The sequence below is a fragment of the Pseudomonas sp. TUM22785 genome (genome assembly GCF_028198105.1).
Taxonomy (GTDB): domain Bacteria; phylum Pseudomonadota; class Gammaproteobacteria; order Pseudomonadales; family Pseudomonadaceae; genus Metapseudomonas; species Metapseudomonas solani.
On sequence record NZ_CP116239.1, the window covers coordinates 3,492,175 to 3,548,635 of the forward strand.

Genomic DNA, 56,461 nt, shown 5'->3' on the forward strand with positions numbered 1-56,461 from the left:
TCGACGGCGTTGAGCAGCGCCGTGACCTGGGGGTTCTGCATGAGCTTCTGCAGCTCCTGGAGCAGCTGCGGCGGCAGGTCGGCATCGGCCTGGGTCAGGGTGCTGGGCGGCGGCGCGAAACTCACCGGGTTGGCGTTGAGGTTGGGCGCGATCAGCGTGGAGAACTCGCCGAGCATGAAGTCGAGGAAACCCTCGGTGATCAGCTGGTCATGGAAGAACTGGTTGATGTCGCCGGCGTAGGTGTCGAGGAAGTTCTGCAGCTGGTCTTCCTGCGCCAGGTTCGCCAGCAGGTCGACGATGTGGTTCAGCTTGCGGCGCCAGTCCATCAGGCTGGTGGCGAAGGCGCGGTTGCTCAGGGCCATGAGGCGGCCGGTCTGCCAGGCGACCGAGTAGGAGAGGTCGAACAGGCCGGTCTGGGGATCGAAGATCACCGCATCGGATGCCGACCTGAAGGGCTGCATGGTGGCGCCCCGGGTGAACTGGTCGGGTTTGCACGGTGCCAGGGGGCTGCGGTACCAGGACAGGGTCTTGTTGCCGTACAACGCGTTGTATTGCAGGGGCACGTAACCGTTGCCCAGGGCCTTGCTGGCGACCTTGCCGGGCGAGGCGTCCTGGGCGATGGCAGCGGGGGAGAGCGGCAGGCGCAGACTCAGGCCGGTGTTCTGCTCGCTGTCGGCGGACACCAGGTTGAGCATGAAGCTGCTGAAGCTTTCGCCGTGATCGGGCAGGCAGGTGAAGGACCAGCTGTACAGCGAGATCAGCCGAACGCTGTCGATACCCGCCGGGAAGGTCGCGCCTTCGGCTAGGTAGGGCTTGAAGCCTTCCAGCGAGACCAGGTGGACGAGTTGCCGGGTCGGCTGCTCCGGGTTGATCGGGAAGCGGTTGCCGACGATCAGCGAGAACCAGCCCGAGTGGGTCATCTCGAGGATTTCCTTGTGCTCCATGTTCACCTGGCGCACGTGGGCCAGGCTGCACAGTTCGCTGGTGGCCGGAGCGGCACTGTCCAGGTGCGGCACGAGGGCGAGGAAGCTGGCACTGGAGATGTCGATGCTGTGCACGATGTCGTCATCGCTCTGGCCGTGGTCCAGGTGGGCGATGCTCGGGCCCAGCAGCCCGCCACTGCTGATATTGCGCACCTGGGACAGGGGCAATGCCGCCGCCAGGGTCTGGGTGGGAGGCGCCACACTGTTCTGCGGCACGCTGATTTGCGCAGTGTCGAGCACCAACAGGGCCATCCAGGGGGCGCCACTGGTATCGCCCGGCTCCAGGGTGTGTTCCCAAGGCAGGGCGCGCTTGTTGAGGACGATCTGCGGCAGGTCGTTCTCGAACTTGCCACTGCTGCCGTTGGCGGGAAACACCGACTGCACGTCCTTGTCCGTCAGGCTAAAGCGTGGCGCCTGCACGGAGAAGTTCTGGGTGCGCTGCACCTTCTGCGTTTCGTTGTCGTACAGCAGCTCTTGGGAGAAGGCGATGCTGTAGTCGCCGGCCATCAGGGGCGGCACGATCTTGTCGAAGAACTCGATGGTGCCGGGTTCGAGATCGGCACTGCGGCGAATCGGGATGGCGCTCTTCATCTCGTCTCATTCCACCTGGGCAAGGGGCAGCGGGCCGATCAGCGGATCGGTGGCGAAGTTCGATTGCGCGTCGAAACCGGTCATGGATTCGTCCAGCACGGCGAAGCCGCACAGGGCATCGAGCGCCGCGACTATCTGGGTGCGCGCGCTCGCGGTCTTGTCGATGGCCGGGTTGATCACCGCGCTGCGTGCATTCGCGGTGATCGCCGCACTGTTGGGCACCTCTGGCGCGGCGGCGGAGATCGGCAGCCAGGGCAGGGTGGTGCTGCCGGTGGGGAAGAGGGTGAAGTAGGTGAAGGCCTTGGCGATGTCGATCTGCCCGGTGTGCGCCGGCTGGTAGGTGGCCAGTGCGGAGAGGCCCTGAACACCGACCAGGCAGCCGTCGATGAGCTTGCCGTTGGGGTCGACATCCGACGGCTTGGCCACCGGCGCGCCCCACAGGGCCTGCGGCAGGGCCCGGTTGAAGGGCTGTGGCGTGTTCCAGGTGATGGGGTTGCCGTCTTCCGAGGTGATGCTCAGGCTGGCCTTCGAGGAACCGATGCCGGTGACCTTCATCGGCCGGATCGCCAGCGGGCCGGCCTGGGATTGCAGGGTGCTGCCGGCCACGCTGAGCTGGGTCATGGGCACGGCCGAGGTGGCGTCGAAGACGAACTCGTCGGCGCGCACCAGCCAGCGGACGCTGCCATCGCTGTCCTGCACCTGGTTGAGCAGGCCATTGCTGATCGTCAGGTGGCACAGCTCGGCCTGGGCCTCGTTGTTGCTGGCCTGGGCTGCGAGCGAGAGCGCCGCGCTCTGCCGGGGCTGGGCCAGCATCGCCTTGAAGTCGTTCCAGGCCAGCTTCTGGTCCCCCGCGCCTTCGCTGGCGCCGAAGGGCACGCTGAAGGAGATGATCCACAGGTGGATATGCACGATGCCGCCGGTGGGCGGGCCGTACAGGGCCAGATTGGCGCCCAGTTCGAAGTGCAGGGTGGTGCTGACGAACAGGAAGTGCACGTGGTAGGACACGCCCACGTCGACGCCGATGCCGGCCGTGAAATAGAAGGGTTTCCAGTAGATGAGGAAGTCGGCGTAGGCGGTGAACCAGGCCCGCAGGTTGCCCGATTGATAGACCGCCTCGAGCCCGCCGCCGGCCATGATGCAGGAGGGGGTCAGGGCGAAGTAGGCACCGCCCTTGATCGACACTTCGCTCGACACCGCCCAGTCGAAGCCCAGGCGCGACACCACCGGGTAATAGTCTGGCGGCTTGAAGGCCGGGTGGTAGCCACCGACGGTGAAGACGAAGTCGCCGGCATGGGCGTTGCTGCCGAACCAGCTGTAGAAGGCGAAGCCGCCGGTCAGGTGGCAGTTCTTGTCCAGCACATAGGAGTTGGACGACAGCGCCGCTTCTGCCTTGAACAGCCCGGCATCGGGCTGGAACACCACTTCCAGATCCAGCTCGACGTAGCCGTAGGTGACGCCCGCCGGGGGAAAGGAACCGTAGGACTTGCCCAGGACCAGGATCTCGAACTCCTTGCCGACCTCCACCACCGCCACCACGTTGGAGTGGATCAGCTCGAAGGAGGTGAACTGGATACCGGCGGCGAACCAGTACTCGCCGAGGGCGGGCTGGATGTAGCGGTTGACCTTCCCCAGCACCTGCGCCAGCTGCGATGCCTGGGGCAGGCCACTGCCCGGCAGCCCCAGTTGCGACGGGTCGTTGAGCCCCGCCAGCAGGGGGAAGCTGCCAACGTCGGAGACCGCCGGCGGCTGCACCGAGCGGTTGTAGCCGAAGCCCGCCGACAGCCCGGTGACGAAGAACGCCGGCGGCCCGCCGATGGCGTGGTCAAGGAAGGCGAAGCCGAACAGCGAGTTGTCGGTGTGGCCATTGCTGGCGATGGAAGTGAAGGAGCCCAGGGCCATCAGCGCGAGGTCCGCGGTGCGGATCTGCAAGGCGCCGTCGTACTGCTGCTGGCCGTTCTGTTCGCTGATCAGCAGGCCGCCCTCGATGGTCAGGGCCGAGGTGGAGAAGGCGACGTCCAGGCCCTTGAGCCCCATCCTGATGTCATCGAAGCTGTTCAGGCCGAAGATCGGCACGGTTGCCGACAGGCCGCTGAGTTCGACGCTGAAGGAGGAGGTGGCCAGGCCTGCATCCAGCAGCACCTGGACGTCGTTGCCGATGCAGTTGAAGCCGATCCGGCCGATATGGATGGGGCCTATGGATTTCTGGATGTTGATCCAGAAGATCGAGTCCGGTGGCACGGTCTGCGGCGTGGCGTCGGTGAGCGTGCCGGCCACCGCTGTGCCCTGGCCAGGGGGCGCGACCTGCGAGCCGGATGGCGGCGGGTTGGTCGAGCCCGACAAGGGCAGCTTCAACTGGCTGACGGTGTTGCCCCCCAGTACCAGCGTCAGCTCCAGCACGAACTGGTCGGTGGCGGTGCCGCCGATCGGGTGTTCGAAGGCCAGCTGGAAGTCCTTGAGCACCACGGCGGAGTCGGCGAAGTCCTGGCTCACCAGCGGCATATGCCGGGACAGCACCAGGTCCTCGACCTTGAAGCCGCCTTTGACCTTTAGTCCCTGATCGTCGTACAGCCCGAAGAACAGGGTGCCCGGGAGAATGACCGGAGAGACTTCGACCGAAGCGATCGTGGTCTCGGTTGTGGCTGCCAGCCTGGTGGAGGTGACCATCCGTGGGAGCTCCTGCATGAGTGGGCGTCGCGGCTAGGCGTCGTAGCGGATCCAGCCGCCCCAGCCCGGGACCCGGGGGAAGTTGTTCGCATCGAGCCAGGGATAGACCGGGGGCCGCCCGGCATACACGGTGGCATTGAGCTGCGTGGCCAGCGCCTGGCCGAGGCTGCAGCAGCCCAGGGGCAGGGCGCTGAAGCAGATCAGCAGCTTGACGATGGGCGTGCGGCCCTGGTTCCTGATGCCGCTGAGGTAGTTGGTGAGGTACCCCTGCCCGGCGAGGAACTGGGCGAAGTCGTCCTTGGCCATGGGCCGCGAGAAGTCCACCCGGTTGCCCAGTGCATCGAAATGGGTCAGGGCCGGGAACACGAAACGGCCGATGCCGTGCACGCCGATCACCAGGTCAGCCTGGCGGTCCGGTGCGGGGGCCGGTGCTGGAGGTGGGGCAGGGAGGGGAACGTGTTCGAGCCAGAACAGCCGCTCGCGCATGCCGTTGTAGCCGTTGTCCATCTGCTGGAACTCGCTCCACTTCACCAGGGCCAGGGACAGGCCGTTGGCGGGCGTCGCCGCCGGGTCGTTGAAGCGGGTGGCGTAGACCGCCATCGACCAGCCCGGCAAGGCGACCGGCAGGCCCGGGTTGGGCGGAGGCAGGGGCGCGGCATTGTTCATGACCGCCGGCTGCGCGGCGGCGAGGCCGTTCAGGGCGTGAAGGTTGGCCTCGGCCAGGGACAGCGGCACCGGCAGGCACGAGCCGCCACTCAGGCCGCCCATGAAGTGCAGGCCGCAGCCCATGGCACCGCCACCAAGCCCGCCGATGGCGCCGCTGGTAAGGGCCAGCGGCTGGTTGAAATCCAGCAGGCCGGTCTTGGCGTAGCTCTTCACCAGGGCCGACACCACCGCGCCGCCGCCGGCGCCCAGGGTCAGCACCGAGCCGAGCATGATCAGCCGCAGCTTCGGGATCCGCGCCGAGGGCGTAGCGCCGTTCTGTGCCCAGCCGGCGAACAGCTTGTTGCCCAGTAACGTGGAGACGAAGGCTCCGGAAAAACCACCGGCGAAGCCCGCGAGCAGGTCCCACTTCACGTCCTCGGTGTCGAGGTTCTGCAGCATGCCGAACAGCCCCTGGGAAAGACCGGCCGCCACGCCGCCGACCATGGGCGAGGCGATCAGCCCGGTGCCGAAATTGAGGACCCCGAAGGTGCCGATGAGCAGGGTCGTCACCCCCGACAGCGCCGAGGCGACGCCGACGCGCCAGGCCGGTGGCGCTGCGGCTGCGGCGGGCTCGGGTGCGGCGTCGGCGGCCAGCGCCACGAACGCGAGATCGGCAGAGGAGGGGGCCGGCGTGCCATTGATGAGGGCCACCAGGGTGGCCGGGGCGTTGGTGAACTCGGCGAGGCTCTGGGGATCGCTGAACACCGCCTGGAACTCGCTGGACTGCCCTTGGACCTCGAAGGCGATGAGGCCCAGCAAGGCGCCCAGGAAGGCGATGAAATCGCCCAGGGTGAAGGTCTTGCCGGGGAAATAGTGCGCATAGAGGGCGATGAAGAAGGCGTTCTGCACGGGTTGCTGCAGGTAGGCCTTCAAGCCCAGTTGCCCGATCAGCGAGGAGAGCTGCCCGGAGCCGAACACCCCCTGCAGGGCGTTCATGGCGTCGTCGATCTTGAACAGCTGGAAGAAATCGCCGATCACGCTGGAAAACGGCTTGCTTCCGGATATCGCCTGCAGCAGGTCGGCGGCCCCCATGCCGGTCAGCGAGACCAGTTGCTTGGCGTTCAACAGCTCGGCGAAGGACGCGAACAGCTTGCCCAGGGCATCGAAGGGGTCGGAACCCTCACCACTGTTACGCACCGCACGCACGGGCATCGCCAGGGCTTCTGCCGGTATCGGGGAAAACACGTCGAAATAGCGCGGGATATTCAATTGCTGCAAGAGCACTCGGCGCAGTTCCGGGCTACCGCCAACAGCCTCGGCACCACTCGCCGGCGAGACCAGCCCGACGGCATCCTCCACCGATGAGCCCTGGAGGCCACTTTGGTTGTGCTGGGCAATGACGCTGGCCAGGGGTTTATCGAAAATCTTTTCCAGGTTCTGCTGCTGGGCCTTTATCTCCACACCCAGGGCGTCGAGTACCGCCGTGGTCGCTTGTTTCTCCACCGCTGCGGCGATGTTGGGCAACTGGTCGCAAAGGTTGTCGAGGAAGGTGGCGATTGCGTTCTTCGCGGCGAGCACCTCGGAGAGCGGGTCGTCGCCAGTTGCAGCGGAGCGGGCCAGCTGCAATGGCCGCGCAGCGGGTGTATCCAGCTGCACGTAGCTCAGGGCCTGATCAACCGTACTGACCAGGACGCCGTCGCCGGTATGGGTGATCTTGCTGATCCGGGTCGAGGAGCGAAGCAGTGTGCGGAAGCGTCTCAAGTGCAGGCTTGGGGTGATGACAAGCTGCTGCTGATCCTCGACCTTCGCATGCACCACCCTGTGGTATTCGCCCTCGGCCACCACGAGGCACAGGTGCAACGAGCCGGACACGGGCCCCGGTGAATGGGTGCAGGAGATGACGTTAGGGTTTCCGGGCTCGAGGCTGATCCGGGTCGCTCGGGCCGTGGCGTCAGCCCTTAGCCAGAGCAGGCCATCTTCGAGGTGGAACAGAGACTCACTTGCGGCAGCATAGGCAACCATTTTGCCCTCCGATGGCAGTTGCTGTGCATCCATGCGGCCTTCGTACGACGTGAGCTGGCCATTTGCCTGCGGAAGCGTAGACGGCGACCTTTGTCCGTCAAGGACGCGGCTAAGGCCGATTCGGAATGTCGGCGGCCGGGTAACCGCGTAGATCGTTCCTGACCGTTTCGGGCAAAGGGGCGGCAGGCTTACTCGGCCGGGGCCTCGCGCCCGGGCTTGTGCATGCGCGGTTGCCGCGTCCACGTGTCGGGAAGCGCTTAATGTCGAAGCAGAGGGGCGCAGGTCGTTTGGAATTTTCGCGCAATGGCTTAAAGTCGCCGGTCGCCGAAAGAACCGTCATGGCCATCGCCATGAAGGGCTTTCATCCTTTACGAAGCGCTGTGGTGAAGATGAACAAGCCTTTCATTTCGCTGTGCCCGGAAATCACTCGGGCCCATGCACTGACGTTGATGGACTGGTTGGAAGATGAGCACGTCACCCGTTACCTGAGCGATTCCGCTGATGTCTCACGCACCATCGAGCAGGCCATCGAGCGGACTCGAGCCCCGATCCTGACCCATCTGTTCAACCGCGACGGCCGCTTCTTCATGGCCTTCGACAGGCACGACACCCCGGTGGGCTTCGTCCGTCTCATCAAGTCCGGCACGGATTGCGAGATGGTCCTGGCCATCGGCAACCGCTGCGAATGGGGCCGGAACCTTGGCGCCCGTACGATCCGCGAGGGCATGAAGCTGGCCTTCCTCGACATGCGAGCCCAGAAGCTCATCGCCAAGATCCACCCGGACAACACGCGGTCGTTGAACGCTTTTCTGCGCAGCGGCTTCCAGCTCGAGAGCGAAACGCCGGCATTGAATTCATTCGCCATGACGGCTGGGCGCTACCTGCAGCTGCTGCGCGAAGGTGCCCTTGGCGACGCGACGGGGATTCACATCACCGAAATCGACAAGGCCAGGCTCGAGAGCCTGATCGTGCTCGAGGAAGGCCCGGCCGTCGTGGAACTCGAGCATGAGATTGAGCGTGCGATTGTCGTCACGCCGCAGCAGGTGGCGCGCAATGTCGTGACGATGAACTCCAGGGCCTTGCTGCGACTGGACGACGAAGAGATCGAAGTTGCCCTGGTGTATCCCGAAGACGCGAACGCCAGCGCAGGGAAGCATTCCGTGTGTTCCGACATCGGCGCCGCCATCCTCGGTTACCAGGAAGGCGATGTAATCGATTGGCGTGTGGCTGATCGGACGCGCCAGATCGAAATCAGGAAGGTGCTGTACCAGCCGGAAGCAGCGGGCGATTTCCATCTCTAGCATTCGTCCAGCTGGCGAGGATCCCAAGGACGGGAAATCGCCGATTTGATGAAGCAGGGAGGGCTGATGAGTTCATCGGCCTAACCTCTTAATATGTGATTTAACATAATCTACATTATAGGTAATTTCTTATTTTCCCAGCAGGCGCCCAGGGCACAGATTTCAACGCTCAAAATGGCCACTTTCACCGTTTCGATCATTTCTGCTCCTCACTGCGTTTCGACAACCTCCATTGGTGATCTCACCACGTCGATCTGCTGATCCGATTTTCCAGGTGCACACTTCGCCATGTCGGCTCCTTGGTTTTCATCCGCGTCCATCGTTCGCATCTGCTGCTTCTGTAACGCCCCTGAGTCAGCCGCGCTGCAACTTTCTAGAGCCATTCCTCATCAGCGCTTCGCTATCCATAACCGGATACCTGACGCTGCGTTCCACAAACGAATTCGCGCTTCACCACAGGTCCCGGATTTCGTGGCCTGCATCTGCGCCCGCCATTTCCTGATCGCCCGGGCAGCTTTCAACGCGCCGTCTTCGGTCTTTGCCGCCGCCATCCGCTTGCTTGCAAAAATAACCCCACTGTCTACGTTGCAATTACGCAGTCGCCGTAGATAAGCGAAGCCAGCCGGGCATTAGGAAGTGAAGGCTGGCGCTGTTGAGGCATGGACCTCGACAGCGATAAGGAAATCAGCCTGAGCAAAGGGATCTTGATGAAGCGCCTGATGAGTCACGTCCTCTCGCGGAGAGGACCGCTGGAACACTTCTGCCTGTCGCTTGCCCTGTTCGCGGGGTTGGTGATCATCAGCTTCCTGCTCTTCGAAGAGCAGATGCAGCACCTGCTGGAAAGCCTCGGCCAGCATCCTGCCGACCCTGTCCGCGCATTCAATCTCGCCGTCCTGCTGGTGGCGCTGCTGGCCCTCGATGTGGTGCTGCCGGTGCCGTCGAGCATGGTGTCGCTGCTGGCAGTGGCCATGCTCGGGGCCGTCGGCGGCTACCTGGTGATCTTCATCGGCCTGTGCCTGGGTTCGCTGCTGGGTTACTGGCTGGGGGCCGGGTATTTCCGCATCGCCTCCGGGCTGCTGGATATCGAGGACTGGCGCAAGGCCGGGCGCCTGGCCAACCGGCTCAACACCCTGTCGCTGATCTGCCTGCGCGGCGTGCCCGTACTGGCGGAAACCTCGGTGCTGGCCGCCGGCATGCAGCGTTACCCGCTGGGCCGTTTCCTGGTCATCACCACCCTGGCCAACGCCGGCCTGGCCCTGGTCTACAGCGCGCTGGGCAGCTACATCGCCGAGGACCAGGCCATGCTCCTGGCGGTGCTGGCCAGCATGTTGCTGCCGGCGCTGTTCCTCGCCGGGCGCGGGCTGCTGGCATGGCGGCGCGAGCGCTCTGCCGCCACAGAGAAACCGGCCCACCTGGAAGGCGCCTTCACCGTCACCTACCGCTACCCGGTGCTGTTCACCGAGCACCTGTTCGCCGTCCATAACGACTGCCTGCAGCAACAGCTGATGGCCAGCGGCAAGCGCCCGGTGACCGTCATGGTTTTCGCCGACGAGGGCCTGCTGCGCAGCAACCCGGCCCTGGCGCAGCAGATCACCCGCTACTTCCAATCCCGCGCCGACGACTTGCGCCTGCTGGCCGGGCCGGTGGCGGTGCCAGCCGGCGAAGCCTGCAAGACGCCCGAGGTGCTGCAGCGCCTCTACGGGCAGATGCTCGAACAGGGCCTGGACCGCCACTGCTACGTGCTCGCCCTGGGTGGTGGCGCGCTGCTGGATGCCGTGGGCTATGCCTGCGCCACCTTCCACCGTGGTGTGCGGCTGATCCGCATCCCCACCACCGTGCTGGCGCAGAACGACGCCGGCATCGGGGTGAAGAACGGCATCAACGCCTTCGAGCAGAAGAACCTGCTGGGGGCCTTCCAGCCCGCCGATGCGGTGATCAACGACTTCCAGCTGCTGCTCGGCCTGTCCCGGCGCGACCAGTTGGCCGGGCTGGCGGAAGCGGTCAAGGTCGCGGCCATCAAGGACGCCGCGTTCTTCGCCTGGATGGAACACAACGCCGACGCCCTCGCCGCCTTCGCCCACGATCCCAGCCGCCACGCCATCCGCCGCTGCGCCGAGCTGCACCTGGAGCAGATCACCCGGGGCGGCGACCCCTTCGAGCGTGGCAACGGCCGCCCGCTGGACTATGGCCACTGGGCCGCACACAAGCTGGAAAAACTCAGCCGCCATCGCCTGCGCCATGGTGAAGCGGTAGCCGTGGGCATGGCCCTGGATGCGCTGTACGCCAAGGCCCTGGGCCTGCTCGCACCCAGCGAAGCGCAACGCCTGCTGGACCTGCTGACCCGGCTCGGCTTCAACCTGTCGCCCCCGGAACTGACCCTGGCCGATGACCAGGGCAACCTGCGCGTAGTGCAGGGGCTGGAGGATTTCCGCCAGCACCTGGGTGGCGAACTCTCCATCCCCATGCTGGAACGCATCGGCCACGCCGTGGACGTGCACCACATCGACATGCCCAGCATGCAGCAGGCACTGCGCCAACTGGCCCGGCTGCAGGTCGCCGAGCCCGCCTGGACCGAGGGCTGCGCACGATGAGCCAGCCAATCCCGAGCCTGCAGACCTGGATGACCCTTGGGCGCATTTCCAACCTGCCCACGGTCTGGACCAACGCCCTGGCCGCCGCCTTGCTGGCCAGCAGTGCAAGCGCCCTCGCCCCACCCTCCCCCCTGGCCTGGGCCCTGCTCCTGGCCGCTGCCTCGGCGCTCTACCTGGCCGGCATGCTGCTCAACGACCTGATGGACGCCGACTGGGACAGCCGCCACCACAACCCCCGGCCCATCGCCCTGGGGCTGGTCACCCGGCAACAGGTGGCCCTGGCCAGCGCGGCGCTCCTGCTGCTGGCCGCCGCCGCGCTGCTGGGCCTGAGCCGGCAACTGGAGCACCCCGGCTGGCTGCTGGGCAGTGCCGCGCTGCTGCTGGGGCTGATCGTCGCCTACAACCTGCTGCACAAGCGCCACGCCCACAGCGTCTGGCTCATGGGCGGCTGCCGCGCGGCGCTCTACCTCACCGCCGCCGCCAGCCTGGCTGCCCCCCCGGCGCCGCTGTGGCTCTGCGCCCTGCTGCTGGGCACCTACATCAGCGGGCTGACCTACGTGGCCCGGCAGGAACACCTCAACCAGTTGGCCAGCCTCGCCCCCGTGCTGCTCATGCTCAGCCCGCTGGCCCTGGCGGTCTATGCCCAGGGCCTGTGGTTCTGGCCGCTGCTGGCGCTCTGGCTCGGCTGGCTCGGCCTCAGCTACCGCCGCCACCTGGCGAACCCCGAGCGGCGCAACGTGCGGGCCTTCATCGGCGCCGGGCTCACCGCGTTGCCGCTGATCGACGCCATGGTCCTGGCCCTGGCCGGCCAACCCCTGGGCAGCCTGGCCTGCGTGGGCGTGTTCCTGCTGCTACCGCGCCTGCAGCAATGGGTGAAGCCGACATGACGACCACATTCCAACTCGGCACCGACCGCATCGCCGACCTGCGCCAGAGCCTGCTCGATGAACTGAGCGGCGCATCCCTGGACTGGTGGAACCAGGCGCAACAACGCCTCGCCGCCCAGCCCGACGCCCAGACGCTGATGCTGCTCAGCGGCCCCTGCCGCCGCCAGGTCGGCGACGCGCCCATGCCCGGCCTGCCCTGGACCCGGGCCGGACTGGCCCGCGCCCTGCTGCTGGCCCAAGCCCTGGAAGCCGACGCTGGCCCGGGCCGCGAAGCCTTGCTGCAACGCTATTTCGACTGGGGCGACGACCAGGAAAAGGCCGCCGCGCTGCGGGCCCTGGACTGGCTCGACGGCCAGGGCGCCTGCCTGGAGCTGGCCCTGTTCGCCGGGCGCACCAACAGCTGCGAGGTGTTCGCCGCCCTCGCCCTGCATAACCCCTACCCCGCCCGCCACTACCCCGAGCGGGCCTTCCACCTGTTGATGCTCAAGGGCGTCGGCGTGGATCTGGACCTGCGCCAGGTCGAGGGCCTGGCTCCGCGCCGTGGCCCCACGCTCAACCAGCTGGCCCTGGACATGCTGGAGGAACGCCTCGCCGCCGACCGCCCCGCGCCGCCGGGCATCGCCCATCTGCTCGCCTGGCAGCAGCTGGACGCCGAACAGCTGCAACGCCTGGCCGAGCATCAGCGCCAGGGCCGCCTGCCGCCCGGCTGGCTGCCCAGTGATTTCCCGTTACGAACCTGACAAAAAAGCAAAAGGACGTCGCCATGCCCACGTATTTCGACCCGCACATCCACATGGTCAGCCGCACCACCGACGACTACCAGAACATGGCCGCCGCCGGCATTACCGGGGTGATCGAGCCGGCCTTCTGGCAAGGCCAGGCGCGCACCAGCCTGGGCAGCTTCGTGGATTACTTCGACACCCTGCTGGGCTGGGAACGCTTCCGCGCCAGCATGTTCGGCATCCACCACTTCTGCACCATTGGCCTCAACCCCAAGGAAGCCAACAACTACGGGCTGGCCAACGAGGTGCTGGACATTCTGCCCCGCTACCTGGTGAAGGACGGCGTGGTCGGCGTCGGCGAGATCGGCTACGACGACATCACCCCGGAAGAGGACCGCTTCCTCGCCCTGCAACTGGACCTGGCCAGGCAGTTCGACCTGCCGGTCCTGGTGCACACCCCGCATCGCGACAAGATCGGCGGCACCAAGCGCACCCTGGCGGTGATCCGCGAGGTCGGCATCGCCGAAGACCGCGTGCTGATCGACCACCTCAACGAGCTGACCCTGCCCCTGGTGCTGGACAGCGACTGCTGGCGCGGGCACTCCATCTACCCCAATACCAAGATGTCCGAGCAGCGCATGGTCACCCTGCTGCAGCAGTACGGCACCGAGAAGATGGTGGTGAACAGCGCCGCCGACTGGGGCGTGAGCGACCCGCTCAAGGTGCCCAAGACGGGCGAAGCCATGCGCCAGGCAGGCTTCATCGACGCCCAGGTGCAACAGGTGCTGTTCGACAACCCGGTGGACTTCTTTGCCCAGAGCGGCCAGCTGGATAAGACAGCCGTCGCCACCCTGCTGCCCATCGACCAGCGTCGCCAGTGGCAGGAAAACTCCGCCCTGCGTGGCCAGGAGCCCGTAGTGCGATGAGCCCCGCCATGGGATGGACCCCGACCCAGCTCGGCTACTGCGGCAACGTGCACCCGGCCCATGACCTGGCTACCCTGCGCGCTTCCATCGCCGGGCCCTTCCAGGCCGTGCGCCGCCAGCGCGGGCTGCAGCGCCAGGACAGCGGCCTGTGGATCAGCGCCCAGGCGGCTGCCGAGCTGCAGCAACCTGCCGCCCGTGCCGCCTTCCTCGCGCTGTTGCGTGACAGCGGCCTGCGCCTGACCTCCCTCAACGGCTTCCCCTATGGGCGCTTCCACGGCGACGAAGTGAAGGCCGCGGTCTACCGGCCGGACTGGTCCCAGCCGCAGCGCCTGGACTACAGCCTGCAACTGGCCGGGCTGCTGGCCGCCGCGCTGCCCGAGGACTGCGACGAGGGGGTGATCTCCAGCGTGCCCCTGGGCTACGCCGCTTATTGGACGGACGAGCGCCAGGCCCGTGCCGAAGCACACTTGCTGCAGCTCACCGCAGCCCTTGCCGAGCTGAAGCACGGCACCGGCAAGACCATCCGCCTGTGCCTGGAGATGGAGCCCGATTGCGTGCTGGAACGCACCGACCAGGCCCTGGCCTTCTTCGCCCATTGGCAGGCGCTGGACCCGAACCACGCGCACCTGGCGCTGTGCTTCGACGTCTGCCACCAGGCGGTGCTGTTCGAGGATTGCCACGCGGCCCTGTCACGTCTGCACCAGGCCGGCATCACCATCGGCAAGATCCAGCTCTCCAACGCCCTGGTGTGCCGCCTGCCCGGGGATGAGCAACGCCGCGACCAGGTGCTGGACGTGCTCGCCGGTTTCGCCGAAGGCACCTACCTGCACCAGGTCAAGGCGCGCCATCGCAGCGGCCAGCTGCTGGCCTGGGCAGACCTGCCCGCTGCCCTCCTCGACCCGGCCCTGGCCGGTTGCAGCGAACTGCGTGTGCACTTCCATGTGCCGCTGTTCAGCGAGCGCTTCCAGCTGCCGGAACTGGGCGGCAGCCAGCAGGCCCTGGGGCGCGTCTTCGAATACCTGGCCCAGAACCCGGACTTGCGCCCGGTGCTGGAGGTGGAAACCTACAGCTGGATGGTGCTGCCCGAAGCCCTGCGGCCCGGCTCCGAACCCGCCCTGGCCCGCGGCATCGCCGCCGAACTGGAATGGGTGGAAGCCCAGCTGCAACGGCACGGTGCCCTCGCCGGCGAGCCGCTGCGGGAGGTGCAGCATGCTTGAGCCACGGCCCTTGCTGCTGGTCGACGTGGTCGGCCTCACGCCCTCCCTGCTGGGTGAGAACACACCGCACATCAACGCCCTGCTCGGCCGTGGCCGCATGGCCTGCATGCAGCCAGTGTTCCCGGCGGTCACCACCACGGTGCAGTCATCCATGCTCACCGGGCTGCCGCCTTCCGGGCACGGCATCGTCGGCAACGGCTGGTACTTCCGCGACCAGGCCGAGGTGCGCTTCTGGCTGCAACCCAATGCCCTGGTCCAGGGCGAGAAGGTCTGGGAGGTGCTGGCCCGCGAGCTGCCCGGCTTCCGCTGCAGCCAGCTGTTCTGGTGGTACAACATGTACGCCGACGTCAGCGCCTCCATCACCCCGCGTCCCCACTACCCCGCCGACGGGCGCAAGGAATTCGGCCTCTACTCCGCGCCCGATGGCCTGCACCAGGCGATCGAACGGCGCATCGGCACCTTCCCCTTCCAGCACTTCTGGGGCCCGGCCGCCGGCATCGGTTCCAGCCGCTGGATAGTCGACTGCGCCATGGCCGAGTTTGCGATCAACCGCCCGCACCTGCAGCTGGTCTACCTGCCGCACCTGGATTACGACCTGCAGCGCCTCGGTCCCGCGCACCCAGGCATTGCCGCCGAGGTGCGCGCCATCGACACCGAGGTCGGCCGCCTGCTGGCCTTCGCCCAGGCGCGTGGCGCCGCGGTGATGCTGGTGTCCGAGTACGGCATCGAGGCGGTCGAGCGTTCCATTTCCATCAACCGCCTGCTGCGCGCCGATGGCTGGCTGCAGGTGCGCCAATCCCTCGGCTGGGAGCTGCTGGACCCGGGCGCCAGCGCCGCCTTCGCGGTGGCCGACCACCAGGTCGCGCACATCTACTTGCGCCGCGAACAGGACCTGCCCAGGGTGCGCACGCTGCTGGAATGCGAACCGGGCATCGAACGGGTGCTGGACCGCGCCGAGCAGCGCGAATGGCAGCTGGAACACCCGCGTAGCGGCGACCTGGTGGCGATCGCCGCCCCCGGCCACTGGTTCGACTACCAGTACTGGTTCGATGACGACAAGGCGCCCGACTTCGCCCGCACCGTGGACATCCACCGCAAGCCCGGCTACGACCCGCTGGAGCTGTTCATCGACCCTGCCATCACCCTGCCGAAACTCCGGGTGGCGCGGCGCCTGCTGCGCAAGAAACTGGGGTTCCGCTACTACATGGACTTGATCCCGCTGGATACCCGCCTGGTACGCGGGAGCCACGGCCGCCTTCCCCGCAGCGACCAGGACGGCCCGCTGCTCATCACCGATTGCGACTTGCCTTTACCGGACCGGCTACCGGTCACCGCGGTAAAACAGTTGCTCCTGCAGTACTTCCTGGGGCACCGAACTCTCGACAAGGCCATAGCCAAGGAGACCCCATGCAACGAGCCCTCCCCCTTGCAGTACTGAGCGCCCTGGCCGGATTGGCCCAGGCCCAGAGCCAACCCGCCTTCGACTGCACCGCCTTCTTCGAATACGGAGGCAAGCCCGAAGAGGTGCGCAAGGCATTCGAACAATCCCCCGAGACGATGGCCTGGAACTGGTTCACCTGCCTCAACCAGCCGGAGATCAAGGGCAGCACCGACCGTGTCTGGGAGGGCCTCAAGCCCACCGACCAGGTGTTCCTGCCCGACGGCAGCCAGCCGTTGCCCTATGAACAGCGCGAGCCCACGCCGGTGGCGGTGATCAAGGCCGCGCAGGCCATGGGCATGGACACCACGCGCACCTTCCACAACCTCGACAGCATCCAGCAGGTGGATGGCCTGGTCCTGGAAATGGGCGGCAATGTGCCGGCCGCACAAAGGGGCCAGCCGGTGCGTTTCCAACTGCTGATGGGCAAGGACACCTTCGGCTACATCGTCGACAAGGGGGTCTACAACGTCGACGGCCAGGCCGCGCTCACCGCCAACCTGGCCTTCCCCGCTGCCGCCTGGGAGCTGAAGACCTCATGGATCTGGATCGGCAACGACCAGGCCTTCATGAAGACCCTGGCCAATGACGGCTACTACATCGTCCAGGCCTACTACCTGCAGAACGGCAGCCAGTACCAGGTGGGCTACGCGGCCCTGAGCGGCATGCACGTGATCAACAAGCTCACCCAGGACTGGGCCTGGACCACCTTCGAGAACCGCAACAACAGCAAGTACACCGTCACCAACGACATCCCGCCCAAACCCATGACCAACAGCACCGGGCCCACCAGCGCCGCGCAACCGGTCAACGCCAGCTTCCAGGCACAGTACCCGGCCCTCGCCCAGTACGAGCTGATCGGCGTGCAACACACCGCCGGCGGCGCGCCCAAGCTGCTGGCCAACTCCCAGCTGGAGTCGGCCTTCCAGAGCCAGTCCTCGTGCCTCGCCTGCCACGACACCGCGGCCTATTCGGCGAAGAAGGGCTACTTCAACTTCGCGTTGCCGCAGCAGGACGGGATCGTCTACCCCACCGAACCGCTGCCGGATTCGGCCTTCGCCGGCTACAACAAACTGGACTTCGTCTGGTCGCTGAAACGCGCCCAGTGGAAACGTCAAGGAGGACAGCAATGAGCGTCTTGAACTTCCCCCGCCTGTACCTCAACGGCCATATGTTCTGGAACCCGCCCACGGCCAACAACAACGACATCTACCCGCTCTACGATGCGGCGAAGATGGACCTGAACTGGCCCTTCCTGGAGAGCTTCGGCATCAACCCCGCCAACGCGCGGGACAAGGTGCTGCCCTGGCTGATCACCCCGCTGCCCGAGGCCCAGGTGCCGGAGTACGTGCTGCAGGTGCCCAACAACAGCGCCAACAGCGGCCTGCCGCAGATCCCCGCGGAATGGGACCTGTTCGGCGACAACGCCTGCGGCACCGTGGACTACAACGACATCCGCTCGCTGATCATCGGCGGCGAACTGCAGGCCAACAGCTACATCGAACAGGACCCCATCGTGGGCAAGGGCTTCCAGTTGCTGGGTAACCCCTTCGGCAGCGACAAGCCCACCCCGGCGCGCTTCGTCGACATCAGCCCCTGGCAGAACACCTTCACCGCGCTGTACTTCGACCGCCTGGTGCTGGGCGACGCCACCTGCGGCCTCACGGCCAAGCGCGCCTACCGCATGCTCGACCGCTTCCTCAACTTCAACTGGGGGGCCGTGCAGGGCCTGAATACGGTCACCACCACCTGGCAGACCTGCTTCCCCCGCGAGAACCTGCAGTGGCAGCTGGGCGACTCGGCCCTGCTCAAGGCCCTGCAGCAACAGATGGAGGCGCAGAACGCCAAGGGCCTGATGTTCCGCTTCACCACCTACCTGACCTACTACGACCGCAACGGCATCTTCAACGACTACCCGAAGGTGGTGACCCGCACCGGCGGCCCCGGCTGCAACACCTGCGCGACGAATCCCCAGTGCGCTGACTGCCAGCAGTGCCTGAAGGCCCTGGCCGTGCAGCAGCAGGCGCTGCAGGACATGTACCAGAAGGGGCTGGACAACGTCGCCGACATCTTCTTCAACCCCGCCTACAGCCGTACCGCCGGCGTGCTGGGCCTGTGGTTCGCCGATGAGTACCCCACGGCCCCTGCCGGTCCCCGGCTGGAACCGGCCAATGCGGTATCCATCCTGTCGCCCATCCCGGGAAATCCCGATGCGCCCCTGTCGATCAAGCTGGGGGTGATCTCCGCCCAGGCCCAGGGCGACCTGCTGTCCCTGGACCTCGGTACCGGCTTTCCCTTCTACCCCTTGCCGGAGAGCCAGGCGACCGTGCCGGAGTGCGAAAAGCTCCAGCTGGGCGATTTCCAGGTCGGCATCCAGCAGAACGGCCAGTTCCAGCCCCTGGCCGACCTCGCCTACACCCAGTACGCCCAGGCCGCCTTCGACAAGCGCGCAGGCCTGCTGGACCTGCCCGTGAAGGATGCCGTGGCCAGGACCCAGGCCGGCACCCTGGCCCTGCAGACCCAGGGCGCCAGCCCGGTGCTCGCCGCCCAGCAGCAGATGTGGACCGCCGAAGTGATCGAGAGCGGCACCTTCATCGACGTCGGGGACACCCGCACCCTGCAGATCATGGTGCAGTACGACGGCCTGCCCGCACCGGCCGGCACCACCCTGTGGGTGGCGGAATACAACAACCCCTACATGCTGACCACCAGCAGTTACTTCCTGGCCTTCAGCAATGACGTGGATTTCGGGCTCATCGCAGACGACCCCACGAACCGCAACAAGAACGCCACGCTGCTGCCGCAGTTCGCCGGCACCCAGGCGCCGGCGAGCCTGGTCAGCGAGGGCGCTGGCCGCAGCCTGCAGCGGATGCTGCCGGCGAGCGACGCCTCGACGGCCACGGTCAACTACCAGCACGTCAAGGCCACCCCGGCCGGCGTCAGCCTGGCGCCCTGCCTGCAGTTCGTCCCGTCCATCCCGCGCACGGGCGCGCTGGGTGACGGCACCACGGTGGACTACAGCCTCACGCAGATCACCACCGACGCCAACGGCATCGCCCAGGTGACGGTCAAGGCCATCGCCGCCGGCTTCCCGACCCTGCGTTTCTTCGTCCAGGACGGTCCCGGCGCGGCGCCTGCGGTGCCCTTCAGCTTCGACTACCTGGAGGCCTACACCGACTTCCTCGCGCCCTTGCGGGTGCTGCCGGACGAGCCCGGGCTGATGGGCGAATTCGTCACGGCCTGGAACCAGGTGTGCAGCCAACAGGATGCGCGGGTGCAGATCTGGGAGGGCTTCATCTACCCGCGCATCTTCGAGCCGTTCTATTACCTCTACCCGATCATGGACAAGTACATGCCGCTGAACTCCCTGCAGCGCATCGAGGGCGCCATCGACCAGTTGATCCGCCTGGTCAGCAAGCCCTACCAGGAGGAAAGCACCCTCGCCATGCCCATCACCCGTGACCTGCCGCAGAGCCGGCGCGCGGTGCTGGAACGCTGGGCCAACGAGCTGGTGAAGCTCAACTACCCACCCCGGCCCCTGACCTGAACCGTCGTTTACCTGGAACCCGCAGGCGGGCCGGCACCGCTCGCCCGCCCTGCCCGTTACGAAGGAGTGTTCTGATGAAGAAAGCCCGTTTGCTCGCCTGGCTGCTGCCCCTCGCCTTGCTCAGCCAGCCCCTCCTCGCCGCCGATGACGACGAGGCCGTGTACTTCACCAACGGGGTGCACAACACCCTCGGTTGCGATGCCAGCAACGGCAATTGCATCGCCGAGCGCAAGCCCGGGGAGCCCAGCGATCCGTTCTTCCCCGCCACCTGGATCAGCGACTGGACCATGTTCCGCGTCACCCAGAACTACGAGAAGAACCCGCCGCCCTACAGCAACCCGCCCAGCACCCTGAAGCCTGCGGACTACACCGTTTCCAAGGGCACCAGCTACTACGACACCACCTACATCCCCGCCGATGGCGATGGCTACGGCGCGATGATGGAGCACTACGAGAAGTACTGCCTGCCGATCTTCCCGATCAAGGACAACAACTACACCTGCTCCTTCGTCTCCCTGGGCAACAAGGCCTTCTTCCTCACCTACGAGGACCGGCCCAAGGACATGCCCGAGTGCTGCTCCTTCTCGCCCATGAACCACCCGGCGCGCCAGGACTTCGTCCAGCACCTGCCCTACAGCCCGGCGCGCAGCCAGAACCTGGGCGGCAGCCTGCAGGCCTATGCGCTGGACGTGCAGTCGCCCCAGGGGCCGATCCTGTTCGGCTACGCCTTCTACAAGGACGCCACCCGCGCAGCGCCTGGCCAGCCGCTGTTCCGCCACCCGCAGTCGTTCTACTTCTCCGGGGACGCCAGCGTCGCCAACGCGCCCATCGTCAGCCAGAACTACGTGAACTTCCGCACCGACAAGCCGGACCCGGCGAGCACCTGGGACCAGGTGGCCAAGAAGTGCCCGGTGAACCCGCAGCCCTGCCAGCTGTTCGACCCGCCGGCGTCCCAGGACAACGGCGCCGAGGCGCAGTGGAACAAGCTCCAGTCCCGCAAGCCCTGACCGGCAAGGAGAGCCGCCATGAATCAACATTTCCGTCTCACCGGGCTGGCGCTGCTGGCCCTCGCCTGTGCCAGCTGCAACCTGCGCGAGCAATCACCCGCCCCTACCACGCCCGCACCGACCAACGCACAGTGCCAGCCCCCCACCAACGCCCCTGCCGCCACTGCCAGCCAGCAAGCCTTCGATGACTACAGCTGGCGGCTGTTCATCGCCCTCAACTGGCCCGCCATGGCCGGCCAGCGCGGGCAGCCGGATTGCAGCCAGCCACTCGGCGGTACCGGCACCAGGGTCTGGCAGAGCTACAAGACGGTGAGCGAGATATTCCTGCCCAACGGTGCCAACCCCGGTCCCTGGAATTCGCCGCTGGGCGCGCGCAGCCTCGGCATCATCAACATCGCCGCCTTGAAGAACACCTCGGTGGTGCAGGCCGTGGACCAGGCCGTCGGTGGCTGGCTCATCGACCAGAAGGGCAACCCGACCTACTACGACATCTCCGCCAACCAGGCCTCCTACGACTACATCGTGGCGAACGGCTTCTACAACGCCAACACCGTGTCCAGGGCGCAAAACATCGCCTTCCCGGCCCAGGCCACCGAGGTCAAGGCCGCCTGGCGGGTGCTCACCAGCCAGGACGACGCCAGCCGTTACCTGACCACCCAGGCCCAGGTGGCGCAGTTCAACGCCCAAGGCCAGCCCACCGGCAGCACGGCCCCGGCCACCCTGGGGCTGGTGGGGCTGCACATCATCGTCAAGGCGCCGGGCTACCCGCAGTGGATCTGGTCCACCTTCGAGCAGGTGGACAACGTCCCGGGTTCCACGGCCGGCAACGGCACCTACAGCTACTACAACGCCAGCGCGCCGGCGGCCAGCGTCAACCAGTCGCCCTGCAACTGGCAGCAGCAGGGCAGCCAGCTGGTGTGCACGCCCAAGCCCGGCGCTACCTTCCAGACCCCGGACCCGCTCAGCCGCGTCACCCCCATTGCCAGCACCACGGCCGCCGTCAACGGCCTCTACCAGCAGAACCTCGGCAGCAACGTGCTGCGCTACTACCAGTTGGTCACCACCCAGCGCCCGCTGATGCCGGACAACCCCAGCAACCCGCTGGGCCAGCCGACTCCGGCGCTGTCCGCCAACGTCACCATGGAGAGCTACATCCAGCCCAACAGCAGCTGCATGAATTGCCACTCCATGGCCACGCCGGTGCACAGCCCCTACAAATCGGACTTCTCCTACCTGTTCAAATTCGCCAAGGCGCCGGCAACGGCACCCCACAAGGACGAGGAATGACCCCATGAGCATCCTGAACGGACCCCGACTGAACTTCTGGGGCGGCATCCGCACCGACGTGAGCCTGCCCAACAACTCGCCGACCATCCCCCAGGGCAATCGCAAGCTGCACCTGTTCGACCTGCCCAACTCCCAGATCGCATCCGAAGCCGCCGGCTACAGCGACGACCAGCTCAATGAATGGATCAACGCCCCGACCGGCGACTACTACACCGCCGGGGGCTGGAACCACTATGGCCAGCACGTGGTGGACATGCAGAACGTACTGATCAGCTCCCAGGGCACCCCGGGCGCCATCAGCACCACCGGCGACCTGGTGGGGCAACCGGTCTACCTGCTCGGCTCCAAGGACCCGGTGACCAACCAGCCGCCGGTTTCCGGCCCGATGATGGTGGACCTCGACCCCTCCAGCGGCATCACCACGCAGATCTACATCGGCGGCCTGCAGATCGGCGGCACCAGCAACCCGCAACTGGTGATCCAGGCCGACGTGGTGGCCAGCAGCTTCGACGTGGCCCCCCGGCTGCTCAACGGCGAGGATGACGCCCCGGGCTCCTCGCCGCTGTCCGGCACCTTCCAGGTCACCTTCCCGTTGAGCGCCATCGTCAGCTGGAACCAGAACAGCGCGATGCTCAAGTCCATCATCCAGGCGCCCGGCGCCACCGGCATCGTGGTGCGTTTCGTGATGTTCGAGATGTGCCCGGGCATGACCACGCCACAACTCGATGCCGACTACGCCGCCGGCCAGTACACCCCCAACCCCAGCATTGGACGGGTCATCGGCACCCTGGCCCCGGCCTTCGCCGGCGAGCCGCTGATCTGCCCGGTCGGGCGCCAACTGGTGAACGGCGGCACCGGCGGCGCGGGCTATGCCCAGCAGTACAGCCTGAGCAGCCAGGCGATGCTGAGCCTGGACATGGTCAACCTGATCCCCAAGGCGAACTTCCGCGCGGTGCGCACCGACATCACCAGTCCCATAGGCCCGAACATCGACTACGGCCCGGTCAGCATCAGTGCCGGCAGCACCCTGCTGGCGACGCTGCCCGACACCAGCCCCTACCTGGTGAACTACTCCCTCTATGGCGGCATCGTCGACCTGCCGCTGACCTCCACCCAGTCGGCGGCAGCGCAGGCCACGGCCCTTTCCATCACGGCGCCGAACAGCGTCGATGGCACCACCCTGGCGGTAGCCGAAGTGACCTACCGGCTCTACAGCGACCAACGCAACCTGTACATGGACGAGTACCCGGAAGGCGTCACCCTCGACCTGCAGGTGCGCTACCTGGGAGGGCCGGTGCCGGCCAATGGCAGCATCGCCCTGAAAAGCACTTTCCCGGGAGCCCTCGTCGACCCGAACAACTGGAACCTGCTGCAGTACCACGCCAATGTCCCGATCAGCCAGGGCCAGACCAGCGTGTCGATTCCCCTCACGCGCAAGGAAGCAACCTCCGCCAAGGCCGGCTACACCAAGCTCGCCTTCTCCCTGGGCGATGGCAAAGGCTTCAGCAACTTCCGCTTCTACTCCATCACCGACTTCGGCATCCCCGCTGGCAGTGTTCCCACCTGGGACCAGGTCTACCCGGCCGTGCTGCGCTTCCACTACCTGGCCTTCCCGGCCATGTCGCGGTTCATCCCGCTGAACCAGCAGGACGCCATCTGGAACGCCCGCGCGGCCATCGTCGCGCGCACCGCCGATGCCTATCGCGGCACCACCCTGTACATGCCGGTGGTGCGTTCCATGTCGCCTAGCCAGCGGGCGCTGCTCAAGGCCTACCTCACCAGCACGCCCTGGCAGCCATGAGCAGGAGGCACCCATGACCCTGACCATCCCCCCCTCCCCACAGGAAGACCTGCGCCGTTCCACCGTGGTCGTCGAAGGCCTGCTCAACCCTCGGGGCCTGTGCCTGCAAGCCGACGGCAGCCTGCTGTTGGTGGAAGCCGGCTCGGGCCACCCGGACGCGCCCTTCAGCGGCCGTATCAGCCGCCTGCGCCCTGCACCGGGCAGCCCCGGCGCCTACCTGGCCGCCGAGCTCGTCGCCGAGGGCTACCGCTCCATGAACATGCAGGTGCGCATGCTGCGCGACGAGATCATGGGGCTCTCGGACATCGCCTGCGCCGACGGCCGCTGCCTGGCCAGCCTCACCGACTACGTCGAAGGCTCGCGGGTGCTCGACCTGGCGCAGAACCCGCCCACGGCGGTGTTCCACAGCCGTGGCAACCTCAACGCCCTGTGCTTCCACCCCAGGCGACGCACCTGGCTGTCGGTGAAGCCCGATACCAACCAGGTGGTGGAGTTCGACGACCAGGGTGAACGGGTGGTCGCCCAGATACCCGACATGGACCAGGGCCAGGACGCGGTGCCGGTCACCCTGGTGTACGAGCCCACCACCGGTGCAGTCCTGGTCAGCCTGTTCTCCGGCGAACGCCGGCTGGACCCGACGCGCCAAGGCGTCGACTTCGTCGAACGGGCCGGCCAGGTGATCCGCGTCTGGCCAGAGGACGGGCGCATCCAGCCGCTGATCACCGGCCTGCAACTGCCCACCGGCCTGGCCCTCACGCCGGGCGGCGGGCTGCTGATCCTCGAGCTGTGCCGCTCCCTGCTGCAGCCCCTCGGCCCGGACTGGCAAGGCGAAGCCCGCCACGGCGGCTTCGAGCGCTTCAGCGGCCGCCTGCTGCACTGCGACCTGGCCACCGGCACCACCCGCGTCCTCGCCACCGGCCTGGACACCCCCTCCAACCTCTGCCTGCTGGACGACGCCGTGCTGGTCAGCGAAGGCATGGGCCTCCACGGCCGCCCCCTGCCCCTCCCCGGCGGCGTCACCACCCCGCTGGATGGGCGCATACGGCGGGTGCCGTTGCAGGGGTATATCTAGAGGCGGATCTCCCGTGGCGGCGTGCCTGTCGCCACGGGACATTTTCGTTACGTAACGCTTTCTTTTTTCCGTTACGTAACTAGAATTGCGCCGTCTCCCCAGGAACGGCCCCATGAACACCCCCGAATCCCGCAAACGCGGCCGCCCCGCCACCGGCAACGCCATGAGCAACGCCGAGCGCCAACGCGCCTACCGCGAGCGCCAGGCGGAAAAGCGTAACGCCGAGGCCGTAACGTTAAATGAGCGAGCCCAGCAAACCCTCGAAAGCAGCGAACAGCTGCGCGCCCAGCGCGACATGGCGCTTCTGGTTCAGGCCCAGGCGGAACAGAAGGCGCGGGAATGGGAGGCCAAGGCCAAGTCATTGCTCAAGCAGTTGCGCGAACTGGAACAGCGCAAGGACGCCCCGCTAGCCTGGTACCAGGACCCGGGCCTGGAGGCGGTCTATGTCCTGGAGTCACGCCTGCGCGAGGAGAAGAACTGGAAACGCGTCGCCTCCATGGGCGCATTCACCCGCAAGGAAGTGGCGGATGAATGGCTGAAATCCATGGTGGCCCACAGCAGCATGATCGAGTACCGGGTGAACCGGATCAGGTTCAAGACCGAATGAGTCAGGCCGCTCTCTTGAGCCGCCAGTAATACGCCAGGCAAGCTGTGATGCAGACGAGCGAGAGGATGCCGAACAGCTGCGAGGGGCGATCCACCGCTGTCGCCACGCCATACAGCGGGTAAGGCAGGCAGGCCAGGAGCAGCCACAGCGCCGACCGGCGTGAGAAGAACAGCAGCGCACCGGCGAGGGTGAGGAGGAGCGCGAAGAGGTAGAGCCCGGCGGCCCCGAACAGGGAGATGCCCCCGGTCCTGAGCAGCTCCCAGATTTCCCCGCTGTGCCACAGCAGCACCAGGAACGGGATAGCGCCGGCCGCGATAATCGCCAGGCGCAGCGCAATGGGGTTCTTGCTCGATCCGTCGGCAGTCAGCTCCGCCGGGGAAGCCGATGAAGGGGATTGATAGGGGTTGTCCATGCCAGATGCTCCTTATGAGAGCTGCGAATCTACTGCCCTTCCGCCCAGGCCACCAGCTCGATTCCGATCTTTCGCTGGCCCGGCATCCGTGGCCTGCAGCCCAGCCGCCGCTTCGATAAACCGAACCACGGAACCCCATCCGCAGTCGAAAACCAGGTAGGACCCATTAACGTGCCAACCGTGGCCGAGGTATCGGCGCGGTGCGGCCGTACATAAGGAGACCCACCGATGGTCACTCACTACAAGGTCGCCGGCCACCTCGCCTGCGGTCATCACGGCAACAACCTGGTTTCCACCACTGAACTGGCACGGGTCAAGTGCCGCACCTGCCGCAACACCGAAGTCTTCAAGGAGGCCCGTCGCACCGCGCGCAATGCCGCACGGCGTGCCGCCCGCAAGGCCAAGGCCGAAAACGCCGCCAACGATTGGCGCAGCAGCTGGGAGCAACACCTCGCCGCCCTGCCCGGCCGCCAGCGCCTGCCCCGTGGTTTTGGCGAACAGGGCTTCGTCTGACCCGCACGCGGGGCCGCTGTCCTGGCGGCCCCGCCTTCGCTCCGCCCTTCCCTACAGCCTTTTGCCGCAACGCCGCTGGCCTCGCCAATGGCGCCTGGCCGACAATCCCCCGCAGCCCTGAGCCCATGCTTTCCTGGAACTGGAATCCGCGATGCAGAACGCTCATATCGGCCTGGTCATCATCGGTCTCATCATCGCTTTTGGCCTGGTGCTGTTCTATTTCGACCACCTGCGCGAGCCCCGCAAGCCGCCACCCGCGGAGGATGAAGCCACCTGAAACGCCAACGGCCCGGTTTATCCGGGCCGTTGCGTTGTTGGGGTGCACAAACCGTAGGTTGGCGCCGAGCGCAGCGAGGCCCAACGGTGCGGTGCTCGACATCGCTACGTTGGGCTTCGTACCTCAGCCCAACCTACGTGCTGCATACGCGTGGCACCGATCAACTGAGCAGCACCACCCCGCCCGGCAGCTCGGTGACCGTGGCGCCGTAGGCGTCGCGGATCAGGGCGGCGACTTCGGCCAACTGGTCGAGGCGGAAGCGGGCCTGGACCTTGCGCCGGCCGAGTTCCTGGTTGACCAGCAGGATCATCCCCGGGCGGTAGCGGTTGATCTCGTCGATCACCGTGGCCAGGGGCGCGTCGTCGAACACCAGCAGTTGTTGGCGCCAGGCCATGACCACCGCCGGGTCGAAGGCGATCGGTTCGCTGCGGCCGCCTGCGTCATAGGTCAGCTGGCGGCCGGGCGGCAGCAGCAGGCTGCGCCCGCGCACCTCCACCGCCAGGCTGCCTTCCAGGCAGGTGACGCAGATGGCCTCGCCCACGGCGCGGACGTTGAAGCGTGCACCGGCGGCATCCAGGGTGCCGGCCCCGGCCACCACGCGAATCGGCGCCTTGGCCAGCACTTCCACTTCGCCTTCGAGCAGTTCGATGCCCGCCACGCCGCCGCCCAGGGGGCGCCGGTTGATGCGGGTAAGGGTGTTGAGTTCGAGGGTCAGCCCCTCGGCGAAGTCCACGCGACGCTGCTCGCCCACTGCGGTGCTGTAGTCGGCGCCCATGCCGGGAAGCGCGTCCGGCAACCAGGGGCGCGCCATTACCACGGCCAGGGACGCGGCGATGGCACCACCGAGGAAGGCACGCCGGCCGAAGCGCCGGGGCGGCAGGCTGGCCACCGGCGGCGCAGGCTGCTGCAACGCCAGCGCGGCGGGCGCCAGGGCCTGCCACAACTCCCGGGCACGGGTGAAGGCTGCGCTGTGGCGCTCGCTTTGCGAGCACCACAAGCGGAAGGCCTCAGCGTCACGGGTGGTGGCGCGGCCGGAGGTGAGGCGGAGCAACCAGGCTCGGGCTTCTTCCTCCAGCCGGGTCTGCCCGGCGGTGCCGGAATCGGGTGCTGTCATGGCGTCGTCGTTCAACCGCAGCTGTTCTCGGGAGTGGTCGCGGGGCGCTCGTTCAGCCCCTCGACCCTATGACTGTTTTCCGGCGCCGGGACCGAACCGTTGCACCACTTTTCTTTCCAGGCGCGCTGCGCAATAGCACAGCGCGGCCTTGAGCTCCTTCTCCACCATGCGCGTGGAAATGCCGAAACGCCGGGAAATCTCCAGGTGCGGCACCTCTTCCATGCGCGCCGCGATAAGGATCTGCCGACGCCGTGGCGTCAGCTCCGCCAGCGCCGTGACCAGCGCCCGGATCTCGATCTGCCCGCCGACGATCACCGCCGGGTCGAGGTGCTCCTCGGCCAGGTGCAGCAGGTCCTCGACCTCCTCGCCGGTGAGCAGGCGCGCGTCCTGGGCACGGCGGTCGGCGGCGACGTTGAGGGCCATGCGATAGAGGTAGGCGCCAGGCTTCTGCACGCCTTCCGGCTCGTCCATGCGATCCAGGCGCAGGTAGGTTTCGTGGAGCACATCGTTGGCCAGGTCGTCCGACCCCAGGCGCCGTCTCAGGCGCGTCCTGAACTCCTCGTAGGAGGCCAGAAACAGCCTGAGCATGGTGCCACGCTCCTTGTTATTCATGCCCCCGCAGCTCCTTCCCACTTGTTGCATTCCATGCTGGCGGCCGCCTCCGGAACCACCAGCACGGTGACCGGCTGGGGCAGGGAGGACGGTGGCGCCCTGTCGATCATCAGGCCACGCAGGCTTTCCACCAGTGCCGCATCGCGCCGCAGGTTGCCGGTGGGCCCCAGCAGGCGGCTGTGCTCCACCAGGCCGACGGGGCCTATCCAGAGCTGCAACGCGGCGCGGTAGCCACCGGGCCGGGTCAACGGTGAACGGCACAAGGCCTTCGCCAACGCACCTTGCAGGGCCGCCGCGAAGCTGCCCTGTTCCCAGCGCGTCGCCGCGCCGTGGTTGCGCCCCGCAGGCGCCGTCGAAACCTTGGCCGGCAATACGGTAAAGGCCCGGCCTTCGCTGTGCTGGGCCATGAGCCCGGTACCGGTCAGCAGCCTGGCCAAGGCCTGGCGTGCGCCGAGCCGGCCGTTGACCGACGCCGAGCGCCGCCCGCGCGTCAGTTCGCGGTCCACCAGGATGGCCATCCCGGTCAGCTCGCTGAAGCGCTCCAGGGCCTGGGACAGGTCCTGCGCCGGCAGGTCGAACTCCAGCGGGCCCTCTTCGGCCCGGCCCTCACCCGCGAGCGCCATGCATGGCAACGCCGCCAGGCAGCAGGCTGCGACGAAGAGGACGATCAGCACCGCTGGCGCGAGGCAGCCCCTCGCCACGGCTTCCATTGACATAGGCGGCTTCCGACCCGTACTGCGTGTCGATGCATTGCTGGCTTGACCCAGGAAGGCAATCCTGAGGTCTGTTCATGTCGATTGTGTGACGGGCGTTGCAAAAAAGACTTCGCAGCGATGACGGCGCTTTTACCGTAGATTTCCCGGCAATGATCCAGCATCTGGAGGCAATCATGCCCGCACGCATCGCCCTCGCCGGCCTCGTTCTCGCCCTTGCGCCGCTGTTGGCCAGCGCCGATGAAGGCACCCCGCAAGGCAGTTGCATCAGTGCCGAAGTGAACGGCTACAAGGCCTTGTCCTATGACTGCCTGAGCCAGCGCCTGGCCAACCCGGATGGCGCCGAGGCGGCCCGCCGCAACCAGGCCGCCCTGCAGGTGCCCATCGAACGCCGCCCGGCCAACCAGCTGGGCCTCGCCACGCCGGCCGCTACCGGCGTGCGCATGGGCGCCAACTTCGGCCACTCGGTGCAGCCGCAACGCCCGGCGCCCTGACCCCACGCCAGGCAACCGCTCTAGCCCGCCACTTTCAGCGCAGCCCGCGCCGCTCCTGCTTATTCGTTTATCGAATTTAAAAAGACAAATTAATTCTTTTTTGTCCGCTCCAGCCCCCTGCCAGAATCGCCTCGCCAGCGGGCAACCCCCTCCGGCGAACGGCGGCGCTTCCCACCCGGAAGCGACCGCCCCCGACAGATGAGCGGAGCCCGGCCATGTGCGCCAGGGCCCGCCAAAGGAGCTGGATATTCATGAAGAAGCTGACTGCCCTCACCGCCCTCGCACTCGCCCTTTCCACCCTCTCCGGCCTGGCCCAGGCGGACCGCCTCGATGACATCCGCAAGGCCGGCGTCCTGCGCGTCGCGGCCTTCGACAGCAACCCGCCCTTCGGCTTCGTCGATGGCGAAACCCAGCAACTGGCCGGCCTGGACGTGGACTACGCCCGCGCCATCGCCGACAAGCTCGGGGTCAAGTTGCAGCTGCAACCCACCAACCCGGCCAACCGCGTGCCGCTGCTGGTGGCCAACAAGGTCGACCTGGTGCTGGCCAACTTCACCATCACCCCGGAGCGCGCCGAACAGGTCAACTTCAGCATTCCGTACTTCTCCTCGGGGCAGCAGTTCATCGTCAAGAAAGGCACCCTGAAGAACACCGACGACCTGAACAAATGGCGCGTGGGCGTCGACAAGGGCACGGTCAACGAAGGCGTGCTGCGGGAGAAATTCCCCGGCGCCAAGGTGGTGGCCTATGACGACACCCCCTTCGCCTTCACCGCCCTGCGCAACGGCCAGGTCCAGGCCATCACCCAGGACGGCCCCAAGCTGATCGGCCTGCTGGCCAACGTGCCGGACAAGGACAAGTACGAAGTCCCGCCCTTCACCATCTCCAGCGACCTGATCGGCGTCGGCATTCCCAAGGGGGAAACCGCGCTGACCGAGTACGTCAACCAGACCCTGCAGGAGCTGGAAGACAAGGGCCGCGCCCAGGCCATCTACGACACCTGGTTCGGCCCGGACACCAAGACCCCGCTGGCGCGCCTGTACAAGATCGGCACGGTGCACTGATCGCGCCATGAACCGGTGGGCCCGCGCCTGGAGCCCACCGACCACACCGCACGCCTTCCCTCCCCGATCCCCGCCTATGCGGGGATCACCCATTGAAAGACCTCGACAATGTTCGGCGACCTCCTCGCTCCCCGTTACCTGCATTGGCTGCTGGACGGCTTCCTGCTGACCCTCGGCACCTCGCTGCTGGTCTGCGTCATCGGCACCCTGCTCGGCGCCCTGGTCGCCGTCGGCCGCCAATTGCCCGGCCGCCTGTCCTGGCCGGCACGCGGCTACCTTTCGGTGCTGCGCAACACACCGCTGCTGGTGCAGCTGTTCTTCTGGTACTTCGGCGTGCCCGCGCTGCTGCCGGAGGGGCTGGTGTTCTGGCTCAACCTGCCCCATGAGCTGGCGCTGGGCCCGGTCACGCTGGCCTGGCCCTCCTTCGAGTTCCTCGCCGCGGCGCTGGGCCTGTCGCTCTACACCAGCGCCTTCATCGCCGAAGAGCTGCGTGCCGGCATCGCCTCGGTGCGCCCGCAACAGCGTGAAGCGGGCATGGCCCTGGGCCTGCGACCGGGCCAGGTGTGGCGCTACATCATCCTGCCCCAGGCACTGCACACGGCCCTGCCGCCGCTGTTCGGCCAGTACATGAACGCCCTGAAGAACAGCTCCCTGGCCATGGCCATCGGCCTTGCCGAGCTGTCATACGCCTCGCGCCAGGTGGAGACGGAAACCTTCAAGACCTTCCAGGCCTTCGGCATCGCCACCCTGCTCTACCTGGGCGCAGCGATCGCCATCGAGGTGGCCGGCACGCTGATCCACCAGCATCGCCGCCACGTGCGCGGGGAGGCCTGAGATGGATTTCTCGGTAATCCTCGACAACCTTGATTACTTCCTGCTCGGCGCCTGGCCCGATGGCCCCCTGGGCGGTGCGGCGCTGACCCTGCTGCTGTCGCTGCTCTCGGGCATTGCCTCGGCGGCGCTGGGCCTGGTCCTGGGCATCGCCCTGGCGGTGCTCGAAGGCCGGCCGCGCCTGGTGCTGCTGGCGGTGCTGGGCTTCTTCCGTGCCATTCCGGTGCTGATGCTGATCTTCTGGAGCTACTTCCTGCTGCCGGTGCTGTTCCAGGTGGATGTACCGGCGCTGGCGACCGTGGTCTGCGCGTTGTCGCTGATCGGCGGCGCCTACCTGGCGCACTCGGTGTGCGCTGGCATCCAGAGCCTGCCGCCGGGCCAGTGGGACGCCGGCCGCGCCCTGGGCCTGCGCCCCTGGCAGGTGTTGCGGCTGATCATCCTGCCCCAGGCGCTGCCTATCATGCTGCCGTCCTTCCTCAACCAGTGGGTGTCGCTGATCAAGGACAGCTCCCTGGGCTACGTCATCGGCGTCGGCGAGCTGTCCTTCGTCGCCACCCAGGTGAGCAACCGGGTGATGGTCCACCCGACCGAGGTGTTCCTCTTCGTGGCGCTGCTGTATTTCGTGATGTGCGCGAGCCTGGATCTGCTTGCCCGGGTGGCGAGCCGTAACCCAAGACGCCGCGCCACCTTGTAGGTCGGGTGAAACCCGACGCTCCGGCACGATCCCACGCGGGTTTCACCCGCCCTACGGTGATACGAGGTAGGACATTGCATCGTTGGGCCTCGCTGCGCTCGGCGCCAACCTACGGGTCCGCCGGTGGCGCCTTTCCCGGGCTGAAGCCGGGCTACCGGGAGCGGCTAGGCGAAATGCCGGTTGGCGATGCGTTGCAGGCCGAGGTTATCGCGCAGGGTGCGGCCTTCGTATTCGTGGCGGAACAGGCCCAGGCGCTGCAGCTCGGGGATCACCAGGTCGACAAAGTCCTCCAGCCCGCCGGGCAGGTGGGTGAACAGCAGGTTGAAGCCGTCGGCCGCGCGCTCTTCGTACCAGCAGGCCATTTCCTCGACTATCTGGCTTGGTGTGCCCACCAGCAGGCGATGGCCGCCGGCGCCCAGTGTGCGCAGCAGCTGTGCGGCGGTGGGCTTCTCGCGGCGGATCAGATCGACCACCAGTTGCTGGCGGCTCTTGTGGCGCTCGGTGAGCGGCAGCGGGTCGGGCAGCACCACCGGCGCATCCGGCGGCAGGCGTTCCAGGTCGATACCGATGTCCACCAGGAAGGACAGTGCCTTGAGCGCCGCCTCCGGGTCCACCAGGGCCTGCAGTTCCTCGTGCTTTTCCTCGGCCTCGCTGGCCGTGCGCCCCACCACCGGGGCCAGGCCGGGGAACACCTTGAGTTCATCCTCCCCGCGCCCGGCCAGGGCCAGGCGGCGGTGGATGTCGGCATGGAAGGCCTTGCCCTCCTCCAGGGTCTGCTGGGCGGTGAACACCAGCTCGGCGGTGCGCGCCGCCAGGGCGCGCCCGGCTTCGGAGGAACCGGCCTGGGCGATCACCGGCCAGCCTTGCAGCGGCCGGGGTGCATTCAGCGGGCCACGCACGCGAAAGTGCTCGCCGGCGTGCTCAAGCACGCGCATGCGCGCCGGTTCCAGCCAGGTGCCGGAGGTCTTGTCCAGGGGGAAGGCGTCGTCCGCCCAGCTGTCCCAGAGCCCGGTGACCACCTCGAAGAACTCCCCGGCGCGCGCGTAGCGGTCGGCATGCTGCAGGTGCTCGGCGCGGTTGAAGTTCTCCCCGCCGATCAGCGCCGTCACCAGGTTCCAGCCGGCGCGGCCGCCGGACAGGTGATCCAGCGAGGCGAACTTGCGGGCGATGGTGTAGGGCTCGTTGTAGCTGGTGTTGGCGGTGGCGATCAGGCCGATGTGCTGCGTCACCACCGCCAGCGCCGGCAGCAGGGTCAGGGGGTCCCAGCGCAGGCTGTAGGCGCTGCTGCGCAGCACGCGCGGGTCCAGCTCGCCCACCGCCACGTTGTCGTTGAGGAACAGCGCATCGAAGCGCCCGCGCTCCAGGGTCTGGGCGTAGTGCCGGTAGCGCTCGAAGTTGATCGAGGCGTCGGCGTCCGCCCGGGGGTGGCGCCAGCTGCCGGCATGGGCGCCGGAGCCGGAGAGGAAGGCCCCCAGGCGCAGGCGACCGTCACGCCTTGCCATGGCTGGGCTCCTGCTCGGCAGCCGCCTCGGCGGGCGCGGCCACCTGGGCACGCAGCAGCAAGGCGACGCTGGCCCAGACCAGCAGCACGCTGGCGGCGAGGAACAGCATCACCGCCTGGTAGCCCTGGAGGAAGGCGCCATGCACCCAGTCCTGCAGCACCTCCGGGGCCTGCGCCAGGTGCGCGCCCAGCAGTGCCACGCCCTGCTCCGGCGCAGCCGCGGCGCGGGCCAGCCAGTCGGTGTCCGCCGGTACGCCACTGGCACTGGCCAGTTCGCGGGCGGCGAAGCTGCGGTAAATGCCCACGCCCACCGCCAGGCCCAGGCCGCCGCCGACGTTGTGCAGGGTCATCAGCGAGCCCATGGCCACCGAGCCCACCTGCTGCGGCACCGAGGAGATGCCCAGCACCGTGGACGGCCCGAGGATGCAGGCCCAGCCCAGGCCCATCACCGCGAAGGCACCGAGCAGGTGCGGCAAGGACGTGCCCTCGCCGAAGCCGGCCTGCTGCAGTGCCGACAAAGCGAAGAACAGCAACCCGGTCTGGATCAGCAGTGCCGGCCCCTTGCGGTCCACCAGGCGGCCGACCAGGGGCGACAGCAGTGCTACGCCCAGGGTGGTGGGCAGCAGCAACAGGCCGCTGGCCTGCACGCTCTCACCCCGGATCAGCGACAGGTACAGCGGCATCACGAAGAAGGCCACGCAATAGAACAGCGCCAGGCCGAAGCTGGCGGTAACGGCGGCGACGAAGCGCCGGTTGGCGAACAGCCGCAGGTCGACGATGGGCGCCCGCACGCGCAGCTCTACCGCGACGAATGCCAGGAAGGCCACCAGCGCCACGCCCACCAGCCCCAGGGTGGTGGCCGACGCCCAGCCCCAGGCGCCGCCCTGGACGATCACCAGCACCAGGCTCGGCAGCCCAACCAGCAGCAATGCCGCGCCGGCCCAGTCGAGCCGTACGCCATCCTGCTCGGCACGGGACTCGTCCGCCGCCAGGGCGATGATCGCCAGGCTGAGCAGCACGAACGGCACGTTGACCAGGAAGATCCACTGCCAGCCGAAGGCGCTGGTAATCACCCCGCCGAGCACCGGCCCCACCGCGAGGCCGACGCCGTTGACGCCGAACAGCACGCCGAAGGCCTTGCCCTGTTCCTCACTGGCGAAGGTGGCCGAAACGATGGCCCCCGAAGCGGTATAGAGCACCGCACAGGCCAGCCCCTGGGCTACCCGCGCCGCCACCAGGGCGTCGATATCGGAGGCCAGCCCAGCGCCAAGGGACGCAAGGCCGAATACCGCGAGGCCGATGTTCAGCACCCGTCGGCGGCCATGCAGGTCGGCCAGCCGGCCCACCAGCACCATGGTGCTGGACAGCGCGAGGATGAAGCCGTTGATCACCCATTGCAGGCTTTCCACCGAAGCACCGAGGTCGGCCTGCAAGGCCGGCAGCGCGGTGTTGACGATGGTGAAATCCACGCAGCCGAGAAAACTGGCGATGCTCACACCGAGCAAGGCCCACCACTTGCGTTGCTGTTGCGCAAAAACGCTCATGGGAACTCCTTCCGTGATTACAGGGGTTGGAGGCCGTCGTCCGTGTGGCGTGGGGCCGTGTGTGCACTGTTGGGGCGAATTCATTCGCCCAGGCAGCCCGAAGGGCTGCGCTTTATTCGCGGATGAATCCGCTCCCACAGAAGAGCGCCGGGCTCACCTTGTGGGAGCGAATTCATTCGCGATGCTTGGCTAGATCGCAATCGCACTCCCTGCCCAGGCCGGGTGCACGGCGCCCGGCAGGGTGAAGGGAATGGGGATGCCGCGCTTCTTGAACTTCAGCGGCAGCCAGTGCACGAGGTCCGGCGCGTGGGGTTCGATCAGCAGGCGCCGGGCGGTGGCCATGGCATTGGTCATCTGCTGCGGGTAGATGACGTAGTCGTAGCCCTCCTCCGCCCACAGCGGGAGGATGATCGGCACCTCCTCCAGGATGTACTCGCGGCATTGGGCGGCCGCGCGCTCGACGTCGGCGTCCGGGTCGCGAAGTCGGAGGCGCTCGATGAACACACCGATGGTGGCTTCGATGGCGCCGCGCAGGTCCTCGCTCTCGCGGTAGAGCTGGTCCACCTGCTGGCGCAGCTCCGCGTAGCGGTCGGAAGCCAGCTCCTGGTTCCAGCGGCTGATGGTCACCGGCGCTTCCAGGCCGGCCAGGTACTTGCGGTTGCGCGCCAGCCAGGCGTCGCCGTCGCGGATCGAGGCGGAGAGCGCCTCGCCGGGGGATTTGCCGTGCTTGTTGTGGCGCTGCAGGGTGTCGGCCACCACCACCTTCACCCGGCTGAAGCCGGACTTGTTGATCAGGTGCACGGTGGAACTGAGCTTCTGCTCCTCGTGGTACTCCTGGCCCACGCTCACGGCCAGCACGCAGCGCTTGCCGGTGAAGTCCAGTTCTTCTCCACCCTTGTTGAAATAGGCCTTGAGGTTGATCGCTTCCACATCGCTCATGTCTTTAGCTCCAGTAGGCAAGAGGCTGGTCGTCGCCGAAATAGCCGATGAATACACCGAGGGTGACCCGGGTGGCGGTGGCCGAGGGGCGCACCGCATGGATCAGCCGGGGGTTGAGGAAGATCAGGTCGCCGGGCTCGGGCTTGATCACCAGGTCCGGCGGCGGCAGCAGGTGCCGCTCGATGCCGTAGGCGCGCTCGCCGCGCAGGCGGTCGTACTCGATCTCGTCGGGGTGGATGCCCCAGATCTCCAGTTCGCCGCCGTCCCCGGGTATCTGCAGGTAGATGTTGGTGGAGAGCTGGGTCAGCAGCTTCGGCTCGTGGTCCTGGGGCGCATTGCGTTCCAGGTTGTCGGTGTGCGGGGTGAGATCGACGCCGTTGCCCTGGAAGCGGGCGATGCCGACGAAGCACTTCTCGCCGTTCACATCCAGCAGCCGTGCGCCCTTGGGCCAGACCTCGTCGAGCAGCAGGCGCAGCTCGTCGATGGGCGATGCCAACGGGCTGAACACGCTGCGGATCTTGCGGATATTGGTGACGGCCTGACGGTGGTATTCGACCCGGCTGGCCTCGTCACCGATCTCGATATAGGCCTTGCCCAGGCGCACGAACTCGGTCTGTTCGCTGAAGGCACCGCGCAGTTCGTGGCGGCTCAGGCGGTCGAGTGCCAGGGCCACGGTATCGGCCGAAGCGAAGCCTTTTATGAGAATCCCGTAAGTGCGGGCGTGGATAACATCGTGTATATGCGCTGCGGTCAATTCCTCGACCGTGGTAATGGTCAGCATGAAGACTCCTCGCGTATCCCTGGAAGTTGTCGTTCGTATTAACGGCAGGCGTCCCTGCCTGGATATGTATGCGTGATCCGAGATCACCTGAACTGCATATTCAACAAGCCGCAACCACTTGTGAAATATCGATTTTCTCTAGCCTCCAAACTTTGTTTCCAATTAATTCGGGTTTATTTCAATTCAACCAGAATCACTATTAACGCCACGCATGAAGATTATGAAAGTTACAGTTCAAAGTTGAACTGGCGTGCAACTTACAACCGTCATTCACTGAACTTGTCGAGTCGAATTGAATTGCCGATCCACCTGGTTTTCAGCCTCGAATCCCGGCCCGATCACGCCCTCGTCCCGGTACAGTCGGGCGGTGTCGGCGAGGTCCTGCACCAGGGCCTCGTCCACGTCCACCCGCCTGGGTTGCGAGTAGCGGTTGGAGCGCAGGTGCACCTCCAGCGGCAGGCCGCTCTGGCGCGCCTGGATCGCCGAGAAGGCCTCGACATGGGCGTTGGCCCAGTCCCAGGCGCGGCCGACGCGCTGGAGGAAGTCCCGCAGCTGCTCCGGCTTGTCGCGGATCGCCGCCGGGTTGGCCACCAGCAGCATGTTGCCGGCGAACAGACCTTCCCCGCTGACCAGCACCCGGGTGCCGCCTTCCAGCTGCACCATGCTGGTGTACGGGTCCCAGGTGGCCCAGGCATCCGCCCCGCCGTTGGCCAGCAGACTGCGGGACTCCCCCGGCTGCAGGAACACGAATGTGGCATCGCGCCCGCTGCGGCCCACCGAGCGCAGCGCCGCCAGCGCCAGGTAATGGCCGATGGAGCCGCGCGTGGTGGTGATGCGCTTGCCCACCAGGGACGCGGCATCGGTGAGCGGCGAGCCCTCGGGCACGACGATGGCCACCGCCGTGGGCGTGACCTTCAGGCGCACCACGCCCACCGTCTTCAACCCGGCACCGGCCGAGGCGGCGAAGACGAAGGGCGCGACGCCCAGGGTGCCGACATCCACCGCGCCGGCGCTCAGCGCCTCGGCCGTGGGCGCCGCCGCGCCGAAGGCAGCGAACTCGATGGGGTACGGCACCGACTCCAGTTCGCCGGCGGCCTGCAGCAGCACCTGCAGCGAGTTCTTCTGGCTCGACACGCGCAGCGCCTCGGCGCCCAGCACGGGGGCAGAGCCCAGCGCCAGGCACAGCAGGCCCGCCAGCAAACGGCCCGTGCCCATCATCAGAACGCCAGGCTCACGCGGCCGTAGTAGTAGCCGCCACCCAGCCCGTACGGGGAGAACATGCCGTACTCGTAGGTGCCGGCCCAGGGCACGATGCCGATGCTGTCCGGGTATTCGTCGAACAGGTTGTTGGCGCCCAGGGCCACGGTGAGGTTCTGGGTGACGTCGTAGGCGACGTCGATGTCGGTGATCCACTTGGCGCTGTAGGTGCGGTCGTTGGCCGGGATGTTCGAGCCCTCGGTGTACTCGCCGTAGCGGGTCAGCGTCAGGTTCAGGGTCCAGTCGTCCACCTTGTAGTTGGTGTTGATGATCCACTTGTCCTTGGGCGTGGCCTTGGTCAGGTCGGTCTGCTGCTGGCGGTCGAACAGCACGTAGCCGGAACCCAGGCTGGAGAGCTCGGACGGCGTCTCGGCCAGGTCGCGGATGGTGGTCTTGTTGCGGTTGTAGGCCAGGCTCCAGCGCACCGTGCCGTACTCGTCCAGCGGCTGGCGGTACTCGGCCACCAGGTCGACGCCCTTGGTGCGGGTGTCGGCGGCGTTGGCGAAGTACTGGCCGGAGAGGTTCGGCGACAGGCCGTTGGCCACCAGGATCGCCGACACCGCCGGGCCGGTGAGCACGCCGGTCTGCAGGATGCGGTCGTCGATGTCGATCAGGTAGAAGTCGGCCGTCAGGCGCAGGCGGTCGGTGGGCTCGGCGGTGAAGCCCAGGCTGTAGTTGCGCGAGGTTTCCGGCTCCAGGGCCTTGGCACCGAGGGCGATGGCTTCCGGCGAGCCGGGGCGCATCTGCTTGGTGCGCGCGGTGGTGGTGGAGCCACCGCTACCGAAGATGGTCACCGAGCTGGTGGAGGAGAACACGTTCTGCGCCAGGGACGGTGCGCGGAAGCCGTTGCTCACCGCCGCCCGCACCGCATAGCCCGGGGCGAACTCGTAGCGGGTGGTGAACTTGCCGCTGGTGGTTTCGCCGATGTCCTGGTTGTACTTCTCGTGGCGCAGGGCGAAGGCGGTGTACCACTCGGGCGTGATGTTGAGGCCGAAGTCCACATAGGCGGCGCCGCTGTGGCGGATCATGTCGCCGGCGTCCTCGGGCGTGGTGCCGTTGACCGAGAACAGGCCCGGGTCGGGGCGCGTGCCGGCACTGGGACCGCTGGGGATCACGTAGCTGCCGTAGTTGTAGGAATTGGGTTCGCCCTCGGCGAGCTCGTATTTCTCCCAGCGGTACTCGATGCCGAAGGAGGTTTCCAGCGGGCTGCTCCAGCCGATGTCCAGCGCGCGGCTGAAGTCCAGGTTGGTGGTCCACTGGTCGAAGATCTCGTCGGTCAGGTGGAAGCGCCGCTGGCTCAACAGCGGGTTGTTGGAAAGGTTGAGGTTGTTATCGGTGTAGAGCTCGGCCTTGTCGCGGCCGTAGGTGGTGGACAGGTCCCAGTCCCAGTCGGCGGCCAGGCCCTTGAGCCCGCCGAGGAACTGGTAGTCGGTCTCCTCCACCTCACGGGTGGCCTGGCCGCCCTTGGGGTACGGCGCATTGGGCAGCCAGGTGGTGGCGGTGATGTCGCTGGGCGCGCGGTGGCCCAGCACCTTCTTGCCATCGCGGTAGCTGAGGGTGGAGAAGGAGTAGAACTTGAGGTCCTCGCCCAGCGGCAGCTCCAGGTTGTAGGCGCTGCTGTAGGTGCGGTCGCGGCCCAGGCCGTACTCCTCGCCCCAGCCGTGACGCTGGGTGATGCGCGGGTCGGGCTGGCCGTTGGCGAGGGTGCCGAAGTTGCCGCGCACGGCGCCGGCGCGGTCGTAGGGTTCCTGCACCTTGGCGTCGAAGGAGAGGTTGAAGAAGCCGCCCTCCCCCAGGCCGAAACCGAAGTTGGCGGCCTCGTGGCCGGTGGTGCCGTCGCCGCTGTAGTACTGGCCGAGGGAGCTGTCCGAGGTGATTCCCTCGGCGTCCTTCTTGAGGATGATGTTGATCACCCCGGCGATGGCGTCGGAGCCGTACTGGGCGGCGGCGCCGTCGCGCAGCACTTCGATGCGTTCGATGGCGGCGGTGGGGATCAGGTCCAGGTCCACCGGCACGGCGGCGGTGCCGACCCGGGCGTTGTTGTTGATCATCGCGGTGTTGTGGCGGCGCTTGCCGTTCACCAGGATCAACACCTGGTCACCGCCCAGGCCGCGCATGCTGATGCCACGCACCAGGAAGGCGGTGCCGCCGCCGTTGATGGTCGGTGCGTTGAAGGACGGCAGCAGGCGCGTGAGCATGTCCTTGAGGCCGTTCTGGCCGCTGGTTTTCAGTTGCTCGCCGGAGATCACATCCACCGGCGCGGGGCTGTCGGTCACGGTGCGCTGCTGGCTGCCGCGCACACCGGTCACCACCACGGTGGACAGGGTCGGGTCGCTGGCGGCCATGGCCTCGCCGCCCAGGGCGAGGAGCAGCGCGGCGCTGAGGGGGGAAAGCGAGAAGGTCTTGCTGAAGGCGTTACGCATCACGGGACTTCCTGTAGGCGACCGCAACCCGGCCGCATCTGGCTCGATCTGTGGGGGATTGGGTCAACGGGCCTTGGCGGCCACCGCCTCGACTTCGATCAGCGCGCCGGGCAGCACCAGCCCGGCCACCTGCACCGTGGTGCGGGTCGGCTTCAGCGGCTGCTTCTCGCTGCCGAAGAACTGCCGGAAGCCGCGCTGCAGGCCCTCGAAGTCCATGCGCCCATCGAGCTTCGGGTCGCCCACCAGGTACACCCGCAGTTGCACCACATCGCCCAGGCCGAGGCCGCGCGGCGCCAGGGCGGCCTCCACCTTGCGCAGCACGGCGATGGTCTGCGCCTCGGTGTCACCGGCAGCGCGCAGGTCGTCCTTGGCGGCCTTGGGGTCGGCCGGGTCCGGGAGGATGCCGGAGACGAAGGTCAGCGCCGTGCCGGCCGGCAGGGTCGCCGACTGCAGGATCGGCGAGTTGGGATAGGTCGAAGGCACCCGCTCGATCTCCGCGGCGTGGCCGGCGGCGGCGAAAAGGACCCCCAACCCCAGAAGGGCGTGTTTGAAAGGCATCGCGAAAGCTCCAAGGTTTTCAACGCCAGCCTCGGAGGTCCGCTACCTGGCAACTAGGTTCTGGTTATGGATGCGGCGCGGCGTGGTTCAGGCCGTTTGCCGGTGTTGCGACGTGCCTTGCGCACGCTCGAAGATATTCCGCACCACGCGCCGGGCAGCGCCGGCGGCGGCCTCCTGCCAGATGCCCACGCCGCTGTGGGCGAGGCCGTCGCTGGTCAGGTGCACGCGGCCCTGGGCCTGGTTGAGCAGGCCGTAGTCCGGCTCCGCCACCTCGTGGCTGATCCAGGGGCCGAGGCTGTGGGGGATGCGGTTCCAGGCGATGGCCAGCGGCTTGCGCAGGTCCTGCCCATGACCGGGGTGCAGCAGCTCCACGGCCTGGCGCGACAGGGCGATCTGCTCGTCGATGCCCTTGTCGCCGAACTTGCGCGCCACCTCGCCGTTGTTGTACGCGGCGATGAGGATGCCCTCGGCCTGGTTGAAGCCGCCGCTGGGGTACCAAAGCCCGGAAGACTCCTGGTTGAGGAAGGACAGCCCGCCGTAGATCTGGTAGTCGGTCTCCCAGAAGCGCCGCGACTGCCAGGCCACCTTGTTGGCATAGCCGAACTGCACCGCCGAGATCGCCTGGCGCACCGGTGCGGTGAAGTTGCTGTCGATCCTGGCCAGCAGCGGCAGCGGCAGCGCGATCACCGCGTAGTCGCTGGTCACCTGCTGCTCGCGGCCGCTGCGGCGGTCGCGGTAGCCGATCTCCACGCGGTCCTCGTGGTTGCGGATCGAACGCACCTCCGCCCCCAGACGCAGGGACGACTGCAGGTGGCGCTGGAAGGCCGCCGGAATGCGGTCCATGCCGCCCACTGGCTGGAACATGGTGGGCGAGAACTCCGGGTATTCGTCGATCATCAGCGCGGTGCCCAGGGCCGGGTTGAGCAGCGTGCGCAGCGGCAGCGGCTCGTTCTTCTGCGCCAACTGGTCGCCGGCGCCGGGCCAGACCTTGTAGCCGGAACGGGCCGAGCCGAGGTATTCGAGCTTCTCCGACAGGTCGCCCCAGGTCTTGAGGAAGCCCAGCAGGTTGCGCCGGTCATCCGCGCTCAGTTCCTGGTCCAGGGCCTGGCGATTGACCGCCTTGGCCAGCAGCTCTGCGAGGTGGCCGCGGCTGTCGTTCACCGCCTGGCGGATCTGCATCGGCGGCGCGGAGAGGTCCGGGCGCACCAGGGCGTTGCGGCTGGTGTTGACCAGCACCTCCAGCTCCACGCCCAGCTCGCGGCAGTAGCCGAGCATCAGTTGATGGTGGCTGGGCAGGCGCGCGGGGCCGGCGTTGAAGTAGAAGCCCTCGTCGAACTCGGCGACCTGGGTGGTGCCGTCGGTGTACTCGACGCGATCGCCCTTGCGCAGCGTCCAGTTGCGCCCGCCGACCCGCTCGCGGGCCTCCAGCAGGGTCACCGTGAAGCCCGCCTTGCGCAGCTCGTAGGCCGCCACCAGCCCGCCGATGCCGGCGCCGACCACGGTGACGCTGGCGCCCTGCCCCAGCCCGCTCACCGGTTGCAGCGCGGCGTAATTCTCCTGGCTCGCGCCCAGGGCCGGGCTCATCACCCCGAGCATGCCCATGGCCGCCGTGGCGGCCCGGTAGCCCCCTACGGCACCGATACGGGCGATGAGCTGTCGTCTGGTCAAAGGCATTGCAGGCACTCTCCTTGATTCCCTTCCACCGGGCACGGATCGCCCGATGGCGCCCTTCCCTGGCTGCTGCCGGATATCGCATCCGGTTATCAATCAATGCTGTCGAGCTACGAATTAGCTCTATGTGGAGCCATCCTATGGGGCGGAATTTGATAAGAGAAATACATTTTGAGCATATGCAAATATTAAAATGTTTAATGTTTTAAGATTCGCATACTGCACAAAACGCATAATCATCTTGAAACATCATGCCCGCACGCCACAGGGCACGGGCGCCGCCGGGTTGGCTAGGTGGGAGCTGCGGAATGGGATGGCGGCCGTAGGATGGCGTTGAGCGCAGCGATACCCATCAACACCGGCACACGCCTGCAAATTGCAGCATGGGTTTCGCCACGCGCCACCCATCCTACGGAGTCATTTCTGGCACTTCGGAATCCAAATATTTCCCTTACATGAAAGATGAAAAAATCTTTCATGTAAGTAATTGCGCGCCGACGAAAATCGCAGTAATTTGCTCGCCACACCCTTGAGGAGGAATGCAGATGCCTCGCAAGACCACGACGGACAAAGCAGGCAAGAAGACCACCGGAAGCACCGGCAAGTCTTCGGCCGACTACGTCCGGGATATGCGCAACCGGCTCCGCGAAGCGGGACTGGTGAAACGTGAGTTCTGGATCCTTCCCGAGAACGTGAACGCCCTGAAGGGCATCGAGAGAGCTTTACGGCAGCCCTTCCTGGGTGGCCGAGTCAAACTGGAGGACTACATGACCGAGAACAGCAACTGGACCCTCAGCTCGCTGCACAACGCCCTCGCCGAACTGGCCCTGGTGGCGTCTGGCGAGATCCTGCTGAGCGTCGTCGACGGCGAGCAGGCCGGGCTCAGGCTGACCATGACTGAGTACGGCGACCTGCCGATCTACCTGGCAGTCGAGGGTGACCACATCATGGTCGACGCCACCCTGGTGCCGCTTGACCTGGTGGAGGATGCAAAGGAGTTCAACGCACTGGTGCTGCGTACCCGGGACCTGTTCCCGCTGTCCTCGGTCGGCGTCGAGGTTATCGACGGCCAGGAGGTGTACTCCATGTTCGGCGCCCTCAGCGCCGCCTCGTCGCTTACCGTCATCGTCCAGGAAATCTACACCCTGGCGGAAAACGTGATCCGCGCCGTCGAAGCCTTCGAAGACCACTTCAAGGCTTGACCGAATCCATTCAAGGAGAAGTTTTCATGAGTATCTGGAAGAAGATCATCACCGCCGTTCGTGGCGGTGCCTCCGAAGTCGGCGAAGCCATCGTCGACGCCAACGCCATCCGCATCCTCGAGCAGGAAATGCGTGACGCCGACCGCGCGGTGCTGCAGGCCAAGAACGGCCTGGTGGACATCAAGGCCAAGCAGAAACTGTCGCAGCAACGCCTGGAAAGCCTCAACGGCGACGTCGCCAACTGGGAAGCCAAGGCCACCTCGGCCCTGAACAAGGGCGAAGAAGGCCTGGCCCTGGAATGCGCCAACCGCATCGCCGAGATCGAGGCCCAGCGTGACCAGGAGCGCAACCAGTCCGAGCAGTTCGGCAAGCAGGCCGACCTCCTCCACGCCCAGGTCAACAAGGCCGAAGGCCAGCTCAAGAGCCTGAAGCAGCAGATCGAAATGGCCAAGGCCCGCGAAGTGGTGCAAAAAGCCCGCGTCGCCACCGCCGAAGCCACCGGTGGCGCCAACGGCAAGGTGGAGTCCGCCCTGGACAGCCTCAACCGCCTGCGCCAGCGCCAGGACGAGCAGGATGCCCGTCTGGCCGCCGCCGAAGAGCTGCAGACCGCTGCCAACGGCGGTGACCTGGAGCGTCGTCTGCAGGAAGCCGGCATCGGCGCCCAGAGCGGCAGCGGCGCCGATGTACTGGCCCGCTTGAAAGCCAAGCAAACCCCGGACGGATCGCAGTAGAATCCGCGCCCGGCAGGCGACCCCGGTCGCCTGCCCACCACCTACCCGCAAATGGAGTTCGGGGAACGCAGATGGAAACAGGCAAGCGACTCAGGGTCATCCTGGCACTGGCGGCGATCATGGCCGTGGTCCAGGTGATCAATACCCTCACCGCCAACAGCCTGGTCCACCATGGCATCCTCCCGCGCACCCTCAGCGGGCTCCAGGGGCTGATCTTCGCGCCCTTCCTGCACGGTTCCTTCGCTCATCTGCTGAGCAACCTGCCACCCTTCATCATCCTCAGCTGGTTGGTGTCCACCGAGGGGCTCGGGCGTTATGTCCGCGTGGCCCTGCTGGTGAGCATCCTCGGCGGCGGCATGGTCTGGCTGTTCGCCCGCAACAGCCTGCACATCGGCGCCAGTGGCCTGATCTTCGGGCTCTGGACCTACCTGCTGGCCCGCGCCTGGTACCAGCGCAGCATCGCCAGCCTGCTGGTCGCCCTGGTGGCCCTCGCCGGCTACAGCGGCCTGGTCTTCGGCTTCATCCCCACCCCGGGGATATCGGTGGAATCGCATATCGCCGGAGCCGTCGCCGGTTGCATCGTCGCCTGGCTGATGCACTCGAAGTCGCTCCTCGAAACCGCCCACTGACCCCGCCCCCCTGAACCACTCGAAAAGGATCAATGGAGTTGATTCCATGTCGCTGATCTTGCTGTTGCGGCACCAAACCTCGGCCTTCTTCCAGCGCTTCGGCTGGGCCGGCATCGGCTCGCTGCTGGCCATCCACTACCTGGCGTCCTACCTGCTCCTGGCGCTGGCCGGTGAGCAGCACCTGCTGCAAGGGCAGGACTTCACCTATTTCTATTTCACCACCGCGACGACCGTGGGCTATGGCGACCTCTCCCCCAAGAGCGCCTTCGGCAAACTCGTCACGGCACTGTGGATCATGCTGGGCGGCATCGCCCTGCTCACTGCGGTCATCGGCAAGGCATCGGCTTCGGTCGGCGAACTCTGGAGAAAGAACATGAAAGGCCTGGGCGACTACTCCAACCTCAAGGGCCACACCGTCCTCATCGGCTGGGAAGGCGAAGCCAGCGAGCGCATCGTCGAACTGCTCTACCAGGACGAAGCCACGCGGGACGACAGCCTGGTGATCTGCGACGCGCTGATCGAGGAAAACCCTCTGCCCGGGCGCGCCTCCTTCGTCCGTGGTGATTCGCTGGACAACCCCGTGCTGCTGCGCCGCGCCGGCATCGAGAACGCCGAGCGCATCCTTGTGCACACCCGATCCGACAGCCTGACCCTGGCCATCGTCCTCACCATCAAGGCGATCGGCACGCGCGCCCATGTGGTCGCGCACTTCAACGACTCCGAGCGCGCCGCCCTCGCCCGCCGCTACGCCCCCGAGCTGGAGTGCACCTCCAACATGGCCATCGAGATGCTGGTGCGCGCCTCCCAGGACCCGGGCTCCAGCGCCGTGGTCACCGAGCTGCTGTGCGTCGGCGACGGCGCCACCCAGTTCCGCCATGTACTGCCCGAGGGTTTCAGTGGTACCTGCGGCGAGCTGTACATCCGCCTGCGCCAGGACCACGACGCCACCCTCATCGGCTACCGCGCCTCAGGCTCCAGCCGCTTCGAGATCAACCCCGCCAACGCGCTGGAAATCCGCGGAGGGGAGATCTTCTACATCGCCAGTGAACGCCTCGAGGAGAACGCACTATGAGCAAACTCAAGCGCTGGCTGGGCCTGGAGCCGCCGCTGCCTTCCAGCGACGCGCACCGCCACCCCAGCGACAGCCGCCCCCTGGGGCTGGCGTCTGGCCGCATGCTCTGCCTGGACCCTTCGCTGGCGACGCTGCTCGAAGGCCAATCCCACGTCACCCTCCCCGGCGACGAGAAGATCTGGGCCGTCGGTACCATCGAGCTCGGCCAGTCCACGCGGATCAAGCGCTACTACCTGGACAATGAGGATTACTTCCTGCAGGTGATCATGAACGGCCCGCAGGACAGCGATATCGAGGCGGTGATCCTGTTCGGCTACCACCAGGTCACCCCCATCGCCAGCCGTGAGGAGCTGCTGCGCCTCGCCGGGCCCAACGCGCGCATCGGCATGCAGGTCTACGAGCTGGAGGGCGAGGAATACGGCCGCCAGTGGGGCAGCGAGGATGGCCAGACCGAACTGGTGCCCTTGCACGAATACGTCGTCAGCCCAGACGCCAGCTACGGCGTCGAGCATCAAAGCATGCTCTACGCCCGCGAGATCGGCTTGCTCAACCGGAGGGAGTTCCTGCTCTTCTCGGTGGAGGAAGACGAAGAAGGTGCCATCGCCCTGACCACCGCCGTGGGCGTGACACTGCAGATCACCGACATCCACGTTCTCTGACCAAGGAAGATCCACCATGCTCGACGCGCTCCGCATGTCGCTCAACTCCACCGCCGTCATCGGCTTCGTCATCTACATCCTGGTCGCGGCGGCGCTGTTCGCCCTGTTCCAGTTCATCTACACCCGCGTCACCCCGCACCGCGAGTTCGCCCTCATCCGCGAAGGCAACAGCGCGGCCGCCATCGCCCTGGCGGGTTCGCTGATCGGCTTCGCCCTGCCGGCCAGCAACATCATCACCTACAGCGTCAGCGTCCTCGATTTCGTGGTCTGGGTGGTGATCGCCGCCATCGTCCAGCTGCTGGCGTTCTTCGTCACCAGCCTGGTGCTCAAGGACCTGCCCGGCCGCATCGCCCGTGGCGAACATGCCGCCGCCATCTACTCCGGCGCCGTGGCCATCAGCATCGGCCTGCTCAACTCCGCCTGCATGACCCCTTCGACCTGATCGCCGGCAGCGCAAGGAGACCTTTATGAGAAAGCGCAATTCCATCCAACTGGTGCTCGCCGGCACCCTGCCGCTGGCCTTGGCGGGGTGCAACGACCCGCAGGACACGATGCAGATCACCGCGACCAAGACGTTCAAGAACGTACAGGCCTGCGTCGCCGACAAGTTCCCCGTCGACGTCTGCTCGGACGCGTACATGACGGCCATGGCCGACCACAAGCAGATCGCCCCGACCTATGACAGCCAGGCCGCCTGCGACGCCGACTTCGTGCCCGACTACTGCCAGCCCACCTCCAACGGCCAGTTCATGCCGCGCCTGGCCGGCTTCGAGCTGTCGATGACCAACGAGGTGTCCCGCAGCACCTACGAACAGGCCGAGCAGCAGGTGGTGCACAGCACCGGCCACAGCGACAACGGCCTGGTCACCGGCATCCTCATCGGCCAGATGCTGGGCAACGGCGGCAACCACTACTACTCCCAGCCGATCTACCGCTACCGCGATGCCCGGGGTAGCTACAGCACCTCCACGCTGTCCCGGCAGATCGAACAGGGCAAGACCTTCAGCCGCTCCAACCAGGCCCGCAACAGCCCGACCTCGACCTACACCCAGCAGACCCTGGGCAAGAGCCTGAGCAGCAAAGCGAGCACCAGCGGCTCGGCGGTGGCCTCCACCATCTCCCGCGGCGGTTTCGGCTCCCAGGCCAACGCCCGCGGCGGCTGGGGTGGCAAGACCGGCGGCTCGGGATTCGGGGGCTAAACACCGCTCATGAAGAAGATCAGCATCGAAGAACGCCCGGGTTGGCAGGTACAGGTCGAGCGTGAAGGCTTCCTGTTCCACACCATCGACGGCGAACGCTACTGGGACGAGCGCGGCTACTACCTGTTCACCCGTGAGCAGGTGACCCGCGACATCGAACAACCCACCCGCGAGCTGCACGAGATGTGCCTCGACGTGGTCGAACGCGTGGTGGCGAGCGAGGAACTGCTCACCGGCCTGGCGATACCGCCGGCGTTCTTCGATCTGATCCGCACCTCCTGGCGGGAGGGGCACCCGCACCTATACGGCCGCATGGACTTCAGCTACGACGGCACGGGCCCGGCCAAGCTGCTGGAGATCAACGCCGACACGCCCACCTCCCTGCTCGAATGCGCCTCGGTTCAATTGCTTTGGCTGGAAGACCAGATACGCCGTGGCGTGCTGCCCGCCGAGGCCGACCAGTTCAACACCCTGGCCGAGGACCTGATCCGCGCGTTCGGCACCTTCGGCAAGGAAATCCCCTTCCACTTTTCCGCTATCTCCGGCTCGGTGGAAGACCGGGGCACCACCGACTTCCTCGCGCAGATGGCGCGCCTGGCCGGCATCGACGCGCGGCACATCGACATCGAGGACATCGGCCTCACCGGCGACGGGCGCTTCGTCGACCTGCAGGGGCAGTGGATTCCCCGCCTGTTCAAGCTGCACGCCTGGGAGCACATCTTCAGCGAGGCCTTCGGCAAAGCCGTGCCGGGGTGCGACACCCAGTTCGTCGAGCCGGCCTGGAAGTCGATCATCAGCAACAAGGGCATCCTGCCGCTGCTGTGGAAATTCAACGAAGGCCACCCCAAACTGCTGCCCTCGCAAGTGGACGCCGACCCGCGCGCGCCGGTACCCAAGGGCTGGGTGCGCAAACCCTTCTTCTCCCGCGAGGGCGCCAACATCGAGATCCGCACCCCGCAGGACGAAGTGGTGGTGCAGGACGGCCCCTACACCGATGCCCCCTACATCCTCCAGCAGTTCTCTCCCCTGCCCCGCTTCGGCGACAGCTACACCCTGATCGGCTCCTGGATCGTGGGCGACACCGCCTCGGGCATGGGCATCCGCGAGGACGACAGCCTGATCACCAAGGACACCAGCCGCTTCCTGCCCCATGTGGTGATGGATTGAGTTGCCGAGGCTGGCGCGCTCCCTCGTAGGATGGCGTAGAGCGAAGCGAAACCCATCAGCGACGTCAGCATGGGTTTCGTACCTCTACCCATCCTACGAAGCCAGCGCCGAGGCACTCACCGTAGGTTGGGCTGAGGTACGAAGCCCAACATGACCAGGCCCAGCATCACACCGTTGGGCCTCGCTGCGCTCGGCACCAACCTACGGGCTGAAGCCCGGGCTACCGTCTCGTCACCGACAGTCCCGAGGAGCACCCGTAGGATGGCGTTGAGCGAAGCGATACCCATCAATAACGGCAGCAGCATGGGTTTCGCGGAGCTCTACCCATCCTACGGAGCTGCTCCGGCAGCCTCGGCTGCAGCGAGCACTCGCAATAGATTTCCACCCCAGATGGCAGCGAGGTCCTGCTCGCTGTAGCCGGCGGCGAGCAGGCGTTCGCTGATGCGTGGCAGGTCGCTGACGTCGCGCAGGCCCTCCACGCCGCCGCCACCGTCCCAGTCGGCGCCGATGCCGACGTGTTGCGGGCCGACCACGTCGAGGATGTGCAGCAGGTGCGCCATGAAGTCGTCCAGGCGCGTGGGTGGCAACGGGTAGCGTGCATCGGCCTCGCGGATGCGTCGGGCGAGGTCGGCCACCTGTTCCGGGGAGAGGCTGGCGGCCAGGCGGAACTCGCGGTACAGCGGCGCCAGGACCTTGTCCCGCTCCGGGTTGGGCGCACGTGGCACGAGGTCGCTGGGGAAGCTGTTGACCTGCAGCACCCCGCCCTTTTCCGCGAGCCTGCGCAGCCGCGCGTCGTCGAGGTTGCGCGGGTGCGGGCCGATGGCGCGGGCGCCGGAGTGGGAGGCGATGACCGGTGCGCGGGACAGTTGCAGCACCTGGTCGAACACCGCGTCGGAGGCATGGGATACATCGATGAGGATGCCCAGCCGATTGGTCTCCCCCACCAGTTCGCGCCCGGCCGGGCTGAGGCCGTGCCATTCCGGCAAGGCGGTGGCCGAGTCGGCGAATGAGTTGTTCTGCGCGTGCACCAGGCCAAGCATGCGCAGCCCCAGGCGCCGGTAGGTGGCCAGGCGACCGGGGTCGGCCGCCAGGGGCTCGGCGTTCTCCATGCTGATCAGCACCACGCGGCGGCCCGAGGCGACGATGCCGGGCACCTCCTGCGCGCGGGTGGCCAGGGCGAATTCATCGGGCCGCGCGGCGACCATGTCGCGGATGCGGGTGATCACCGCCAGGCCGTGTTCGCTGGCCAGGGTGCGCCCCTCCGCCGTGCGCGGGCCCTGGGGCGTGAACACGGCGAAGAATCCGCCATCCAGCCCGCCCTCGCGCATGCGCGGCAGGTCGACCTGGGAGAGGTCGTCGGCGTAGCGGTGGCGCTGGCTGATGTCCCAGCCGGGCCGCGCCAGTTGCATGGGCGTGTCGAGGTGGCTGTCGAGCACCAGCAGCCGCTCATGGAGGGCGCGGATAGCGGGCGGGACGTCGGCGGCCTGGGCGCTGCCGGTGAGCAGTGCCAGGGCGATCAGGGTGGGTTTCAGGTGCATGGGGCCGTGTCCTTGCGGGCAGTCGTAGGTCGGGTGAAACCCGGCTTGGTCCAGTAGGCCCCCGCGTTCGCGAGGGTGACGGTCAGGGGGAAGGCCGTACACAACCCCCGGCATCCCCGCACACGCGGATACCCATTGAAAAACAGCGCGCCCATCAGCCCCAGCGGAAGCTCCGATCCCACAACGGCGCCACATCCAGCCGCTGCGGCAGCACGCCGGCCTCGAAGAAGGTGTCGGCCACCTCCTGCTGGGAGCGCACGGCGGCGTCGTCCACCGCCTGCAGCACGCGCGGCCCGCTCTGGGCCTTGTACTGGGCGAGGAACACCTCGCGGGGGATGCCGAGGATCTTCTCGCTCTTGGCCGCCCAGGCCTCCGGGTTGTGCTGCACCCATTGCCAGCTGCGGTACTCGCGCTGGACGTAGTCCTCGATGGCGGCGCGCTTGCCCGGGTCGTCGATGGCGCGCTGGTTGGCGGCGATCACGTAGTTGCCGGAGAGGTAGCCCTGCCCCGTGCGCAGCACCCGCGCGCCGCTGCGCAGCTCGGCCAGCTGGATGAAGTAGCCGAAGGTCACCCAGACATCCAGGTTGCCGTTCTGGAAGGCGGCGAAACCATCCTGGGGCGTCAGTGCGAAGGGCTGGATATCGGCCAGGGTCAGGCCCTGTTCCTTGAGCGCGCGCAGCAGCATGTAGTGCGACGAGGTGGAGCGGATGTAGCCCACGCGCTTGCCCGGCAGCTCCGCCAGGGACTGCATGGCCGAGCCCTTGGGCACCACGAAGGCCTGGTTGTTGACGTCGCCGGTGAGCACGGCGATGAGCTTCACCGGCGCCTGGTTCCTGATGCCGAAGATGGGTGGGATCTCGCTCATGGGCGCGAGGTCCAGGGTGCCGCTGATCAGCGCCTCGAAACCGAGGTTGCCGCCGTTGAACTCGGCGTATTTCACCGCGTAGGGCGGGCGCTCGATGCCCGCCTCGTCGAAGAAGGTGGGCGCCGCGCCCTTGTAGGTGGCGACGTTCAGGCCGATGCCGTTCCAGTCCCGGGCGAAGGCCGTGGGCAGCGCGCAGGCGAGCCCGGCCAGGGCGGAGTACTGGAGGAAGTGACGGCGGTTCATGGGTGCTCCTTGCAATCAGTCGAGGAAGTCGGGCTCGTCGCGCAACAGGCGGTCCCAGTAGGGCTGGAAGCTGAACCAGCCGCCGAATTCGGTGCCCACCTGGCGCGCGGTGTGTTCGGCCACGGCCGGGGGAATGGGCCGGGGCGTGCCGGCGGCTTCGGCCAGCAGTTGGGCGTGGGCGGCGTTGTCCAGGGCGATGAAGCGCCAGACGGCGGCCTCCACGGTGCGGCCCACGGTGAGCAGGCCGTGGTTCTGCAGGATCAGCGCGACGTTGCTCGGCCCCAGGGTGGCGGCGATGCGCGCGCCCTCGCTGGCTTCCAGCACCACGCCGGTGAAGTTGTCGAACAGCGCGTGCTTGCCGTGGAAGGCGCAGGCGTCCTGGGTCAGCGGGTCGAGCAGGCGCCCGAGGCTGGACCAGGCCTTGCCATAGAGCGAATGGGCATGGGCGGCGGCGACCACGTCCGGCCGGGCCTCGTGCAGCGCGGCGTGGATGGCGAAGGCGGCGAGGTTGAGCGCGCCCTGCCCTTCGACGATCTCGCCGTGGGGGTTGACCAGCAGCAGGTCGGAGACGCGGATATGGCCGAAGTAGACGCCCACCGGGTTGACCCAGAAATGATCGGGAAACTCCGGGTCGCGCACGGTGATGTGCCCGGCGCCGCCCATGTCGAAGCCGTACCGGGCGAACAGGCGGAAGGAGCCGGCCAGGCGCTGCTTGCGCAGCAGGCGCTCGGCCTCGACCGTGGGCTGCTGCGGCGGCTCTTGCCAGCGGAATACGGTGTGGCCGTCGCGGGGCAGCGAGTAGGCGGTGGGTTGCGGGGTGCCGGTGAGGCCGGTCAGCCTGGCGGTCATGCGGTTTCTCCTTGAAGGGCCGGCGGGCTCAGTAGCCACGCGTGGCCTGCACCAGGTTCTCCAGCGGTTGCCCGCTGTGGAAACGTTCGAGGTTGCGCGCCAGGAGCGCGACGAGGTTGCGGTACACCTGCGGCGTGTTGGCCGAGGTGTGGGGGCTCAGCCGTACACGGGGATGGCTGTAGAACGGGTGCCCGGCCGGCAGCGGCTCGGGGTCGGTGACATCGAGGCTGGCCAGGGCCAGGCGCCCGTCGTCCAGGGCCTGCAGCAACGCGGCCTGGTCCACCAGGGCGCCGCGCGCGACGTTGATCAGGTGCAGGCCAGGGCGCGCCGAGGCCAGGGTCTGGCGGTTCACCACATGGCGCGTCTCGGCGGTGGCCGGCGCGGCCAGCACCAGGTGATCGGCGCGGGCGAACAGCTCGTGGATATCGGCGGCGCGCTGCACGCCGTCCAGGCCGAAGGGCTGGGGTGAACGGCGCAGGGCGAGCACCTGCATGTCCAGCGCCAGGGCCCTGCGCGCCAGGTCCCTGGCGATGCTGCCGAAGCCGTAGAGCCCCAGCGTACTGCCGGCGAGGGACGCCAGCGGGCGTTGCTTCCAGGCCCCGGCGTTGTCGATCCACAGCTCGGGCAATTGCTTGGCGGCGGCGAAGATGGCCGCCAGGGCGAACTCGGCGATGCTGCTGGCGGTGGCGCCCCGGGCGCTGGCCACCGGCGGGCCGTCGAACAGCCAGGGCGGGAAGAAATCCAGCCCTGAACTCGCCAGCTGCACGAAGCCCAGGCCGGAGGGCCAGCCGGGGGGCGGCTCGGCGGCGTTGCGCCAGTCGGCATGGGGCGCGGCGAGCAGCACCTGTATGTCCGTCGGCAGCGTGCTGGGCAGGCCACGAGGCAGGTCCAGCACCTCCACGCCCGGCAGGCGCGCGCGCAGCAGCTCGTTGAAGGTGCCGTCCAGCTGGCTGGCGATGCGCGCCCGGCTCATGCCTGCCCGCCCCGGCTGGGCAAGGCGAACGCGGCACGGCCGGCGGCGCCGAGGATGGCGTCGTTCTGTGGGGTGTGGATGCGGCTGCAGAGCACATCGCGGTAGTGCCGCTCCAGCGGGTTGCCACGGGCCAGGGCCGGGTTGCCGATGGCTTCCACGCCCAGCTCCACGGCGGTGATGGCCTGGGTGGTGACCAGGTACTTGACCTGGGTCGCCTCGCTGGCGGGGATGCGGCCTTCGGCGGCGGCGTCGAGCAGCACGCGGTTGGACAGCAGCAGTGCGTCGATGCGCCCCACCAGTTCCTGGAAGCGCGGCAGGCTGGAGAGCGGCGCACCGAGGTTGGCCGGCGTGCGCTCGGCCAGCCAGCCCACCAGCCAGTCCCGGGCGGCGCGGGCGACGCCGTCGTAGATGCTGGAGAGCAGCACGGCGAGCCAGAGCACGCCGCTGGAGTCCAACTCCGAGGGGCGCGGCTGGCTGGCGGGGAGGATGTCCACGGCATATTCGTCAGGCACCAGGACGTCGTCGAAGACCACGTCGTGGCTGCAGGTGGCGCGCATGCCCAGGTGGTCCCAGGTTTCCTCGATGCGGATGCCCGGCGTGTCGCGGTGCACCAGCCAGGTGCCGACGCGGGGCTCGGCCTCGTCGCTGCGCGCCCAGACCGACAACCAGGTGAGCCCGGGGATGCCGGTGGAGTAGATCTTCCGCCCGCTGATGCGCCAGCCCTCGGGCATGCGCCGGGCGATGGTGCCGGGCAGGCCGCCGCGGGCGGGGGTACCCAGGTCCGGCTCCACACGCAGGGCGTTGATCAGCGCGCCCTCTTCCACCGCCTCGCGGGCCAGTTGCAGGCGCAGGTGCTCGGGCCAGGCCTTGTTGTTCTGCAGGCGCGCGTGCTGCAGGTATTGCATCACCAGCACCAGGGCGGTGGAGGGCTCGCCCCGGGCCACGGCGGCGATCACCCGGCGCGCCTGGGCCAGGCTCGCCTCGCTGCCGCCGAGGCGGCGCGGCACGGTGAGGGCGACGAGGCCGTGCTCGTGCAGGCGGCGCAGGTTGGCGTGGGGGAATTCGCCGTGGCGGTCGTAATGGGCGGCGCTGGCGGCGAACTCGTCGCTGAGCTGGGCCAGCAGGTCGGCGAAGGCCGGGGAATCGAGGTCGGGCACGCGGGCCGTCTCCTTGGCAGTTTTCAGGTCGAGGCTCATCGTTGGGCGGTCCGTGCGAGGGTGTGGACGAAGGGGCTGGCCGGCGCTTCGACGCCGAGCAGGGTGAGCAGGTGCTGGCGCAGCTCCTGGAAGCCGCGGCTGGCGACCTCCCGCGGCCGCGACAGGCGCACGGGGATCTGCTCGGCGATGCGCCCGGCCTCCAGCACCACCACGCGGTCGGCCAGCAGCACGGCCTCGTCGACGTCGTGGGTGACCAGCAGCACCGAGGGCTGGTGAGTGCGCCACAGCTCGATGATCAGCTGGTGCATGCGGATGCGGGTCAGGGCGTCCAGCGCGGCGAAGGGTTCGTCGAGCAGTAGCAATTGCGGCTCGCGCACCAGGGCGCGGGCCAGGGCCACCCGCTGCGCCTCGCCACCAGAGAGGGTGCCCGGCCAGGCGTCGAGACGATGGCCCAGCCCCACTTCCTGCAACGCGGCCAGGGCGCGGGTCTGCGGGTTGGCGCCGCGCAGGCCGAGGGCGACGTTGCGCCAGGCGCGCTTCCAGGGCATCAGCCGGGGCTCCTGGAACACCGCCGCATGGGCCTCGGGCACCTCCAGCGTGCCGCCGTCCACCGCGTCCAGCCCGGCCAGGGCGCGCAGCAGGGTGGTCTTGCCCGAGCCGCTGCGCCCCAGCAGGGCGACGAATTCGCCGGCGCCCAGCTCCAGGTCGAGGCCGTCGAGCACGGCCTGGCCGGCGAAGCGACGAGTCAGCCCGCGCACGCGCACCGGTGGGCGCAGGCGTTGCAGCGCAACATCCATGGTCAGTTCCTTATGAAGGTGGGGCGCCAGGCCAGGGCCAGGCGTTCGAGCAGGCGCACCAGGGCGTCGATGGACAGGCCCAACACGCTGTAGACGATGAGGCAGATGACGATCACGTCGGTGCGCATGAAGTCGCGGGCGTCGTTGACCAGGTAGCCGAGGCCGGCGCTGGCGTTGATCTGCTCCACCACCACCAGGCCCAGCCAGCTGATGCCGAAGGCGTAGCGCAGGCCGACGAAGAAGGATGGCAAGGCGCCGGGGAGGATGACGTGGGCCACCAGCTCCAGGCGGCTGAGCCCGAACATGCGCCCGGCCTCGACCAGCTTGGGGTCGACGCCACGGATACCGGAGAACAGCGTGAGGTAGACCGGGAAGGTGGTGCCGAGGGCGATCAGGGCGATCTTCGGGGTCTCGCCAACACCGAACCAGAGGATGAACAGCGGCACGATGGCCAGGAACGGCAGCGTGCGCAGCATCTGCACGGGGGAGTCGATGATGAGTTCGCCGCGCCGCGACAGGCCGGCCAGCAGGGCCAGCACGGTGCCGAGGGACACGCCTATGGCCAGGCCGCTGAGGGCGCGCTTGAGGGACACCCAGAGGTGCCCGGCCAGCTCGCCGCTGGCGATCATCTGCCAGAGGGTGTCGCCGATGGCGCTGGGTGCGGCGATGATGCG

At 67.3% G+C, this 56,461-nt stretch carries 50 protein-coding genes (2 of these 50 running past the window's edge); 28 read left to right on the plus strand and 22 right to left on the minus strand.

The window, feature by feature from the left end:
• The 3 genes in view from PI990_RS15840 to PI990_RS15850 are tightly spaced (at most 33 nt apart) and all read right to left on the minus strand, a layout consistent with a single transcriptional unit that may run on beyond the window.
• Positions 1–1,574, minus strand: partial view of a hypothetical protein gene (locus PI990_RS15840; protein ID WP_184490421.1) — the 5' portion only. It extends 802 nt beyond the left edge of the window; 1,574 of the gene's 2,376 nt are visible here — the first part of the coding sequence; its start codon is at positions 1,572–1,574; its stop codon lies off the left edge, out of view.
• A 6-nt stretch (positions 1,575–1,580) separates the two neighbouring features.
• The gene (locus PI990_RS15845) at positions 1,581–4,238 is read right to left on the minus strand and encodes a DUF6603 domain-containing protein (protein WP_271661245.1); all 2,658 of its coding nucleotides are present in this window, start codon (positions 4,236–4,238) and stop codon (positions 1,581–1,583) included.
• 33 nt (positions 4,239–4,271) lie between these two features.
• Entirely contained in the window at positions 4,272–6,743 is a 2,472-nt protein-coding gene (locus tag PI990_RS15850) for a hypothetical protein (protein ID WP_271661246.1), read from the minus strand.
• A 500-nt stretch (positions 6,744–7,243) separates the two neighbouring features.
• Here PI990_RS15850 and PI990_RS15855 point away from each other — a divergent pair, with 500 nt between their 5' ends.
• From PI990_RS15855 to PI990_RS15920, 14 genes are all read left to right on the plus strand, one after another.
• Positions 7,244–8,206, plus strand: a complete 963-nt coding sequence (locus PI990_RS15855; protein ID WP_271661247.1) for a bifunctional GNAT family N-acetyltransferase/nucleoside diphosphate kinase regulator — start codon at positions 7,244–7,246, stop codon at positions 8,204–8,206.
• 707 nt (positions 8,207–8,913) lie between these two features.
• Positions 8,914–10,797 (plus strand): 3-dehydroquinate synthase, encoded by a 1,884-nt coding sequence (locus PI990_RS15860; protein WP_271661248.1) that lies wholly within the window; start codon positions 8,914–8,916, stop codon positions 10,795–10,797.
• A complete protein-coding gene (locus PI990_RS15865; RefSeq protein WP_271661249.1) occupies positions 10,794–11,684 on the plus strand; it encodes a UbiA family prenyltransferase in 891 nt (296 codons plus the stop codon). Before PI990_RS15860 ends, PI990_RS15865 begins: the two co-directional genes overlap by 4 nt.
• A complete protein-coding gene (locus PI990_RS15870) occupies positions 11,681–12,424 on the plus strand; it encodes an EboA domain-containing protein (RefSeq protein WP_271661250.1) in 744 nt (247 codons plus the stop codon). Before PI990_RS15865 ends, PI990_RS15870 begins: the two co-directional genes overlap by 4 nt.
• 23 nt (positions 12,425–12,447) lie before the next feature.
• Positions 12,448–13,332: a TatD family hydrolase gene (locus PI990_RS15875; RefSeq protein ID WP_271661251.1), complete on the plus strand. Its 885-nt coding sequence runs from the start codon at positions 12,448–12,450 to the stop codon at positions 13,330–13,332.
• Positions 13,329–14,549 (plus strand): metabolite traffic protein EboE, encoded by a 1,221-nt coding sequence (gene eboE / locus PI990_RS15880; protein WP_271661252.1) that lies wholly within the window; start codon positions 13,329–13,331, stop codon positions 14,547–14,549. Before PI990_RS15875 ends, eboE begins: the two co-directional genes overlap by 4 nt.
• Positions 14,542–15,987 carry an alkaline phosphatase family protein gene (locus PI990_RS15885; RefSeq protein ID WP_271661253.1) on the plus strand — a complete coding sequence of 482 codons (1,446 nt, stop codon included), beginning with the start codon at positions 14,542–14,544 and terminating at the stop codon, positions 15,985–15,987. Before eboE ends, PI990_RS15885 begins: the two co-directional genes overlap by 8 nt.
• Positions 15,957–17,120 (plus strand): hypothetical protein, encoded by a 1,164-nt coding sequence (locus tag PI990_RS15890; RefSeq protein WP_271661254.1) that lies wholly within the window; start codon positions 15,957–15,959, stop codon positions 17,118–17,120. The genes PI990_RS15885 and PI990_RS15890 overlap by 31 nt, the downstream gene beginning before the upstream one ends.
• Positions 17,117–19,534 carry a hypothetical protein gene (locus tag PI990_RS15895; protein ID WP_271657689.1) on the plus strand — a complete coding sequence of 806 codons (2,418 nt, stop codon included), beginning with the start codon at positions 17,117–17,119 and terminating at the stop codon, positions 19,532–19,534. The genes PI990_RS15890 and PI990_RS15895 overlap by 4 nt, the downstream gene beginning before the upstream one ends.
• 74 nt (positions 19,535–19,608) lie before the next feature.
• Positions 19,609–20,541, plus strand: a complete 933-nt coding sequence (locus PI990_RS15900; protein WP_271657690.1) for a hypothetical protein — start codon at positions 19,609–19,611, stop codon at positions 20,539–20,541.
• Between the two features lie 18 nt (positions 20,542–20,559).
• A complete protein-coding gene (locus tag PI990_RS15905) occupies positions 20,560–21,828 on the plus strand; it encodes a hypothetical protein (RefSeq protein WP_271657691.1) in 1,269 nt (422 codons plus the stop codon).
• 4 nt (positions 21,829–21,832) lie between these two features.
• A complete protein-coding gene (locus tag PI990_RS15910) occupies positions 21,833–23,629 on the plus strand; it encodes a hypothetical protein (protein WP_271657692.1) in 1,797 nt (598 codons plus the stop codon).
• Positions 23,630–23,642: 13 nt separating this feature from the next.
• The gene (locus tag PI990_RS15915; RefSeq protein WP_271657693.1) at positions 23,643–24,701 is read left to right on the plus strand and encodes a hypothetical protein; all 1,059 of its coding nucleotides are present in this window, start codon (positions 23,643–23,645) and stop codon (positions 24,699–24,701) included.
• Between the two features lie 112 nt (positions 24,702–24,813).
• Positions 24,814–25,308, plus strand: a complete 495-nt coding sequence (locus PI990_RS15920; RefSeq protein ID WP_271657694.1) for a hypothetical protein — start codon at positions 24,814–24,816, stop codon at positions 25,306–25,308.
• A gap of 1 nt (position 25,309) precedes the next feature.
• Here the strand turns inward: PI990_RS15920 and PI990_RS15925 are convergent, their stop codons facing one another.
• Positions 25,310–25,720 (minus strand): hypothetical protein, encoded by a 411-nt coding sequence (locus PI990_RS15925; protein WP_271657695.1) that lies wholly within the window; start codon positions 25,718–25,720, stop codon positions 25,310–25,312.
• A 228-nt stretch (positions 25,721–25,948) separates the two neighbouring features.
• On the opposite strand from PI990_RS15925, the gene PI990_RS15930 reads away from it, so the two are divergent.
• Both PI990_RS15930 and PI990_RS15935 read left to right on the plus strand, forming a co-directional pair.
• Positions 25,949–26,233 (plus strand): hypothetical protein, encoded by a 285-nt coding sequence (locus tag PI990_RS15930; RefSeq protein WP_021221909.1) that lies wholly within the window; start codon positions 25,949–25,951, stop codon positions 26,231–26,233.
• A 151-nt stretch (positions 26,234–26,384) separates the two neighbouring features.
• Positions 26,385–26,510 carry a hypothetical protein gene (locus PI990_RS15935; protein ID WP_021221908.1) on the plus strand — a complete coding sequence of 42 codons (126 nt, stop codon included), beginning with the start codon at positions 26,385–26,387 and terminating at the stop codon, positions 26,508–26,510.
• Positions 26,511–26,670: 160 nt separating this feature from the next.
• Here the strand turns inward: PI990_RS15935 and PI990_RS15940 are convergent, their stop codons facing one another.
• The 3 genes from PI990_RS15940 to PI990_RS15950 form a co-directional block, all read right to left on the minus strand.
• Positions 26,671–27,624, minus strand: coding sequence for a FecR family protein (locus PI990_RS15940; RefSeq protein WP_051241916.1), 954 nt, complete (start codon positions 27,622–27,624; stop codon positions 26,671–26,673).
• A 66-nt stretch (positions 27,625–27,690) separates the two neighbouring features.
• The gene (locus tag PI990_RS15945) at positions 27,691–28,236 is read right to left on the minus strand and encodes an RNA polymerase sigma factor (protein ID WP_271657696.1); all 546 of its coding nucleotides are present in this window, start codon (positions 28,234–28,236) and stop codon (positions 27,691–27,693) included.
• Complete coding sequence (locus tag PI990_RS15950) at positions 28,233–28,952, minus strand: STN domain-containing protein (protein ID WP_271657697.1); 720 nt, start codon at positions 28,950–28,952, stop codon at positions 28,233–28,235. Before PI990_RS15950 ends, PI990_RS15945 begins: the two co-directional genes overlap by 4 nt.
• Before the next feature lie 173 nt (positions 28,953–29,125).
• Here PI990_RS15950 and PI990_RS15955 point away from each other — a divergent pair, with 173 nt between their 5' ends.
• The 4 genes from PI990_RS15955 (at position 29,126) to PI990_RS15970 (ending at position 32,032) form a co-directional block, all read left to right on the plus strand.
• On the plus strand, positions 29,126–29,443 hold the full coding sequence (locus PI990_RS15955; RefSeq protein WP_184490439.1) for a hypothetical protein: 318 nt from the start codon (positions 29,126–29,128) through the stop codon (positions 29,441–29,443).
• A 251-nt stretch (positions 29,444–29,694) separates the two neighbouring features.
• A complete protein-coding gene (locus PI990_RS15960; RefSeq protein ID WP_271657698.1) occupies positions 29,695–30,507 on the plus strand; it encodes an ABC transporter substrate-binding protein in 813 nt (270 codons plus the stop codon).
• Positions 30,508–30,615: 108 nt separating this feature from the next.
• Positions 30,616–31,341, plus strand: a complete 726-nt coding sequence (locus PI990_RS15965) for an amino acid ABC transporter permease (protein WP_021221902.1) — start codon at positions 30,616–30,618, stop codon at positions 31,339–31,341.
• 1 nt (position 31,342) lies between these two features.
• Positions 31,343–32,032, plus strand: a complete 690-nt coding sequence (locus PI990_RS15970) for an amino acid ABC transporter permease (RefSeq protein WP_271657699.1) — start codon at positions 31,343–31,345, stop codon at positions 32,030–32,032.
• A 164-nt stretch (positions 32,033–32,196) separates the two neighbouring features.
• Here the strand turns inward: PI990_RS15970 and PI990_RS15975 are convergent, their stop codons facing one another.
• The 8 genes from PI990_RS15975 to PI990_RS16010 form a co-directional block, all read right to left on the minus strand.
• Complete coding sequence (locus PI990_RS15975; protein WP_271657700.1) at positions 32,197–33,534, minus strand: LLM class flavin-dependent oxidoreductase; 1,338 nt, start codon at positions 33,532–33,534, stop codon at positions 32,197–32,199.
• The gene (locus PI990_RS15980; RefSeq protein WP_271657701.1) at positions 33,521–35,077 is read right to left on the minus strand and encodes a DHA2 family efflux MFS transporter permease subunit; all 1,557 of its coding nucleotides are present in this window, start codon (positions 35,075–35,077) and stop codon (positions 33,521–33,523) included. Before PI990_RS15980 ends, PI990_RS15975 begins: the two co-directional genes overlap by 14 nt.
• A gap of 189 nt (positions 35,078–35,266) precedes the next feature.
• Complete coding sequence (locus PI990_RS15985; protein WP_271657702.1) at positions 35,267–36,016, minus strand: tRNA-dependent cyclodipeptide synthase; 750 nt, start codon at positions 36,014–36,016, stop codon at positions 35,267–35,269.
• Positions 36,017–36,020: 4 nt separating this feature from the next.
• Entirely contained in the window at positions 36,021–36,797 is a 777-nt protein-coding gene (locus PI990_RS15990; protein WP_271657703.1) for a 2OG-Fe(II) oxygenase, read from the minus strand.
• A 270-nt stretch (positions 36,798–37,067) separates the two neighbouring features.
• Entirely contained in the window at positions 37,068–38,015 is a 948-nt protein-coding gene (locus PI990_RS15995; protein ID WP_271657704.1) for an aliphatic sulfonate ABC transporter substrate-binding protein, read from the minus strand.
• Complete coding sequence (locus PI990_RS16000; protein ID WP_271657705.1) at positions 38,015–40,477, minus strand: TonB-dependent receptor plug domain-containing protein; 2,463 nt, start codon at positions 40,475–40,477, stop codon at positions 38,015–38,017. Before PI990_RS16000 ends, PI990_RS15995 begins: the two co-directional genes overlap by 1 nt.
• Positions 40,478–40,540: 63 nt before the next feature.
• A complete protein-coding gene (locus tag PI990_RS16005) occupies positions 40,541–41,035 on the minus strand; it encodes a RidA family protein (protein WP_021221894.1) in 495 nt (164 codons plus the stop codon).
• Positions 41,036–41,122: 87 nt separating this feature from the next.
• Entirely contained in the window at positions 41,123–42,709 is a 1,587-nt protein-coding gene (locus tag PI990_RS16010) for a flavin monoamine oxidase family protein (protein WP_271657706.1), read from the minus strand.
• 542 nt (positions 42,710–43,251) lie between these two features.
• Here PI990_RS16010 and PI990_RS16015 point away from each other — a divergent pair.
• From PI990_RS16015 to PI990_RS16050, 8 genes are all read left to right on the plus strand, one after another.
• Complete coding sequence (locus PI990_RS16015; protein ID WP_271657707.1) at positions 43,252–43,908, plus strand: YjfI family protein; 657 nt, start codon at positions 43,252–43,254, stop codon at positions 43,906–43,908.
• 26 nt (positions 43,909–43,934) lie between these two features.
• Positions 43,935–44,639 (plus strand): PspA/IM30 family protein, encoded by a 705-nt coding sequence (locus tag PI990_RS16020; protein WP_021221891.1) that lies wholly within the window; start codon positions 43,935–43,937, stop codon positions 44,637–44,639.
• Positions 44,640–44,710: 71 nt separating this feature from the next.
• On the plus strand, positions 44,711–45,268 hold the full coding sequence (locus PI990_RS16025) for a rhomboid family intramembrane serine protease (RefSeq protein WP_271657708.1): 558 nt from the start codon (positions 44,711–44,713) through the stop codon (positions 45,266–45,268).
• Positions 45,269–45,314: 46 nt separating this feature from the next.
• Positions 45,315–46,340: an ion channel gene (locus PI990_RS16030; protein ID WP_271657709.1), complete on the plus strand. Its 1,026-nt coding sequence runs from the start codon at positions 45,315–45,317 to the stop codon at positions 46,338–46,340.
• Positions 46,337–46,999, plus strand: coding sequence for a DUF2491 family protein (locus PI990_RS16035; RefSeq protein ID WP_271657710.1), 663 nt, complete (start codon positions 46,337–46,339; stop codon positions 46,997–46,999). The genes PI990_RS16030 and PI990_RS16035 overlap by 4 nt, the downstream gene beginning before the upstream one ends.
• A gap of 16 nt (positions 47,000–47,015) precedes the next feature.
• On the plus strand, positions 47,016–47,441 hold the full coding sequence (locus PI990_RS16040) for a DUF350 domain-containing protein (RefSeq protein WP_021221887.1): 426 nt from the start codon (positions 47,016–47,018) through the stop codon (positions 47,439–47,441).
• 25 nt (positions 47,442–47,466) lie between these two features.
• On the plus strand, positions 47,467–48,198 hold the full coding sequence (locus PI990_RS16045) for a DUF1190 domain-containing protein (protein ID WP_271657711.1): 732 nt from the start codon (positions 47,467–47,469) through the stop codon (positions 48,196–48,198).
• A 9-nt stretch (positions 48,199–48,207) separates the two neighbouring features.
• Positions 48,208–49,365 (plus strand): glutathionylspermidine synthase family protein, encoded by a 1,158-nt coding sequence (locus tag PI990_RS16050; protein ID WP_271657712.1) that lies wholly within the window; start codon positions 48,208–48,210, stop codon positions 49,363–49,365.
• 329 nt (positions 49,366–49,694) lie between these two features.
• On the opposite strand, the gene PI990_RS16055 is transcribed toward PI990_RS16050, so the two are convergent.
• The 7 genes from PI990_RS16055 to PI990_RS16085 form a co-directional block, all read right to left on the minus strand.
• Entirely contained in the window at positions 49,695–50,903 is a 1,209-nt protein-coding gene (locus tag PI990_RS16055) for a dipeptidase (protein WP_271657713.1), read from the minus strand.
• Between the two features lie 154 nt (positions 50,904–51,057).
• Entirely contained in the window at positions 51,058–52,011 is a 954-nt protein-coding gene (locus PI990_RS16060) for an ABC transporter substrate-binding protein (RefSeq protein ID WP_271657714.1), read from the minus strand.
• Positions 52,012–52,026: 15 nt separating this feature from the next.
• Positions 52,027–52,860 carry a class II aldolase/adducin family protein gene (locus PI990_RS16065; RefSeq protein ID WP_213624852.1) on the minus strand — a complete coding sequence of 278 codons (834 nt, stop codon included), beginning with the start codon at positions 52,858–52,860 and terminating at the stop codon, positions 52,027–52,029.
• Between the two features lie 28 nt (positions 52,861–52,888).
• Positions 52,889–53,833, minus strand: coding sequence for a D-isomer specific 2-hydroxyacid dehydrogenase family protein (locus PI990_RS16070; RefSeq protein WP_271657715.1), 945 nt, complete (start codon positions 53,831–53,833; stop codon positions 52,889–52,891).
• Positions 53,830–55,029, minus strand: a complete 1,200-nt coding sequence (locus PI990_RS16075) for an acyl-CoA dehydrogenase family protein (protein WP_271657716.1) — start codon at positions 55,027–55,029, stop codon at positions 53,830–53,832. Before PI990_RS16075 ends, PI990_RS16070 begins: the two co-directional genes overlap by 4 nt.
• A complete protein-coding gene (locus PI990_RS16080; protein ID WP_043246746.1) occupies positions 55,026–55,787 on the minus strand; it encodes an ABC transporter ATP-binding protein in 762 nt (253 codons plus the stop codon). Before PI990_RS16080 ends, PI990_RS16075 begins: the two co-directional genes overlap by 4 nt.
• A 2-nt stretch (positions 55,788–55,789) precedes the next feature.
• Positions 55,790–56,461: the 3' portion of an ABC transporter permease gene (locus PI990_RS16085; RefSeq protein ID WP_317891589.1), read on the minus strand. The gene runs 165 nt beyond the window's last position; the window shows 672 of its 837 coding nt (coding positions 166–837); the start codon falls outside the window, past its right edge; its stop codon occupies positions 55,790–55,792.

What these genes read in the sequence shown, in the direction of transcription:
- PI990_RS15860 (WP_271661248.1), top strand. Translation starts at nt 8,914, where the DNA reads ATGAAGCGCCTGATGAGTCACGTCCTCTCGCGGAGAGGACCGCTGGAA.
- PI990_RS15935 (WP_021221908.1), top strand. Translation starts at nt 26,385, where the DNA reads ATGCAGAACGCTCATATCGGCCTGGTCATCATCGGTCTCATCATCGCT.
- PI990_RS16035 (WP_271657710.1), top strand. Translation starts at nt 46,337, where the DNA reads ATGAGCAAACTCAAGCGCTGGCTGGGCCTGGAGCCGCCGCTGCCTTCC.
- PI990_RS15945 (WP_271657696.1), bottom strand. Translation starts at nt 28,236, where the DNA reads ATGAATAACAAGGAGCGTGGCACCATGCTCAGGCTGTTTCTGGCCTCC.
- PI990_RS15885 (WP_271661253.1), top strand. Translation starts at nt 14,542, where the DNA reads ATGCTTGAGCCACGGCCCTTGCTGCTGGTCGACGTGGTCGGCCTCACG.
- eboE (WP_271661252.1), top strand. Translation starts at nt 13,329, where the DNA reads ATGAGCCCCGCCATGGGATGGACCCCGACCCAGCTCGGCTACTGCGGC.
- PI990_RS15930 (WP_021221909.1), top strand. Translation starts at nt 25,949, where the DNA reads ATGGTCACTCACTACAAGGTCGCCGGCCACCTCGCCTGCGGTCATCAC.
- PI990_RS15980 (WP_271657701.1), bottom strand. Translation starts at nt 35,077, where the DNA reads ATGAGCGTTTTTGCGCAACAGCAACGCAAGTGGTGGGCCTTGCTCGGT.
- PI990_RS15920 (WP_271657694.1), top strand. Translation starts at nt 24,814, where the DNA reads ATGAACACCCCCGAATCCCGCAAACGCGGCCGCCCCGCCACCGGCAAC.
- PI990_RS16080 (WP_043246746.1), bottom strand. Translation starts at nt 55,787, where the DNA reads ATGGATGTTGCGCTGCAACGCCTGCGCCCACCGGTGCGCGTGCGCGGG.
- PI990_RS15865 (WP_271661249.1), top strand. Translation starts at nt 10,794, where the DNA reads ATGAGCCAGCCAATCCCGAGCCTGCAGACCTGGATGACCCTTGGGCGC.
- PI990_RS16045 (WP_271657711.1), top strand. Translation starts at nt 47,467, where the DNA reads ATGAGAAAGCGCAATTCCATCCAACTGGTGCTCGCCGGCACCCTGCCG.
- PI990_RS15890 (WP_271661254.1), top strand. Translation starts at nt 15,957, where the DNA reads ATGCAACGAGCCCTCCCCCTTGCAGTACTGAGCGCCCTGGCCGGATTG.
- PI990_RS16070 (WP_271657715.1), bottom strand. Translation starts at nt 53,833, where the DNA reads ATGAGCCGGGCGCGCATCGCCAGCCAGCTGGACGGCACCTTCAACGAG.
- PI990_RS15985 (WP_271657702.1), bottom strand. Translation starts at nt 36,016, where the DNA reads ATGAGCGATGTGGAAGCGATCAACCTCAAGGCCTATTTCAACAAGGGT.
- PI990_RS15925 (WP_271657695.1), bottom strand. Translation starts at nt 25,720, where the DNA reads ATGGACAACCCCTATCAATCCCCTTCATCGGCTTCCCCGGCGGAGCTG.
- PI990_RS15910 (WP_271657692.1), top strand. Translation starts at nt 21,833, where the DNA reads ATGAGCATCCTGAACGGACCCCGACTGAACTTCTGGGGCGGCATCCGC.
- PI990_RS16055 (WP_271657713.1), bottom strand. Translation starts at nt 50,903, where the DNA reads ATGCACCTGAAACCCACCCTGATCGCCCTGGCACTGCTCACCGGCAGC.
- PI990_RS15855 (WP_271661247.1), top strand. Translation starts at nt 7,244, where the DNA reads ATGGCCATCGCCATGAAGGGCTTTCATCCTTTACGAAGCGCTGTGGTG.
- PI990_RS15950 (WP_271657697.1), bottom strand. Translation starts at nt 28,952, where the DNA reads ATGTCAATGGAAGCCGTGGCGAGGGGCTGCCTCGCGCCAGCGGTGCTG.
- PI990_RS15875 (WP_271661251.1), top strand. Translation starts at nt 12,448, where the DNA reads ATGCCCACGTATTTCGACCCGCACATCCACATGGTCAGCCGCACCACC.
- PI990_RS16020 (WP_021221891.1), top strand. Translation starts at nt 43,935, where the DNA reads ATGAGTATCTGGAAGAAGATCATCACCGCCGTTCGTGGCGGTGCCTCC.
- PI990_RS15905 (WP_271657691.1), top strand. Translation starts at nt 20,560, where the DNA reads ATGAATCAACATTTCCGTCTCACCGGGCTGGCGCTGCTGGCCCTCGCC.
- PI990_RS15990 (WP_271657703.1), bottom strand. Translation starts at nt 36,797, where the DNA reads ATGCTGACCATTACCACGGTCGAGGAATTGACCGCAGCGCATATACAC.
- PI990_RS16015 (WP_271657707.1), top strand. Translation starts at nt 43,252, where the DNA reads ATGCCTCGCAAGACCACGACGGACAAAGCAGGCAAGAAGACCACCGGA.
- PI990_RS16030 (WP_271657709.1), top strand. Translation starts at nt 45,315, where the DNA reads ATGTCGCTGATCTTGCTGTTGCGGCACCAAACCTCGGCCTTCTTCCAG.
- PI990_RS15995 (WP_271657704.1), bottom strand. Translation starts at nt 38,015, where the DNA reads ATGATGGGCACGGGCCGTTTGCTGGCGGGCCTGCTGTGCCTGGCGCTG.
- PI990_RS15965 (WP_021221902.1), top strand. Translation starts at nt 30,616, where the DNA reads ATGTTCGGCGACCTCCTCGCTCCCCGTTACCTGCATTGGCTGCTGGAC.
- PI990_RS15900 (WP_271657690.1), top strand. Translation starts at nt 19,609, where the DNA reads ATGAAGAAAGCCCGTTTGCTCGCCTGGCTGCTGCCCCTCGCCTTGCTC.
- PI990_RS15845 (WP_271661245.1), bottom strand. Translation starts at nt 4,238, where the DNA reads ATGGTCACCTCCACCAGGCTGGCAGCCACAACCGAGACCACGATCGCT.
- PI990_RS15870 (WP_271661250.1), top strand. Translation starts at nt 11,681, where the DNA reads ATGACGACCACATTCCAACTCGGCACCGACCGCATCGCCGACCTGCGC.
- PI990_RS16025 (WP_271657708.1), top strand. Translation starts at nt 44,711, where the DNA reads ATGGAAACAGGCAAGCGACTCAGGGTCATCCTGGCACTGGCGGCGATC.
- PI990_RS16065 (WP_213624852.1), bottom strand. Translation starts at nt 52,860, where the DNA reads ATGACCGCCAGGCTGACCGGCCTCACCGGCACCCCGCAACCCACCGCC.
- PI990_RS16005 (WP_021221894.1), bottom strand. Translation starts at nt 41,035, where the DNA reads ATGCCTTTCAAACACGCCCTTCTGGGGTTGGGGGTCCTTTTCGCCGCC.
- PI990_RS16000 (WP_271657705.1), bottom strand. Translation starts at nt 40,477, where the DNA reads ATGCGTAACGCCTTCAGCAAGACCTTCTCGCTTTCCCCCCTCAGCGCC.
- PI990_RS16010 (WP_271657706.1), bottom strand. Translation starts at nt 42,709, where the DNA reads ATGCCTTTGACCAGACGACAGCTCATCGCCCGTATCGGTGCCGTAGGG.
- PI990_RS16040 (WP_021221887.1), top strand. Translation starts at nt 47,016, where the DNA reads ATGCTCGACGCGCTCCGCATGTCGCTCAACTCCACCGCCGTCATCGGC.
- PI990_RS15960 (WP_271657698.1), top strand. Translation starts at nt 29,695, where the DNA reads ATGAAGAAGCTGACTGCCCTCACCGCCCTCGCACTCGCCCTTTCCACC.
- PI990_RS15915 (WP_271657693.1), top strand. Translation starts at nt 23,643, where the DNA reads ATGACCCTGACCATCCCCCCCTCCCCACAGGAAGACCTGCGCCGTTCC.
- PI990_RS15955 (WP_184490439.1), top strand. Translation starts at nt 29,126, where the DNA reads ATGCCCGCACGCATCGCCCTCGCCGGCCTCGTTCTCGCCCTTGCGCCG.
- PI990_RS15975 (WP_271657700.1), bottom strand. Translation starts at nt 33,534, where the DNA reads ATGGCAAGGCGTGACGGTCGCCTGCGCCTGGGGGCCTTCCTCTCCGGC.
- PI990_RS15940 (WP_051241916.1), bottom strand. Translation starts at nt 27,624, where the DNA reads ATGACAGCACCCGATTCCGGCACCGCCGGGCAGACCCGGCTGGAGGAA.
- PI990_RS16075 (WP_271657716.1), bottom strand. Translation starts at nt 55,029, where the DNA reads ATGAGCCTCGACCTGAAAACTGCCAAGGAGACGGCCCGCGTGCCCGAC.
- PI990_RS15970 (WP_271657699.1), top strand. Translation starts at nt 31,343, where the DNA reads ATGGATTTCTCGGTAATCCTCGACAACCTTGATTACTTCCTGCTCGGC.
- PI990_RS16060 (WP_271657714.1), bottom strand. Translation starts at nt 52,011, where the DNA reads ATGAACCGCCGTCACTTCCTCCAGTACTCCGCCCTGGCCGGGCTCGCC.
- PI990_RS16050 (WP_271657712.1), top strand. Translation starts at nt 48,208, where the DNA reads ATGAAGAAGATCAGCATCGAAGAACGCCCGGGTTGGCAGGTACAGGTC.
- PI990_RS15895 (WP_271657689.1), top strand. Translation starts at nt 17,117, where the DNA reads ATGAGCGTCTTGAACTTCCCCCGCCTGTACCTCAACGGCCATATGTTC.